Raw genomic sequence first — 57671 nt, 5'->3', positions numbered from 1 at the left:
CCGCCAAGCTGGCGCGGGTCTTCGACGTGCCGATGACCGCGATCACGCTGGTGGATCGCGACCGGCAGTGGTTCAAGTCCCACAGCGGGTTGCCGGAGCAGCTAGTGGAAGAAGGGGGCACGCCGCGCGATCTTTCGATTTGTGGGCATGTGATCGCCGCGGATGGGCTGGTGGTGATCAAGGATCTAAAGCGCGACCGCCGTTTCGCGAAGAACCCAATGGTGGTCGAGCACCACATCCGCTTCTATGCGGGTGCGCCGATCCGCATGGCCAACGGGCAGACGATCGGCGCGCTTTGTCTGATGGACACCGAGCCGCGGTCGCTGACCCCGCAGGAAAGCCGGCTGCTCAAAGCGAACGCGGCGGAGGTGGCGGAGGAGATCGAGCGCTTGGCGGAGGTGACTGGGTGACTATTTTCGAGGAAAGGAAGGGTGGTGCAACTGCTGTTTCCTAGGGCCGTTTTCGACTCGAAGAATCCCCGTGGTATGCCTCGCGTAACTTCATGTGCCAGCGACAGAAATGTCGCTGCTCCTTATTTTACCTGGGCCACTGCCATCGCGGCGATGCCTTCGCGGCGGCCGACGAAGCCCATGGTCTCGTTGGTGGTCGCCTTGATGCCGACGCGTGCCGGATCGAGGCCAAGGGCGCGGCCGATGTTCGCTTTCATTGCCTCACGGTGCGGCAGGATCTTCGGGGCCTCGGCGACGAGGGTGCTGTCGATGTTCACCAGCGTGAAACCTTGCTCGCGGCAGAGGGCGGCGGCCTTCTCCAGGATCTTGAGCGAGGAAATGTTGAGGCAGGCGGGATCGCCGGGCGGGAAGTAGTGGCCGATGTCCGGCAGGCCGAGCGAGCCCAGCACCGCATCTGCAATCGCGTGGCACAGCACGTCCGCATCCGAATGGCCGTCGAGCCCCTCGGTATGCGGGATCTCCACTCCGCCGAGGATGAGCGGGCGGCCTTCCTTGAATTGATGAACGTCGTAGCCGAAGCCGATCATGGAAGAGTTGAGAGTTTGGGGTTGAGAGTTGAGAGGCGGAAGAAGTTGAGAGTGTGTGGCTGGGGCCTTGGCTTTTGACTTTGCTCTCAACCATCAACTTTCGACTCTCAACTTAGAGAATCTCCTCAATCGGGATCTTGCCGTTGGTGGCGACGATGGCCCAGGAATCGGGGTGATCCGGGGAGGGTTCGAGCAGGACCTTGCCGCCCGCGGCTTCGACGAGCAGCTTGCCGGCGGCGATGTCCCAGAGGGAGATGCGGGACTCGATGTAGCCGTCGAGCCGGCCGCTGGCGATGTAGGCCATGCCGAGCGCGGCGCTGCCCATCATCCGCATCTTGCGGGCCTTCAGCGAGGCCTTACGGAAACGCTCCAGGCCGGTGCGCAGGGCTTCCTCGTCCTTGCCGCAGCCGACGAAGAGAGCGCACTCCTCGAGCTTGGTGCGCTTGCTGACGGAAATCGGCCGACCATTGTGCATCGGCACGCCGCCTTTTTCGACGGTCCAGGTCTCGCCAACGATCGGATCATGGATCACGCCGACGGTGACCTCACCCTTGTCGCGCAGGGCGATGGAGACGCAGAAGTGGGGGATGCCGTAGTAGAAATTCACCGTGCCATCGATGGGATCGACGATCCACTCGCGGTCGCTGTCGGGATTGCCGCCCATGCCTTCCTCGCCGTAGAGCGCATCGCCGGGGCGGGCGCCGAGCAGGATGTCCTCGATGAGCTGCTGCGACTCCTTGTCGAGCGCGAGCTTGATGTCGTGGTGGGTGGCTTCGTCGACGGCGGCCTCCAGGCCGAAGTTCGCTTTGAGCAGCTTGCCCGCTTCCTTGGCGGCGTGGACGGTGAGTTCGAGGTCGGTCACGCGGCGGAGCGTGGCGTGCCGAACCGGCGGTGCCAAGGGGAGAAAGCGGGCGGGTGGTGGGATTCCGATTCCGGCCTGAGAGGGAAGCGACCTGCGGTCTATCCGGTGTGGTGGAAAGCCTGCTGCGAATCCAGTCAGCGCGTTGGAGCGGATGAGCGGGGACGGCGATGCGCTATTGGCCTGCAACGACGGCGAGAGCGGTGCCGAGCGGCTATCGGGTAATGAAGACAGCTGGAGGCATTGTTGAAATGCGCGTCCTGACCCGAATGGTCTCGAATGGTTCTTTCGCCGCAGCGAACGTCAACACAGCCCCGGCGGAGGGAAACATGCCCCGGGTAGCGGAGGATTGAGACGGCGAGTGCATTGCTCGTTGGGTGATGACGGACATCACGGTGTAAGCTCAGAAGCAGCCCCCGGTTCGATCCGGCGGATACGTTCCGCGAGGACGGTGAAGGTGCGACCTTTCAGTCCAGCGACCGCATTCTCCAAGCTGAAGACGTAAGTGCCCTCGGCAGTCCGGAGCGTGATCTCGGTCGCGTGAATCAGGTTCAAGAAGCTCCCTTCGTCGGAGTTGACATGAATGCCGCCATCCTCCGTTCGCACGTCGATGGACGACGCGATCGCGGTGAAGACCTGGCCACCCGGGGTGCTCAGCTCGACGGTCAGGTTGTTCATCGTTGGGATGCCGTCCTGCCCGTTCTGACGGTGCCGGACCGCGATGGGTCTCCCCTTGGATCTTTCTTCGTGCTTGGACTCTCCAGCAACCGGAGTGCTTGGGTCGCATCAGGTGAACTCTTCCACACCCTGCTTGAAGAATCTGAAGCAACACCCGATCTCCCGCTATGCGTCCCCACCAATATTGTACGCATTTCTTCGGGTTGCCCCATCCCGCGAGGGCCACGCGATTGGTGAAAGAAACCATTAGGGGTTCTTCCCACCGGCCGTAGGGTCGAGTTTGGGTTGACGGCTCCAATCGCCCTCTCGCCGTCGCTTTGGACTTTGGTCTCCATCCACTCGGAATGATGACAGAATCACTCAAATCCCCACCCCGCACGGCAGGCGTCAAGCGGGCGGAAAAGGGCGTCGTCACGCTGCTGACCGAGTCGAAGGTTTACCGCGATTACGAGCGTGCATTCGTGGCAGGGACCGGCCTTCCGCTACTGCTCCATGCTCCGGAAATGCTTACCGTGATCCGGTATGTTCGGAAGCAGGAGAACCCATTCTGCACGCTGATGGCGGACACCGCCCAATGGTGCACCGCCTCCTACAACTTGCAGCGAAAGGTGGAGAGCGAAGCGCAGCTTGCTCCCAGAACACTCAAAGGTTTCGCCGGACTCTGCGAAACCTCGGTGCCGGTGCGGATCGGCGAGAACCTCATCGCCTTCCTCCAAACCGGGCAAGTCCTGCTCCATCAGCCCGACCGGTCTCAATTTGAGGCGATCGCGCGGATCCTCGCGGCCTGGGGATCTCAGGTCGATCTGAAGGTAGCAGAGGAAGCTTGGTTCAATAGCCGGGTGATCGCGCCCCGTCAGTACGAGGCGCTGATTCATTTGATCGACATCTTTGCGCACAACCTCGCCTCTTGCGGGAACTTGCTTATCCTGAATCAGCAGAAGCCGGAGCGCCCGGAGATCTCGAAGGCTTGTTTCTTCATCGACCAGCATAGTAGCGACGAAATCTCGCTTGCCGCGGTGGCCATTGTAGCGGGCATGAGTGCCAATTATTTCAGCGGTAAATTCGTCGAGGCGACGGGCGTCAACTTCGTCGAATACGTGAGCAGGGTCCGCGTCGGAAAAGCCCGGGATTTCCTCCAGAATCCGGACTTGAGGATCAGCGAGATTGCCTTCGACGTGGGCTTCCAATCGCTCTCGCAGTTCAACCGCGCATTCAAAAGGGTCGAGGGTTGCTCCCCTCGGGAATTCCGCGCCGCAGACACCACTATTTGAGGGCAGCGCCAAGCCGTTCGTTCCGAGAAAATGCGCAGTTTTTCCTCACGGACGCAGAGCGGGTTTTCTCGTGCGGTCCTACGTTGAGACCATGAGCGGGTCTCGCTCGGCTCATCCTTCGACGCCCCCTGACAGGGGCGAATCGAGGACCACGGACCCGCAACCGAAACCAACCACCACCATGAAATCCACATTCAGATCCCTCATCCTCGCAGCGTTTGCTGCCGGTCTCACCAGCACCGTGTCCGCCGAGACCCCGGGCAAAGGGACCACCATTCACCTCGGATCCCACAAGGCGGGCACTCAAGAGGAAATCCAGAAGCTCAAGAAAGGCGACCACTATGCCTTGGTCTGCATGGAGTGCGAATCCATGACAGTGAAAGAAGCCGCCGACGACAAGGAAGGAGAGGCTCTTTGTCACGACGGGGGCAGCGTCCACTGCGATTCCTGCAAGAAGAAGTTCACGATCAAGAGTTCGGGCCCTGCAGGAAAAGGATCGACCTCCAAGAAGGTCACCTACGTGAATGCCGATGGCAAACCGTGCATGTTCGTCGTGCCGATCAAAAAGTGACTTCCACTGGTCCGGTTTGAGTCCCCAGGCCCGCAGGTGGACAAGTTCCACATGCGGGTTCTTTGTTTTTTACGTCAAGTGCTCGGGAGGCGGAGGCCACCGGGGATGGTGAGTCAATACCATGCCTGCCAGCAGAAACTCATCCTTCGAAGAAACGTCGAATCTGCCCCGACAACACGTGCACGAAAAAGGGCCGCGGTACTGACCGCGGCCCTTTTTTGAGTGGCGGTCAGCGTGCCATGCTCGGGTGGGCTGAATTGGGAACCGGGTGTTCCTTGCCCGGAGGGCCCATTTGGTGGGTCCCGCTGCCGGACGAGGTGTCGGCGCAGGAACTGGCGAGCAGGCCGAAGATGCCGAGGCCCGAAATCTTCAGGGCGGTGGTAAGGTAGCGTTTCATGTTCATGTCGTTCTGTGTTCAATCGGGACCACGGGAAAGGCAGTGGTCGCCTTCGCTAGGGTCCTTCCAACATTTGCAACCTACCCGAGGAACCTTAGGTGGGCTCCGCATGGGTTCGAAAATTCCGCGCAGTTCTTCCGGTGACGGCAAATCAGCCCGCGCCAGCAGCAAGGGAGGCGAAGGTCGACAGCCAGAGACGCAACTGGTTGGAGGCCATGCAAGCCGTCGAGGTGCGGTCGGCGAACAGATCGAGTTGTTGCTCCTGATTTAACGATGGTTATCCGCTTTTTGCTCCGCTAGTGCCACCTAGGAACCAAAGAAAACAAGGATTCCATACCAAGAGGATTTCCAACGGTAGAACGAGCGCTGAGTCATCCGTTGGTTTCTGTTAGTTTCCTTTGTCGTCTCCAGCGCCAGGCGAAAAAGGCGGCCCATAAAAGCGCAACCAGCGGAATGCTCACCGCGTCGTGGACCTTCACAAATTTTAGAGCGCCCGCGCTCCAATGTTGTTCCAATTCAGCGGGCGTGAACAGGTGCTTCTCATGCTTGAAGCCCGCCTGCGTAGCCGTTCCTCCCCAGCTCAAATACGTCGTTCTTTCCAGCCGAACGATGGATACACCCGGCGGAACTACCAGGGCCGTGGTAAACCGACCAGAAATCCTCGAGCTCCAACCAAGGAACCCCAAGACAAGGATTCCAAACCAAAAGCATTTCCAGCGGATGAAGCGGCGCGGGGTCATGCGGTGCCGGATCCTTGGGAGTCCTTGGGGCAGCAGCAAGTCCGAGGCACCGTTTGGAATTACCTAGCATACCCAAAAGCGGGCGCGCCCTCGAAAGAACGGAAGGCGCGCCCGGAAGACAGGTCATTGTTGGAAGACGGTGGAGACCTCGCTGTCGAGGAGCGCGCGGCGCCAGATCTTCACCTCGTCGATTTTTCCGGTGAACCAATTCGGCCAGATGGTGCCGAAGGTGCCGTCGGTGGCGACTGCGGTTGGCTTGGCCGCATCCAGGGATCCGATCGCGCTCAGCGAGCGGGTGGCGACCAGCGAGCCATCGTAGAAGAGGCGGGCCAGATTGGTCGAGCGGTCGTGGACGACGCAGAGCTGGTGCCAATTGCCGTCACTGAGTTGTGAGGCCGGTCCGTCGTAGTCGGCGCGGTCGGTGCCGTCGCCGGCGTTCCATTGCCAGCGGCCGTCGGGTCCCGCGCCGATGAACCAGCCGGTGTTGGTGCCGCTGTTCCAGTCCTTGTTGGAGAGGATGGCAGGGTCGTTGGCGCTGCCGGTAGGGCGATTGTCAGGGAAGGTGCCGCTATGATTCACCCACACCGAAACGGTGAAGCTATCGGTGGCGCCGAATTGAAGGGCGGCCGGTTGGCCGAGGCTCACATACTGGTGCGGACTGGTGGTGTCGGTGAATTGCAGGCACTGGCTGCTCTTGCCGGCGACATAGGACGGGCTGCCATTGATCGTGCCGTGATTGCCATTGCCGGAGGCGTCCTGTGCGCTGCTGTCGAAGGGCAGGTGGAGGACGAGCTGGTCATTCAGATTTCCGGCGACGCTCGCGGTGGCGGAGCGGATCTCCGAAGCTCCCACGAAGGTGATCTCATAGGCATGGGTGCCGACGCCGGGGGTGTCGGTGAAGGTGGTCACGCCGGTAGCAGGTGACGCGATGAGCACGCCATTGCGACGGATCTGATAGCCGGTGAGGCCGGGCAAGCCGCCGGCGGGTAGCACCCAGTCCAGGTCCACGGAATTGCCGGTGGTGGCAGCGAAGAAATACGGCGGCAGGCCGAAGGGGGGGCTCGCCCAGCCCCACGATCCGGTGACCGGCAGGCCGAGGTATTTCATCGTGGTGGGCGGCACGGCGGTTTGGCCGGGCGACTCGGTGCTCAGGTGCGGGGCATTCACGCTGCCGCCGCTGACCAGCATGCTGATGGTGCGCTCCCCATCCGACTGGCCGCCATGGCTGGTGCTGCTGCCACCGTGGTCGGAAGTGAGGAGGACGAGCCACTTCTCCTGCGCAGCCTGAGGGCGCGCATTGATGGCGGCCATCACCGAGCCGATGTGGCCATCCACGGCTTGGATCGCATTGATGTAGGAGCTGTTGGAAATGTTGAAGCCGGTGGAGTGGCCGGCTCCGTCCACCTGGTCGAAGTGCAGGAACAGCACATCGGGATTGGCCGTGGCGAGGTGGGCCACGGCCTTGTTTTTTACATCGAGATCGCGGTCGGGATAGGATGCGCCGGTGGCCTTGACGTGGTAGTTCACCGAGGAGGCCACCTTCGAGACGAGGTAGTCCTCGATGGCACCCCAACTGACGATGCTGGAAAGGTAGGAATTCGGTTTGGCCGCCTTGATGCGCTTGAAGAAATGCGGGTAGTTGGTGGAGACGGAGTTCTTGTAGGCGGCGAAGCCGTTGTCCACGATCTTGTGCTTGTCGGTCCACACCCCGATCGTGATCGAGCCCCAACCGGGGCCGCTGATCGTGGGCTGTTGGGTCGAGGTGCCGAGGACGCCGCCGGCATAGGCGTTGTGGGTGACCACTCCTTGTGCGATCAGGGCGTCGATGTTCGGTGTATTGGCGGCGATCATAGCATCCGGGCGGAGGCCATCGATGCCGATGATGAGGACGCGCTTGCCAGCGAAGTCATTGCCGGCACCGGGGCCGGCGGCGAATACGGGGGAGACGAGTGCCATCAGGGCGATGGCGGTAGATCGGAGCGGGGTGTTCATTGGTTTTTTCGGGTTTCGGGATGGGACTCCGCGAGCGGGGTCCGGTTTTCTTCGTCTTCGCCCGGCAGATTGGCGGGCGAGGTGGGAAGGAGTCGTTCGATGCGGGTCAATTCGGCCTGGGAAAGGTCCTTGAGAGTGTCCGGCGGGAAGCGGTCGATCCACTGCCGCAGCATTGGGAGGTCGCTGACCCCGGCGTGGGAGAAGACCGCGAGGAGGAGGTGATCCGCGTCTTCACCGCCGTTCATCGCTTCCACCGCGAATTCCGCAGCGGCCAGGGGTGCCTGCTTCGACCACTCGCGGGAGATTTCCAGAAGGGCGCTGCTCCGCTCGGGTGATGCGGGGATGGTCAGGGCATGGCGTGCGGCGCTGGCGGGATCGCGGTGGGCCCAGTCGCGAAAGCACTCGCGGGTCAGGTCGGCGCGATCCAACTCGTCCGCCAATTCCAGCGCGAGCAGCGGATGATGCGAAACCAAGACGCGTGGCAGTCTGGCGAGGGCGGCTTCGCGATCCGCTGGCAGCGTAAAGTGGCGGGCCCAGGCGATGGCGGCGGGGGCATCGTGCGCGGCCCATCCGGCGGCGACTGCCGCGATCAGGTGCCTGCGGCTTTTCGTTTCCGGCAGGGTGTCGATCCATGCCGCCGCGCCGACGGGATCGGCTTCCGCCCACCGGCCGGCAAGGATTTGGGCGTAGAGGGAACCGCGCCGTGAGTCGGAGAGGCGGTTCAGGATTTCCGGGATGTCCTCGGATGAAATCTCCGCTGCGAGCACGGCTTCCTGACGATTCCGCCGCGCGACATCCGGGATTCGTAGTACTTGGCCGATCCTCTCGATCTCCCGGTCGATGCAATCCAGTTCCGAGGGCTGGGCTTGAGCGGGAGTTCGCTCAATGGGACCCGCGTCCTTGCCAAGCCACAGGATCGCCAGAGCGGCAGCGGCTGCCAAGGGAGGCAGCGCGAGAAGCCAGCGGGTGTGTAGGCCTGGAGATACCGGGACGACGAGCTTCATCGAGAGATGGCGTTATCCCCAGATAGGGGAGCCGTCCCGGTGATGCATTGGCATTGCTGCCGCGTTTCCTGTGGAAATGCCCAAACCCCGGTATTCCCTTGAGTATTCGCCAACCGACGGAGCCGTCAAAAATTCACCCCTGGCGCCGGCGGCGGAGCAGCAAGAGCATGCCGAAGGAGCCGATCAGTGCGGCGGCTCCCGGCTCGGGAATGATGACCAGGCCGATCTCGCCGGCCGTGGAGGTGTCCAGTTCCCACGAGCGGTCGCCTTCGAGCGTGGGCATCACGCCGAGCTCGAGGATGTTGTTAGTGAGTGTGCCGCCGTAGGTCAGCAGGGTCCAGCGGGTGCCCGTGGCGGCACTGTCAAACGAGCTGCTGCCGGTGATATTGAGGATGCCATCGAGCGTGAGGTCGCCCGCGACGGTGACGAGGTCATTGACGCCGAGGCCGAGCGCGAGGGGTGCGGAGGAGTTGAGCTCCCAATTCAGGTTCGCGGTGGCTTGCAGCATCAGGCTGCCGGCGAGGCTGAGGGTGCCGGCGCTGTTCCCGGGCGAAAGGGTGCCATCGATGGTGACATTGCCACCGATGAGTCCGGCGGTCGCGCTTCCTCCGCCGAGGGTGCCGCCACTGCCGACGGTGACCGCACCGGTGCCGATCGCGCCATCGACCAGCAGGGTGCCGCCGGTGATGTTGGTGGCGCCGGTGTAGGTGTTGGTGCCGCTCAAGCGCATCGTGCCATCGCCCGCCTTGGTGAGCGGGTTATTGCCATAGGTGGCGTTGGTGATTTCCGATGAGACATCAAGGTCGATGCCCGAGGCGGTGGTGCCGTCGGCGACGGTGAAGGTGACACCGGTGCCCTGGCGGAGCGTGAGCTTAGTGCCACTGATGGTGGCGGTGGTGGAAGAGGCGAGAGTGTTGACCGCGGAGCTGCCCTGAAAGAAGTCGATATTGCTGCCCGCGATGCCCGTGACGCTGCCACCGGTCAGGTTGATGACGGCATTGCCAAGCGTCTGATTGGCGGTGGTGGCGACGTGGAGCGTGCCGCCGGCGTTGACGTTGATCGTGCTGAGACGGTCGGTGCCGGTGCCGTAGCCGGTGACGTCTGCGGCGCTGAGACGCAGGGTGCCGCCGTTGTTGATGGTGGCGGTACCGCGGATGACGCCGCCTGAACCGCCGGTGGCGGTCAGGTCGAGCACGCCGCCATTGATGGTGGTGCCGCCGAGGTAGGTGGCTTGCTTGGCGAGGGCCATGGTGCCGCCGCCGATCTTGTTGATGCCGCCGGCCGCCCCGCCCATGCTGCCGGGATTGTCGAGGGTCATGCTCACCGTGAGGTCGGCGCTGGCATTGCCGGTGACGTCGGCGACGTCGAAATTCTGCACGCCCTGGAGGTGGATACCGCCGGTGCCATTCATCACGGAGCCGGTGGTATTGCCGCCAGTGTTGGCGACGGTGACGGTGGCCGCGCCGGCGGTGGTATTGGCCAGCAGCACGTCGAAGCCGGTGAGGACCCGGTTCGAAGTCCAGGTGGCACCGTTGGAAAGGGTCACGTTGCCGATGCGGCTGTCCATAGAGCTGTTGATCAGCCAGGTGCCGCCGTTGACGGTGATCAGGCGCGAGGCATTCACGGCGTCGCCATGGCCGGCCACGAACATGTTGGTGGCGCCCGTTTCCAAGGTCGCGCCGGGACCGACGGTGAGGCCGGAGGTATTGCGCAGGGTGCTGGAGACGAGCAGGCGGCCTTCGTTCACGGCGATCGGGCCGGAAAGAGTCTTGGCGGTGGAGAAGGTGACGAGGCCGGCACCGGATTTGACGACGCTGCCGGTGCCGGAGATGTCGCCGGAGACCGTGGCGGTGAAGGTCGCGTTGCTCTGCAGCGTGCTGGTGGTGGACGCGTTGGCCACCATCACGGTGGACCAGGTCGAGTTGTCGGTCGCGCGGAGAGTGCCGCCGTTGAGAATGACGGTGTCGGTGGTGGAGGCGGCGGCGGTGCCACCGGCTCCGATTTCCACGAGGCCGTTGGTCGAGACGGTGAGCGTCATGTTGCCGGTGCTCGGCGCGGCGCCACCGCCGTTGCCGTTGCCATCGAGTTGGATGCCGTAGGACTTGAACGTGGCGCTGCCGGCACCGCCGCCGACGATCATGTCGCCCTGGCCATCCCAGCCGACGGTGACAACGCGGGCAGAGCCGGTGTTTGCGGAGAGGCCGGTGGCATCGAGCACGCCGCCGGAGAGGTTGTAGCTGCTGCCGGCATTGACGCCATTGTTCCAGTGGCCGATGCGGAAGCCGGTGCCGCCGGAGAGCACATTGACGGTGCCGCCGGTCTGGACGATGCGGCCGGAGGTATTCGAGCCGTCGCCGAGGTTCAGATACTGGGTATTGAGCGTGCCGCCGGTGATGTTGAAGACGCCGCTGTTGTTGTTGAGCGCGACGGCCGCGGCGGTGGTGGTGCCGGAGTTCAGGTTGATCGTGCCGTTGCCGCTGAGCCGCAGCGTGCCGGTGTTCACCGTGGCGCCATTGATGTTGAGGATGCCGGTGGCGTTGTTGTTGAAGACGTTGCCGGCGGTGACATTGGCGGTTGAGGAAAGTACGAGGGTTCCAGTACTTTCCACGCTTACGTTGCCGAGGGCGTTGGAGCCCATGTTAACCGTGCCACCGAGGGTAGTGGTGCCGCTGGCGCTGGTGCGCACCTTGGTGCCGCTGCCGGTGAGGTTGCCATTGACCGTGAGGGAGGCATAGCCGGAGTCGAGCGACAGCGTGTTGGTGCCGGCGATGGTGGCGCCGTTCGCGAGGGTGAGGGCGGTAGAGCCGTTCTCGGCGGCGAGCGTGGCACTGCCGCCGACGGCGATGGTGGCGGTGCCGAGGGCGTTGTTGTTGCTCTTGATGCGCAGGGTGCCGCCGTTGAGGTTGATGGCGGACCAGGTGTTGGTGGCGGTGTTCTGGATCGAGGCATCGCCGGCGGCCACAGTGAGGGTGCCGGTGAGCGCGTTGGCCCCGGTTTGGAACAGCGTGTTGCCGGCCTGATGCGAGTAGGTGCCGGAGTAGCCGGAAAGATTGCCGGTGAGTGCCAGGGTGCCGCCGTCGGTCTTGTTGAAGGTACCGCTGCCGGTGACGACCCCGCCATAGGTCATGGTGAAGCCGGTCCAGACGTGGAATCCGCCGCCACCGCTGCCGAGGTTGATGCCGCGGTTGGAATTGAGGGTCATGGTGACCCCGGTGGTGAGGTTGCCGCCCTGGATGCGGCCGCCGTTCATGAGGGTGATGGCATCGGCAGTCGCGACTCCCGGCGTCGCGCCGAGTGAACCGTCACCGGCGATGCGCAGCGAACCGCCATCGACGGTGACCTTGCCGGTGAAGCCGGTGCTGGCGGTGTTCGCGAGCACGACGAAGGTGCTGCCGCCCTGGATGGTCAACGGGCCGCTGCCGCTGAGTGCGCCGGTGACATTGATCTGCGAGCCGGTGTAAACGACATTGCCGGCATTGATCCGGCCGCCGCCGCTGCCGACGGTGATGGTGCCGCCCCACGTGGAAGCGGTGCCGCCCTGCGAGTAGATCCCGCCGCCATTGGACAAGGTGACGGCGGATTGGATGGTGCGGCCATTGTAGGCCCCGACCCACGCCCCGCTGGTATCCACTTCGATGGTGTAGTTGGCGGTGTTGGCACCGGTGAAGTTGTCCTCGAAGGAAAGCGAGCCACCGGAGATGCGCAGGGTGCCGCTGGCGATGAGCGGGACAGACGAGCGGATGTTGAAATTGCCGGTGCCGGTCTTGGTGAGCGTGTTGCCGTTGAGCGTGAGCGTGCCGTCGGCGCGGGTGTCCCAGCGGTTGCCTTCGCCGGTGCCGCCGGATGCGACGGTGGCATTGCCGGAAAGCGTGAGGTTGCGAATGCCTGAGTTGCCGAGCAGGGCAGCGCCGGAGTTGAAGATCGCGCCGCTGCCGCCATTGCCGGTGCCGGCGATGGTCAGGTCCATGGTATTGGACGAGCGATTGATGCCGGAGAGATCGATCGCACCGCCCGAGCCGACCGAGACGAGGTTCCCCGCTGCCTGGCTGCCGAACGAGGTGGCGGCAGTGCCGACGACCGTGCCGAGATTGACCGCGACCTTCGAGCCGGCGGCGGTGGTGATGCCGCCGAGGCTGAAGCTGCCGGTGCGATTGAAGGCCAGCGTGCCGGCCGCGCCGAGCGTCATGGTTCCGCTGCCGAAATTGCCGGTGGCGCCGCCGTTGCCGATTTGCAACACGCCGGCGCTGACCGTGTTGGCTCCGCTGTAGGTGTTGCCCTTGGCAAGGACGACCGTGCTGTTTTGGTTCAGCGTCAACCCGCCGGTGCCATCGATGACGGTGTCGAAGGTCAGGCTGTGGGCGTTGTTGCCCCAGACTTGGATGGTGTTGCCGTTGGTGAAGAGATTGGCGCCATTGATCAGCAGGTCGCCTTCCGCCGGATTGAACTCGCCGGTCTTTGGCTGGCCGGCATTGAGCGCGAGCGTGAGGGAGACCGTTTGCAGGCTGGAGCTCTGGTTTTCGATCCGCCCGAAGAGGTCGATATTTGCTCCTGTTAGAGTGAAGGCACCGGCACCGGTGGCGAAGTCGAGGTTCCGGAAGTCCACCCAGTCGGCGTAGTTATTGTTCGACGTCGGCCGTGTGCTACCCGCGAAGGTGAGGTCCACGGTGTTGCCGGTGCCCGGCGTTCCGTCGGGATCCCAGTTGTCGGCGGTTTGCCAATCGTTGTCCGCACCACCGCCGTCCCAAAGGGTGCCGGCGTGGATTTGCGGGGATAAGCCGAGGGCGGCCGTCGCGAGGGCGAGACGGAGGAGAGTTTCGCGAGTTTTGGTCATCGGGGAGGCGTGAGAACCGCTGCGAGAATGACTGGTATGATCTGTTTTTGAAGGAATTTAAGTCAAAATGTGACAAGTGAGTAACGGTGACGCCTCGTTTTCAAACGCATTCGCAGGAACGTGCGTCTGGCGGCACAAAAAAGGCCGCCCGGATTGCTCCGGGCGGCCGTGAGGAATGAGGCGGCTCAGGGGATATCGACCCGGAGGCGGGCGAACACCTTACCCGTCGTGAGATTGCGCGGGATCTTGACCGTGACGCGGGCGATGCCTGTGCCGAAGCCGTTGGGATCTTCCGCGATAATGACTCCGCTGACGTTGTGTTCCGCCTTGGTCCATGAACTCAAGGTGGTGCCGTACTGGACGTAAGGCTGCTGCGCAACCGGCATGCTCGCCGACGCGGTGGTGCGGCGATAGACCACGGTGAGGTAGTTAGGATCGGCGGGCAGGATGGCCGCAGTCGGCAGCAGGCTGTTGGAATCGGAGCCCGGACCGGAAGGATCGCCGCCAATGACGAATTCGATGCCATTGGCGATGCCGTCAGCGTCGGAGTCGACGCCGCCGCCGGAGACGCCGTTGGCCGATGCCCACGAGTCGAAGGGCGAGCCGCCCGCGGTGGTGACCACCAGCGAGCCCGTGCCGGTGATGATGCCCGGATGGCTGGTGGCATTGTAGGTGCCGACAGCCAGGCCAACGCCATTGATGAAGAGCGAGTGCACGGTGTCGTTGGTGCCGTGGATCAGGTTGAGGACCGCTCCCGAGGCGATGTAAACATCGGCGGCGTTGGCCAGGGTGGCGGTGGCCAAGGTCAGGCGCCCGGCATCGACCCTGGTGTTGCCGGAGTAGGTGTTGGCGCTGTTCAGGAGCAGGGTGCCAACGCCGGTCTTGGTCAGGCTGCCGGTGCCGCTGACGACGCCGGTCAGGGTGACGTCACCGGAGTTGCCATTTCCATCCACGCCAGCGACGCCGGGCGTGCCAACCATGGTCGAGGTGTCGATGGTGGCCGGTCCGGCAAGGGTGATCGCATTCGAGAACGAGTAGCTGTTGCTGGTGGTGAGGCGGGTGCCGAGGGCGCCATCGGTCAGCGCGACGTAGTCAGCCACATTGGTGCTGGTGCCGCCGGCCTTGATGCCAATGCCGATGCCTGCGGTTGCCCAGGCACCCACGCCACCGGAGGCACCTCCGATCTGATAGGCGCGCACGTCGATGGTATACCAGCCATCGTCCGGAGCGCTGAAGGTGCCGGTGGTGACGGCGTTGTACACCGCGTCGTTGATGATGGGGGTTCCGCTGATGGTGACCGCGGCTCCGTCGTCAAAATTTTCAGCGAAGGTCCACTGGCCCGCGGTCAGATAGATCTGGCCGTGATAGACGTGGGTCATGTTGGCAGGAATCACGTCGCCGGTGGCTGCGTGAAGCGTCGCCAGATTGTTGGTGGTGACGTCGGTGGTCAGCGTGCCGGTGGTGAGACCATTGGCGGCCAGCGGGGTGAAGTTCGTGCCGGAGTTGTCGAAGCGCAGGGTGCCGCCATTGATCGACACCGGTGCGGTGGCGAGCGCGGCGGAGTGGCCGACGGTGGTGACGCCCCCATTGATCTGGACCGCGCCGGTGAAGCCTGCGCTGCTACGGCGCAGGGTGACATCGGCGCTGCCGGAGGTGCGGAACGTGCCGGTGCCGATCAAGGCCCGGTTCGGCAATGCTGTGCCAGCTGCAAGCGTGCGGCCGAACAGACCGGCACTGGTGATTTCCACGGTGCCGCCGCTGATGGTGATTGCCCCGGGCGAGCTGATCGGGCCGGACAGGGTGAAGGTGCCGGTGCCGATCTTGGTGAGATTGAGGTGATCGGAAACCAGTGGCCGCCAGGTGCCGGAGAAGGTGCTGGAGACGTTGCCATTGCCCACCGTCAGGGTGGGCTTGCCGGCGATCGGCTGCAGGAAACCGGTTCCGGTGAGCCCCGCTATGGTATCCGCCAGGTAAACCTGGAAGATCGCATTGGCACCCACATCGACCGTGGCAGTGTCCGGGATCGAATTGGCACCGAAGGTCTGGAAGATGGTGTCGGCGTCGCGGATCAGGAGGTTGCCGGCGTAGGTGTTGTTGCCGGACATGGTGACGCGTTTCCCGCCATCGATGGTGAGATTGCCGGTGCCGGTGATCGCACCGGTGAAGTGCAGGCGGTCGGTGGTGCCCGAGCGGATCGTCAGGTCGCGCTGGAGGGCGATGTTCCCGGTGAATTCGGTGTAGGAACCGCCGGTGCCGGAATAGCCGAGGAGGGCGCTGCCGGTGGCGAGCGAAGAGATGGTGATGTTGTTCGGGATGTTCCGGCCGTTGGTGAGACGGAGCTCGACCGGCGAGTTGCCGGTGGCGGCATCGCCAAGGGTGACGCTGCCGGTGCCGAGGCCGCCATTGACTCCGGTGATGACGATGGTGCCCTCGCTGATGATGGTGCCGCCGCTGAAGGTATTCGGCGCGCTGATCGTGAGGGTGGAGCTACCGGTCTTCAGCAGCGAGCCGAGGCCGGAGATGAAGTTTCCGGTGCCACCGGTGATGGTGTAGTTGTTGGTGTCGGAATCGACCGTGATCTTGTTCGGTGCCAACTCGCCGGTGATGGCCACGGCGGGGACGGCCGAGGTGTCATCGAAGCGGACGGTGTCACCCCAGAAGAAGGTGTTGCTGCCGCCATTCGACCAGCCGGAGGTGGCATTGAGATCCCACAGCCCGCCGCCGGTGCCGGTCCAGGTGAGGTCGGCGTTGTTGATGGTCAGGCTGATGACGCCCGGATTGAAATTGACCGAGGCCGAGCGGTAATTCGCCGCGCCGGGCAGGATCAGATTGCTGGCGTTGCCGGAGAGCGTGCCGCTGTAGGTGAGGAGGTTGGTGGTGCCGCTGAACGGGGTTCCCAGGCTGATGACGGACGTGCCGTTGAGGGTCAGATTACCGCCGACGTGGAAGGCTCCCGTCGTGGTGTGATTGACGCCTAGGGTGGCACCAGAGGTGACGCCGAGCGAGAGCGCACCGCTGGTCGAGCCTTCGCCGGTGAAGGTCACGCCGTCGTTGATGTCGACAATCGAGAAGGCATTCGAGCCGGTGAGTGAGAGGACGCCGGCATCGGGGAACAGGTTGCCGGTATGGGTGTTGTTACCGGACAAGACAAGGGTGCCTGCACCGGATTTCCGGATGGTGGTCGAGCCTCCCAGAGCCGGGCTGATGGTGCGCGTGCCGGCAGGCTGGCTGAACTCGAACGTGCCCCCCGTGGCGGTGTCGGTGACGTTCACCGCGCCGGTGCCGGTGAAGGCACCGGTGGAGAGGATGGTGGAGCCATTGACGTCGATCACCGAAGTGGTCGCGGCGGTGGCATTCATCGGTGCCGCCCAAGTGGAGCCTGAGGTGGCTTTCAGGGTGCCACCGGACAGATTGAGCTGGCTGCCCGCGGTGCCATCACTGGAGATGCCGCCCGCGCCGACCTCGATGGTGCCGCCCGTCAGATTGACGATGCCGGGTTTGTCCTGGCCGCCGGCATCGACGTAGAGTCTCCAGGCCTTGGCGAGGCCGGTGTTGCTGACGTTGAGAGTGCCGGCACCATCCCAGCCGACGTTGAGGGCGACGTCGATGGCGCTCACGTCGAGCGTGCCGCCCGAGAGATTGTACACGGAGCCCGGGGTGTTGGCACCGTTGTCCCAGTGGCCGATGCGGAAGCCATTGCCGCCGGTGGCGATCTTCACGGTGCCGCCGGTTTGGTTGACGGCACCGGCGTTGTTGCCGCCGTCACCGATATTCATGAAGCGGGTTTCCAGCACGGCACCCGGCTGGACATTCAGCGTGCCGATCACCGCGGTGGCGCTGTTGCTCGGAGTGCTGGAGAGGGTAATGGCACCGACCAGGACGTCCGCTCCGGAAGCCAGGGTGATGGCGCCGGAGGTCGCCTGCAGCGTGCCGGTGTTGTTCGCCACGCCGAAGATGTTGTTGATGGTCATCACATCGCCGGCATCGGTGCCCTGCCAGATGAGGGCCGAGCCTGCGTTGGCATAGGTGATGGGCGTGGCGAGCGTGAATGAGCCGTCAAGCTGGTAGCGCAGGACGCCTGCTCCCGTGGCATCACCAAGGGTGGCGCCGGAAGCATTGGCCAGCGGGTTGGCGGTGAGGACGCCGTTGCCTGCCTGTAGCGTGCCGCGTTCGACAAGAAGCGCGCCGGTAAAGGCCGAGCCATTGCCGGCGTAGATCGCGGTGCCGCCATCGGTGCGGCGGATGCTGCCGGAGCCGGAAAGCGTGCCGGTGAGCGTGGAGGTCGCCGCTCCGTAGTTGCGAAACACGCCACCATTGGCCTCGATCTGGAGATTCCGGGTAAAGGTGCCGGTGTTGTTGAAGAGGAGGCCACCGCCATTCAGCACCACGCTGTTGGCCGCATCGCCGAAGATCGAGGTGTAGCCGACAACCCCCGCGGTGATGGTCGTGTTGCCGGTGAAGGTGTTCGCGCCGGTAAGGGAGAAGATGGTATTCGAGCCCCCACCCGTGGCGGAGGTGTCGCCGTTCGCGGCAATGCTCAACCCGCCCGAGCCGATGATGGCGGAGGAGATCGTCTTGGAGCGACCGGTGGTGCCGGCCGCTGCCGAGGCATCCAGAACCAAGCCGCCGGTGGCCATGTCGATGGTCCCGCCGGTAATGTTGTGAACGGTGCTGTTTGTGGCACCGTTGAAGGTGATGGAATTCGTCTGGACCGTTCCGGTGACCGTCACGTTCCAGGTGCCTGCGGCTTCGGTGCCGGCGGAGAAAATGGCGGCCTGGCCATTGGTCCAGCCGACGGTGGCCACGTCGCCTGCGGGCGCGGCGGACCAATTCGTGCCGGTATTCCAAGCTGCGGCGCCCGGGGTGCCTGAGCCGGCGGTGGCGGCGTTTATATCAAAGTAGAGCTGCGCGTGGGCCGTGGTGACGGTGGTGAGCAGCGCGGTGTGGAGGAGTGTTCTGCGGAGTGTCGAGGAATCCATTTGGGTTGAGTCGAGGTCGTCCAAAGCAATGGGCGAGCTTCTCCGGGACGGCAATTAAATAGGATTTAAGACCGAAAAAATGATGTTAGTATCACAATCGTGAGTGAAATGTTGCGAGAGTCGGTCAATTTGGCGAAGTAATTGACTATTAGTGCCAACCGTCTTATCGGGGACCAGGGTTAGATTTGTCCGGGTTTGCGCGTTTCCCCGGGACGCCCCACCTATAATCGCAAGTGAGGCGTGAGATTTCAGACGCAAAGGGCGCAAGCGATTTCCATCCACTCGGCTTCCAGCGGGGCGTTTCGGGAGGGGGCGGGCTTGCGAGCCCGGGTATACCAGTAGCAGGCATTGCCGTAGTCGCCTTCCTCGCGGTGGAGGTAAGCGTGGATCCACGCGCCAGCGGGCTCGGAGAGATCCTGGCAGGCATCGTGTGCCGCATCCCATTTCCCGGCGCGGGCGAGCCAGAGGGTGAGCTCGGTGGGTGTCAGGCCGACGGGAGGATTCGCGTCGTTGCGGGCGGATTCGGCGAGGGCGGTGGCGTCCATAAACGGGAATTCAACTGACAGGGCCGAAAAGGCGAGTCTGTCCTCAGGTTGGTCATGAAATTCCCGTGGCCTCGTCCTTGTGGCCGTTTGAGCGTTCATTTGAAACGGCGTTCCGCGGGGGCTTGAGCCTGTTGTAAACAGGGTGAGCGTTGCTGATCAGTACACTGGAACACACAAATTGGCTTCCAAGTACACCCTGAGTGCACGATACTCCTCCATGTGCTTCAGAAGGTCCGATTCCAGCCCGGAATTTTCAAAAATCCGGGCAATTCGGTTCTCTTGAAGCAGTAGAACCAAGTCGCAATGCAGCTAAATTCACCATTTAAATCGTTGGTAATAAGCGATTTAAAATTTTATTTCGGTAATCCTGAATTTGGTTTGACGGTGTTGGTGTACTTTGGTGAACTCTAGGGCATTCCGCGGGTGTTCCCGCCTCTTGATGTCCTCCACGTCCAAAGTCCACGAAAGTCACTTCGACTATAAGATGGACCCGAAATTTCGGGTTTCCGTCCCCGTCGAATGGCGTCCGGAGACCGAGGAGACACCGATCCGGTTGCAGCTCTCGAAGGAGCACGACCTGCAGGTGATCAAGGTCTACAGCGAGGCGGAGTTCGACCTGAAGTTCGAGCAGGTGGAGCAGAGCAATCTGACCCCTGCGAAGAAGCAGCAGATCGTCGGGCACCTGCGGATGATGTCGAAGAAGGCCAGCGTCAGCAGCCAAGGCAAGCTCACCGTCCCGAAGGACTGGAGCGAGCGAGTCGGGCTGAAGGCGGACGGTCCGGTGATCCTCGCCGGTCGTGGTCCCTTCTACATGCTCTGCACCCAGGAGACCTTCGAACGCATCACCGAGATCGAACTCGGCATGGACGACGGCGACCTCGGCGTCCTTTGACCTTCCTCCTTTCCCACAGATTTCACCCACACCCACACCGAAAGCGACAACATGCTGTTCGCCTCACCAACCCTGGCATCCGCACAAGGCGGACTCGCGGCACCCACCGCGGGAAAACGCCGGGTGTCAGGGTTGGGCTATGTTTTCCCATCGGCACGGACCGGCGCACTCGGGACAGCGCGCCCTTCCGGCCATACCTACACGGCTGTCCGCTCCGCATTCCATGGCTGGTTGGCGGAGCGGCGGCCGGAGATTTTCCAGGCTGGGCGGATGAGGTTACTCGGGACAGTACCTCCTTCGTCTCTTAGATCGGTGATCCGCGCGGCTTCTGGCTGGTTGTCCGCGCGGGTCGCCGGTGATTTTCCATCTGAAACGACGGGCGCACTCGGGACAGCGCGCCTCTCGCTTCACGCACAAACGGCTGTCCGCCCCGCATTCCATGGCTGGTTGGCGGGTCGGCGGCCGATGACTTTCCTGGCTGGGCGGAAGGGGTTTCTCGGGACAGTACCCCTTTCGCTTTTTGAACCGGTGATCCGCGCAACTTCTGGCTGGTTGTATGCGCGGATCGCCGGCGACTTTCCATCGGCACGGACCGGCGCACTCGGGACAGCGCGCCTCTCCGGCCATTCCCAAACGGCTGTCCGCCCCGCATTCCATGGCTGGTTGGCGGGGCGGCGGCCGTCGGAGGATTTCCAAACGAAGAAGACCGACGAAGCGAACGGCTATCACCTGTCCGTGCTCCCTGCCGAGACGGTGGAGTGGATGGCCGCGCAAGAGGGCAAGCTGATCATTGACGGCACCCTCGGCGGCGGCGGGCACAGCGAGGCTTTCCTGAAAGCCGGTGCCACCGTGATCGGGATCGACCGCGATCCCGAAGCGCTTGCGTTCGCGACGCAGCGGTTGGCCGCCTATGGCGAGCGCTTCCGCACCTGGCAGGGTAATTTCGCAGATCTCCGGGACATCCCCGAGGTCCGGGGGGAAAGGCGGGCCGATGGCCTGCTTTTGGACCTCGGGGTTTCCTCCCGGCAACTCGACGCCGCGGAACGGGGTTTCTCGTTCCGCGGCGCCGGCCCCCTCGACATGCGGATGGGGCCTTCCTGTCCATTCGATGCCGCGCACGTGGTCAACACGTGGGCGGAGTCGGAGCTGGTGCGCATTTTCTTTGAACTCGGTGAAGAGTCGAAAGCGCGCCGCATCGCCGCGGCCATCGTGAAACGCCGCGCCGAGCGCGAGTTCACGACTACCATCGATCTCGCGGATCATATCGAAAAGACGGTCGGTCGCGGTGGACGCATCCATCCCGCGACGAAAGCTTTCCAAGCAATCCGCATGACGGTGAACGACGAGCTTGGCTCGCTGGAGCGCGCGCTGGAAGCGTCGATCGAGGTGCTGAAGCCCGGCGGCCGTCTGTTAGTCATTACTTTCCACAGCCTGGAGGATCGCATGGTGAAGCGCTTCATGCAGCACCGCGCCAAACCCTGGCTGGACCGCCCCGACTGGCCGGCACCGCGGCCGAATCCCGAATGGTGCCTGCAGCTTCCTGTTAGAAAAGCGATCGCCGCGAGCGACGCAGAGATTCGAATCAACCCGCGGGCCCGCAGTGCGAAACTGCGGGTCGCCGAGCTTCTGGACCCTACCGCTTCACCCCAATGAACCGTCTCCGTTCCGAGCCTACCACTCACATCTCCGTTTTCATCACGCTGATTCTCGCTGCCCTGGTGGTCATCGCCGGCGGCATCATGCACGCGGTTGCGAAAAACTCGCAGGTCCAGGTGGAGCGCGAGATCGACCGTGCGCAGACGCGCATCGAGCAGACCAAGGTGAAGATCCGCATGGTCGAAGTGCGCACCGACAAGTTGCTCGACCGTTTTGAAATGAAGGAGCGGCTCAAGGAGTCCGCTTCCAGTCTCGTAGCCATCACCCCCGCCGACATCGAGGAGGTCCGGCCGCACCAACCTGCGGTCAAGACCGGCCCTGAGGTCGCCGACGTCCGAGACGACTGATGTCCAAACGCCACTTTCAGACAAGGTGTGTCTTACTGTGCTCGGTCCTGGTGACCGGGCTCAGTTTGCTTTCGGTGCGGCTGATCCAGATTCAGGTCTGGGATCGCAAGCACTACGCGAACAAGGCGCGGCAGACGTTCGAGCGGCGCGAGGTCCTGGCGGGCCTGCGCGGCACGATCGTGGACCGCAATGAAGAGGTGCTCGCCAAGAGCATGCCGGTGGCTTCGGTCTTCGTGGACCTGCAGCACCTGACGGATCCGCTGTTGATCTCCTATCCGCTGGCCTATGAGCGGGCCAGCGTGGAGCCGGGGTGGGAGCAGCTTTCGCCGCAGGATCGCAAGAGCCGCATCCTCGCCGAGCGCGGTGTGATCCTGAAGGAAGCCGAGGACATGCCGGCTGGCACCTTGGTGGAAAAGGGGATCGCCCAGGCGGTCAGCTTGCTCGCGCGGCCGCTCGGCATGAAGCGCGAGGACATGCGCGCCGAGATCAAGAAGGCCATCGCCCGCAAGTCGATGGAGTTCTGCCTGATCAAGGATCGCCCGGCGGACGACATCGAGCGCGTCCGTGAGATCATCGCCAAGCACTGGCTGGAAGGCTTCTTCCTGCGCGAGTCGTTCAAGCGTTGGTATACCTCCCCGGATCTCGCGACCCACGTCATCGGCTACACCGGTGAGATCGAGGAAGCCGACGCGAAGGGCGGGAAGATTTTCAGGCAGATCGGCAAGTTCGGCATCGAGGCCGCGCTTGAGGAGTACCTTGCCGGTTGCGATGGCTGGCAGGAGCACCGACGCGCGCCGAATGGTGCCCGTATCCCCGGTGATTCCAGCAGCCTCAAGCCACCTCGTGCCGGTCTCAATGTCGAACTGACGCTCGACATGGGCATCCAGGCCATCGTCGAGGAGGAGCTTGATGCCGGCCTCGCCGAGTGGGAAAGCCAGCGCGGCTGCATCATCGTAATGGACCCCAAGACCGGGGAAATCCTCGGGATGGCGAGCCGTCCGCACTTCAATCTCAACCAGCTCAAGGACCTCGACAAGGGAGCGGCGAATTTCGCCCTCCAGGCGATCTACGAGCCGGGTAGTACGATCAAGATTGTACCTTCTTCCGCCGCGCTCAATGAGCGACTGGTGACCCCGCAGACCTCGATCTTCTGCCACAACGGCCTCTATCAGATGGGCAAGGTGAAGGTGCCCGATCACCATCCCTACGGCTATCTGAGCGTCGAGGGCGTGCTGCAGAAATCCAGCAACATCGGCGCCTACAAGTTGGGCCTGCAGCTCGGCACCACCCGCTACTACAGCTACATGGAGAAATTCGGCTTCGGCCAGAAGAGCGGGATCCTGCTCAGTGGCGAGAGCCGCGGGATGGTCCGCAACTCCGGCAATGCCGTCGATTTCTCCCGTGCCACGTATGGCTACTCGCTGGCGGTGACGCCGCTTCAGGTGGCCTCGGCCTACTGTGCCGTGGCGAGCGATGGCAAGCTGCGCAAGCCGCACATCGTGAAGTCGGTCATCGCGAACGACGGCACCGTGGTCGAGCGCTACGAGCCCGAGGTGGTGAACGAGGTGATCCGGCCCGAGGTCGCCCGCGCGATGCGCGGCGCGCTCGAGAAGGTCGTCGATATCAAGGGCACCGCCTTGCTGGCCAAGGTCCCCGGCTACAGCGCCGCTGGCAAGACCGGCACCGCTCTGCGGATCAAGGACGGCCGCTATCAGCCTGGCCACTACACCGTCTCCTTCGCCGGCATGCTGCCTGCCAAGGATCCCGCCTTTGTTTGCGTGGTGGTGATTGACGATCCGCTCACCACCAAGGTCTCCCGCTACGGTGGCACCATTGCCGCACCGATTTTCTCCAAGGTCGGTGCCCGACTCGCCGCCCACATGAATCTCACCCCCGACCAGCCGGTGGAGGAGAAAGACAAGGACAAGCTCGCCGGAACCCAAGAACCGTGATTTTACGCGATCTCATCGCCCATCTTGACCGGCCGTTGCACGCCGGCCCCCTCGACGCCGACATCCATGCGGTGACTGCTGATTCGCGCCTTGTCGAACCGGGCGTCGTCTTCGTCGCTGTCCGCGGTGAAAGCCGCGATGGCCGCAGCTACATTCCGACGGCGATCGAGAAGGGGGCCGCGGCGATCATTTCCGATACCGCGCCCGAGTCCGATCATCCGGCGGAGATCCCTTACATCCAGACCAGCGACACGCGCCACGCGCTGGCGGCGTTTGCCCGGGTGCTGGCAGGCGAACCTTCTAAGAAGCTGCGGCTGGCCGGTGTCACTGGCACCAATGGCAAGACCACCACGGCATTCCTGATGCATCACCTGATGAAGCGTGTCTGGCATCGCGCCGGCTTGATCAGCACGGTGGTCGTCGATGACGGCGAGGAGACGAAGCCGGCGAACTTCACCACGCCGGGTCCGGTCGAACTCAATGGCCTGCTTGCCCGCATGGTCGATCACGGCTGCCGCGGTGCGGCGATGGAAGTGTCCTCGCACGGGATCGACCAGAAGCGAGTGGATGGCATTGCCTACGATGCCGCGATCTTCACGAATCTCACCCAGGACCACCTCGACTACCACGGCACGCTCGACGCGTATGCCGCGACCAAGTTCTCGTGGTTCGAGACGCTGGCAGCCAATCCGCTGGGCAAGAAGCCGGTGGCGGTGGTCAATTTCGACGACGGCTACGGCGAGAAGCTGGTGACGCTGTTAGGCGACCGGATGCCGCTGATCCGCTATGGCTTCAATGTTCACTGCGATTTCCGCGCAAACAACTTCAAGCAGAGCGCCCGCGGCATGGAGTTCGAGCTGACGGCGAAAGGGAAGTCGTATCTCGTGCGTACCCCGCTCATCGGCCGCTTCAACGTTTACAACATCCTTTCCGCGCTCGCCGCTGCAAGCGCGATGAAGATCAACCTGCGCGACGCCGTGTCCGCCATCGCCGAGGCACCCCAGGTGCCCGGTCGCATGGAGCATTGTGGCACCAAGGACGGCGTCAGCGTCTTCGTCGACTACGCCCACACGCCGGATGCAGTGACGAATGCCTGCCGCACGCTCAAGGAGCTGAATCCTAACAGGCTCATCACCGTCTTCGGCTGCGGCGGAGATCGCGACAAGACCAAGCGCCCGCTGATGGCGAAGGCTGCCGCGGAATACAGCGACGCGTGCATCATCACCTCCGATAACCCTCGTAGCGAAGATCCCGAGGCCATCCTCAAGGAGATCGAGGCCGGCATGGGCGGCGCCCGCTACAAAACGGTGGTGGATCGCGCCGAGGCGATCCGCATTGCCATCCATGCCGCCGGCCAAGGCGATATCGTGCTGATCGCCGGCAAGGGCCACGAGACCTACCAGCAGTTCGCCGACCGCACGATCGACTTCGATGACCGCCGCGAAGCGCGCCGCGCTCTTGCCGAGCGCCCCGAGCCACCTCCCCGCAAGCGATGACTCCCATTGACGCAAGCACCCTGGCCCTGCATGCCGGTGGCGTGATCGCCGCCGGACGCGGCGACGTGCTTGCGACGTCCGCTTCCACGGACACCCGCACGATTCCCGCGGGTTCGGTCTTCTTTGCCCTGCGTGGCGAGCGCTTCGATGCAAACGACTTCGCCTGCCAGGCGATGGCAGCCGGTGCTTCCATCGTCGTGGTCGAGCGTTGGGGAGGGGAGTGCCCGGAGAACGCGGCCGTGATCCGCGTGCCGGACAGCCTCGCAGCACTCCAGCGTTTCGCCGCCTGGTATCGCCGCCAGCGCGAGCTTCCGGTGGTCGGCATCACGGGGTCGAATGGCAAGACCAGCACCAAGGATTTCACCACCGCCGTACTGGGCCGCGCTTTCAATGTCTGCGCCACCCGCGGCAACCTGAACAATCACATCGGCGTGCCGCTCAGCGTGCTTTCGTTGGAGGAAAGCCACGGTGCGGCGGTCTTCGAGATGGGGATGAATCATCCCGGCGAGATTGCGCCGCTGTGTGAGATCGCGCGGCCGACCCTGGGGATCATCACCAACATCGGCACCGCCCACATCGAGTATATGGGCAGCCGAGACTCGATCGCGGAAGAAAAGGGTGCGCTCGCCCGCAGCTTGCCGGAAGACGGTGCGCTGTTCGTGCCCGCCGGCTGCGATTTCCACGACTACTTCAAACGTCGTACCAAGGCGCGTGTCATCGCGGTGGGCAACGGCCGCGGAGTGATCCGTGCGGAGAATCTCGTCACTTCGGAAAGCGGCTCGAGCTTCACGCTGGAGATCGATGGCAAGCCTGCCGCCGAAGTGGATCTGCCGGTCGCCGGTCGCCACATGGTCACGAATGCGTTGCTTGCCGCGGGTGCCGGATGGTTTCTCGGCATCGCGCCGGAAGAGATTGCCGCGGGGCTTTCCAATACCACGCTCACCAGCGGCCGGCTGCGTCGCTTCACCAGCGGTGGTGTGGTGATCTTCGACGATACCTACAACGCCAATCCCGAGTCGATGGCTGCGGCGATCGACACCCTTGCCGAAACGCCGGTGCGCAATGGCACTGGCAGGCGCATTGCGGTGCTCGGTCGCATGGGCGAACTCGGTAGCCACGGTCCGGAGGCCCATCTCAAGGTCGGTCGTCTGGCGGCCGGGCGCGGGCTCACCGTGGTGACCGTCGGCCCCGGCTCCGAAGGCATCGCCGAAGGCGCGGGCAACGCCGAACATTTTTCCGATCAAGCCGAAGCCGCTGCGTGGCTCGCCCGTCATGCGACTGCCGGCGATGTCGTCCTTTTCAAAGCCAGCCGCAGCGCCGCGATGGAGCGGGTGATGCAGCAGGCCTTTCCGACCCAAGACTAACTCATGCTTTACTGGATCTACGAATGGTGGAAGGCCGCGTTCGAGGCGGAGAAGGGGAGAGGTGTCCAGGAGTGGGCACACACCTTCTCATTCCTCAATCTGCTCGGCTACATCACCTTTCGTGCTGCGCTCGGGTGCGTGCTGGCTTTCTTGCTTAGCATTTTCGCCGGGCCGCGGGTGATCCGCCGGTTGATCTCGCTGAAAGTCGGCCAGCCGATCCGCACCGCGGAGGAAGTCCATAAGCTCGCCGAGTTGCATGGTGGCAAGGTCGGGACGCCCACGATGGGCGGCGTGCTAATCATCGGGTCGGTATTGATCTCGGTCCTCGTCTGCGCCCAGCCGCTCAATCCCTTCGTGGCCGTCTGCTCCTGCACGATGGCGGCGCTCGGGCTGCTCGGCTTCTGCGACGACTACAAGAAGGTGAAACAGAAGAAGTCGGATGGCGTCAGCGCACGGACCAAGCTCTTCTGGCAGCTCGTCGTGGCCCTCGTCGCCGCGTGCTTCATCTATTTCAAGAAGGAGATCAGCGGCTATGGTGCGTCGCCGGACGAACTCGCGAAGAACCTGGCCGGCTTCCGCCTCGGCGACCAATCCATCAGCATCGGGACGATTTGCTTCCCGCTTTTCAAGACGGGCATCATCGACCTCGGCTTCCTGGTCATTCCTTTCTTCGCCGCGATCATTATCGGCTGCTCGAATGCGGTGAATCTGACCGACGGTCTCGATGGCCTCGCCACCGGTTGCACGATCACGGTGGCGCTCGCCTACGCCAGCCTCGCCTACCTCGCCGGGCACTTTTACATGGCTGCCGAGTACCTCGTCGTTCCCTACAACCGCTATATCGGGGAACTCGCGGTGCTGTTGCTCGCCTTGGCCGGCGCGGGCTTCGGTTTTCTATGGTTCAATTGCCACCCGGCGAAGGTCTTCATGGGTGATACCGGTTCGCTGGCCATCGGCGGTGCGCTCGGGACCGCGGCCATCTGCGTGAAGCAGGAACTGCTGCTCGTCATCATCGGCGGTGTCTTCGTGATGGAGGCCATGTCGGTAATGCTGCAGGTCGGCAGCTTCAAGCTCCGCAGGAAGCGCATCTTCGCGATGGCGCCCATTCACCACCACTTCGAACTTCGCGGCTGGCATGAGAGCCAGGTGATCATCCGCTTCTGGATCATCTCCATCATGCTCGCGCTGTTCGGACTCGCCCTGCTCAAGATCGCCTGATGACCCTGTCTGGAAAATCCGTCGTCGTTCTCGGTGCCGGCCGTAGTGGCCGCGCTGCTGCCGCGCTCGCCCTGCGCGAGGGTGCGGAAGTCCACGTCCACGACGCCGCCTTCTCGATCGAAGGCATGCCTGCCGGCGTGCACGTTCATCCCGGTGCCTCGGTGGAAAAGGGCGGCGCGGTGAAGTGCGAACTGCTCGTCATCAGCCCGGGCATCGACACCTACGGCCCGCTCGTCGCCGCCTACTCGGCTGGCGCTGCCGAGACGATCGGCGAGACCGAATTCGGCTACCGCTACTACGAAGGTCGTATCATCGGTATCACCGGTACCAATGGCAAGACGACCACCACCGAGCTGGTCGAGCGTATCCTCAAGGCCGGCGGCTACGATGCCGCGCCCTGTGGCAACTACGGCCACCCACTGTGCGAGATCGTGCTGCGCGAGCCGATGCCGAATGCTGTGTCGCTCGAGCTCAGCTCGTTCCAGCTCGAAACGATCCACGACTTCCGCCCGGACGTTTCGATCTGGCTGAATTTCGCGCCTGATCACATGGACCGCTATCCGACGGTCCAAGCTTACTTCGATGCGAAGTTCCGCATCTTCATGAATCAAAACGCGGACGACACGGCCATCGTCCGCACCGGTGAGAACCTGCCGGGCATCAAGCCAAAGGTAGTCACCTTCTCCACCGAGGATCCGCAGGCCGACTGGTTCTCCGATGGTCGTCGTATTTCTCGCCGCGGGGTGGAAGTGCTCGATCTGGAGGTGAGCACCCGCATGCGCGGCCTGCACAATGCGGAGAACGCGATGGCCGCCATCGCCGCCTGCGAGGCGATCGGCATCTCGCTCGAAGCCGCGCGCACCGCGCTCGATGGCTATGCTCCACCGCTGCATCGTTGCGAACTGGTGCGCACGCTCGATGGCGTCGAATATCTCAACGATTCCAAGGCTACCAACTTGCATGCGTTGGAAAGCGCGCTACGATCGCAAACGCGTCCGGTGGTCCTCATCGCCGGCGGGAAGGAAAAGGGCCTCGACTACGCACCGGTGGTGCCGCTGTTAGGTAAGAAGGCGGTGGCTGCCGTGACCTACGGCCAGATCGCCGCACCGCTTGCTGCCATTTTCTCTTCCGCCGTCCCGGTGGAGCAGGTGACCACGCTGACCGAGGCGGTGGAAGCCGCCCGCAAGCTCGCCCCGCGTGGGGGCACCATCCTGCTTTCCCCCGGCACATCCTCATTCGATCAATTCTCCGGCTATGAGCAGCGCGGGGATGTCTTTCGTGAACTTGTTCTCAACCTTCGCTGATTCGCACCCATGAAATTCTCCGATCTTTCCGTGAAGCGCCGTCCGGCAAAGAAGCCGGCCTTCCGCAAGCTTTTCGCCAACGTCCGCCGCAAGCAGCAGAACGTCGCCGTCGCTGCGCCGATGCCGGAAGAAGGTGACGTGCCGAACCTTGGCATCGCCCGTGCACTGGTGGTCATCCTGATCATCCACGTCGTCGCCATCGCCGGTATCTTCGCCCACAGCAAGTGGTTTGAGAAGGACGCCACCGTTGCCAAGAACGCGATGGTCATCGAGCCGGCCACCCCATTGCGCGATGCGGGCGAGCCGCTGCCGAAGATCGACAAGAGCGACGAGCCGTATCAGCCGAAGGCTGGCGAAACGTATGCCTCGATCGCCCGCGACAAGGGGGTGAGCGAGCAGTTGCTGCGCGAGGCGAACAACAACGTCGAAATCCGCCCGAGCCGCATCCTTCGCATCCCGCCGCAGACGATCGAGGCGTTGGAGCCGGAGGAACTCGTCCGCGCCCGTAGTGGCAGCGTGCCGCTTGAGACCGCCGATGCCGGGCCGAACGAGGAAGCCGCACCGGCACCGACTCCCGTCCCAATGGATGACATCCGCAACGCACCGATGGTTGAGACCGCCGCCGCGACCAACGGCACGGTCTTCAAGCCGCGCGTCAATCGCGGAGCCGGCACGCAAACGGTCTCCACGCCGGCCACGCAGCAGAACCTGCCCGCCTCCAATCGCAAGTACACCGTCAAGTCTGGCGATACCTTCTGGAAGATCGCCCAAGCTCATAAGACCACCCCGGATGTGGTCATGAAGACCAACGGCATTTCCGACCCGCGCAAGCTCAAGCCCGGCATGCAACTGATGGTCCCGTAGTTCGCCGGCCCCTGAAATCGCCGGCCCCCCTCCATGAATCGCAGCGCCTCCATTCTCCTCTGCACCGCCGTAGCCGCGCTCGTGGCGCTCGGGCTGGTGATGCTCACCAGCACCGGAGCCTGGGTGAAAAGCGCGGCGACGCCGTATGCCTTCGTCATCGACCAATCGAAGTATGCAGTGATCGGTCTCATAGGTGCCGTGATTGCATCACGGCTCGATCCGATCTGGCTGCGCCGTGGCTGGCCATGGGCACTCGGCCTTGTCTGCGTGCTGCTGGTGCTCTGCTTCGTTCCCGGCGTCGCCCGGCCTGAGCTCGGTGCGAATCGCTGGATTTACTTCCCCGGCATCGGCCGCTTCCAGCCCTCCGAGTTGGCGAAGGTGGTAGCGCTCATTGCGATGGCCGGCTGGTTTGCCCGCTGGCAGACGGAGGTGCACACCTTTTGGCGCGGTTTTATTCTGCCCGGCATGCTGATTGGCTTGCCCACCGGCTTGATCGCGATCGAGACCGACGTGGGCTCGGCGCTGGCGCTCTCCGTCGCGGCGGGTGCGCTGTTCTTCTGCGTGGGCACGCGGTTGCTCTATCTGGTGCCCACCGCACTCACCGGCATGATCGGTGCCTCGTGGTACATCTGGTCGGACCCGGTGCGGCGGACCCGTATCGAGGCGTGGCTTGATCTCGAAGCCCACCAGCAGGGAAAGGGCCAGCAGCAGTGGCGCGCCTTGCTCGCCTTCGGCAATGGCGGTCCCGATGGCGTCGGCCTCGGGAATGGCTCGGAGAAATTCGGCACGCTGACCTACGCTTACAGCGACTTCATCTTCCCGGTGGTGGGTGAAGAACTGGGCCTCGCGTTTACGCTGGGGACCGTCTTGTGCTATGTGTTCATCGCGGTCTGCGGCTGCTCGATCGCGATCCGCGCCTCGAATCTCTTCGACCGCTGCCTTGCGCTTGGAATGACCTGTGTGCTGGCGGTGCCCGCAATCGTGAACATCGCTGTGACGACGGCCGCGCTGCCGAACGACGGCCTGCCGCTGCCCTTCGTGAGCCACGGCGGCACCAGCCTGATGATCTGCCTCGGCGCGGTGGGGCTGCTTTGCGGGATCCATCGCCGCTCGTACGTCATGCACGAGAGCGCCGAGCCGGTGGTGGGTGCGAAGGTGTATGCGGTGAAGCTGTGAGGGCCTTGGCTGTCGATCGTCTCACTCGTTGTTCCCTTCTGCCCACGTCTTCGCCGCGGCTTCCATGTCCTCTTGTGACACATCTCGGACGTGGCTGGCGAGGGTCCAGCGGTAGCCGAAGGGATCGTTCAACTTGCCGCTGCGGTCGCCCCAGAACATGTCGGTCGGTGGTTGCACCGCCGTGGCACCGGCGGCGACGGCTTGCTCGAATGCGGCATCGACGTCGGTCACGTAGATCATGAAGGAGCCGCCCTTTCCAAGTTCCGGAGCGATCGCGCCGTAGTCGGGGTATTCGTCGGAGATCATGATCCGCGAATCGCCGATGGTGAACTCGGCATGCATGATTTTGCCGGAGGGCTCCGGCATGCGGAAGACCTCCACTGCGCCAAAGGCACGGACGTAGAAATCCAGCGCTGCCGCGCCATCGCGGACGGTGAGGGATGGGGTGACGGAGTGGTAGCCCTGGGGAGTGGTACTCATGGTGGTACCCTATCTGCCAAAGCGGGAGGTATTTGGCGAGAATGGAACTCGCACTCTCGGGTTCAGTCGATGAACCCATTCTCGATCATCGACGTGATTTCCTGCGCGGTCAGCGCGCGGGTGAGGAGTGAGAATTCATCGATGCGGCCGTTGAAGTTGCGAACCACCCGGCTGACGGGGGAGGCGGGGCTGGCGGCATCGAAGTTGCCGAGGTTGGCCATGCCGAGTTGCACCGGCACGCGGCGCTTCAACTCGGCGGCGGCGACCTGCGCGCCGTTGACGAAGTGGCCCATCACGCCCCTTTCTCCATCGATCACCGTGGCGAGATGAATCCAGTGGCCAAAGTTCCTCGGGGTGACCACCGGCGGACTTTCGAGGCGTTCCCATGAGCTGTGGGCGAGCTCGGGCGCGGCGCGCAGGCCGAGCAGCAGGCGGCCGGATTGGTCGAGCTTCCAGTGGACTTCGCCGACCTTGTCGGGAGCCATCGAAAGCAGCGCATTGTGGTCGAGCGGCAAGCTGTCGACGCGGACCCAGGCCATGAGGGTCAGCGAGGGGCTGGTGCCCTCCGCGAGGAAGCGGACGCGGTCGCTGGTCTTGGCGAAACCGAGCGCCGATTTCCCGTCCCAGCGTCCTGGCAGCATTTCGCAGCCGATGATGGTGCCGTTAGAGTTTTCGCCTGCTCCTGCGGCGCGGTTGCGCAGGATCATGGCGGCGGGATCGAGATCTTCGAAATCGAAGAGAACGCGTAAGCCCGGTGTCTCGCGGAAGGCTTGCGAAGCGGTGCGCCAGTTCTCCCGCTGCACTTCATTCTCGCGTGCGGCTGCTTGCAGCAGTCTGGTGGGATCGGCGAAGGAACCGCGGTTCGCGGCAATGGCTTCCGACTTCCCTTGCCGGATCGCAACGGCATGGCCTTCGAAAAGCTCGCGAGCGGTGGCTTCGGGCACGTCACCCTGGAGCTCCACTTCACCGTCGAAGACATGGACCTCGCAATCGTTCGCGCCGGTCACGCTCATGCCGAACTCAGTGCCACGGTCGACGACGCGGAGGTTGGCATTCAACACGGTGAAGCCCTCGGCTGGAGGCGGGACCTTCGCGGTGAGCTTGCCGTTTTCGAGGCGGGCCAGATCGGGCGAAATCAATTCGAGGGATGCCGGTCCCTCCAGCACCACGCGGGCACCGCTGTAGAAGTCGAGTTGCAGGGTTCCCTTGCGGATCTTGAGCAGACCCTTCGGCAGCGCCGAGCCGGGTGCGAAGGACGGGCCGTCCCACTCGACATCGATGGCGCGGTCGAGCAGGGCGACCTCTTCGCGCGCCGTTTCAACTTGCGCGATTCCTTTGGTCTCGGGTGGCTCGCCGGAGCGCAACAACCACCAGCCGAGGGTCACGCAGGCGGCCAAGCCTGCGGCGATCCAAGCGCGGCGGGCGAACGGGAGCACGTTCTTTTCCGGCGGCGTCACTTGGTCTAACAGCGATGCTCCACCCGCTTGCAAGGCCTGCTCGCGCAGCAGCCCGTGCCACTCGGCGTGCTCCAGGAAAAGCTGCCGCGCCTTCGATGATGACAGCAGCATCGCCTCCAGCTCGCGCTTCTCCTCCGCGGTCAATTCGCGGTCGAAGTGGGCGGAGATCAGGCGCTCGAGTCGGGCTTCGTCGAACATCGTGTTAAGAGGGAGTGGCGGCCATCTTGCGCTGCACGCAGTCGCGGAGGAAAGCGCGCGCGCGGGAAAGAGTCACGTTCACCGACTGCACGGTGCAGCCCATCAGGTCCGCGATCTGTGGTGGCAGGTGCTCATTGTGGTAGCGGAAGTCGATGGACCGGCGCGCCTGCGGGGCGAGTTGATCGAGGCAAGTGCGCAGCAGCGCGAGCCGCTCGTCGGAGTCGGCCCGCAATTCGCGAGGCTCGGTGCCGAGTGCTTGCAGGACCTCCTCCGAAAGGCTTTCGAAGCGCCGTGCGCGGATCGCCTCCAGCGCCTTGAAGCGTGCGATGGTCTTCACCCACGCCGCGAAACTGGTGCCGATCTCGAATGTCGCCGCCTTGCGCGTGACGGTGAGGAAGGTCTCCTGCATCACATCATCCGCCTGCGAGAAATCCGGGATCATCGAGAGGATGAAGCCACGCACCGCCGGCTGATACTGCAGGAATAGCCCCTGCACCTGGGCGGTGTGGGCTTCCTCGGGAGTGGGCGCGTCGTCGTGCATCGGTTCCTGTCACAGGTAGAATGACCGATCCCGCCACGGAATTAGCATCCGGGGAAATATTTTTTCAGGCCCGTGCTAAGTCCGCCGGGCTTCCGGGCATCCAAGCGATGAACCCCGGGGTCCCCGCTGGTGATCTTCCACCGCTTCCGATCATGAAAAACCCAATGCATGGCCTGCTTGCAGGCTTCCTAGTTATCACGGTCCCCGCGCATGGCGCGGAGCTGGCCTACGAGTCCTTTGACTACAGTGCCTCCGTGCCTCTGACGACCCTTGCGGGCGGCAGTGGCTGGTGGGAGGCGTGGTTTGAGGATGGAGCGCCTGTTGCCACCGGCAGCGACGGCCTGACCTACACCGATGGCTTCGGCAACGTGCTCGATGTGGCCGGCAAATGCGCCGACACCACCGGCACCGCAACCACCCGCAGCCTGCGGGATCTCAGCGGCGGGCTGTTGAACGACGTGTGGATCTCATTCCTCTGGCAGCTCCCCACGTCCAACAGCAAGTTCGAGGGGGTTTCATTCTATCGCGGCCTGCAGCAGGCATTCTCGATCAGCAATCCGAGCACGACGACGACCTCGCGTATTTTACTGACAAACAACCTTTTCGCCAACACCGGCTCCGATACGCAGAAGGGATTGTTTGGCACGACCCACTTCATCGTGCTGAGGCTGACCAAAGGCGGCGGGACTGGTGGTGCCGACCGCATCGAGGCGTTCATCGATCCGTTGTTTTCCGGCAATCCGTCGTCGCCCGACGCGGTGGTCAATGGCACGAACTTCGACTTCGACCGGGTGCGTCTCGCCGGTTCGGACGGCAGTCCCTTGCTGGTGGACGAGTTGCGCATCGGCACTTCGTATGCGGACGTTTCCCCCCATGATGCGGTGCCAGTGGCAGACGCCGATGGGGATGGCTTGAGCGACGCGCAGGAGGCCGTGCTCGGGCTGGATCCGAACGTTTCCAACGCGGCGCTGGTTGCCGCGATCCAGGCGCATCCCGACTGGTTCGACCTTTATAATTCCGCCGGCATCCTGTCGCTGGGTAATGGCGGCGTGGTGCTGGCGCAGACGGGCAATGAGCCGGTGAACTTCGTCTTCGAGGTCCAGCACAGCGACAACCTGAACTCGTGGCCAGTGCTTGAAACCTTCAACCGCCAGGTGGTGCTTCCGGAAGGGAAGAACTTCCTGCGGGTCACCCTTGAAAACCGCTGACGCCATGAAACTCGCGATCTTGTTTTCCGCCGCGCTGTTGGCAGGCGGCATCGCATCGGCCGAAGTGTTGATGCATGAGCCATTCGACTATTCCGCCGGTGATCTGACCGGAGGCAATGGCGGCAGCGGCTGGTCCGGGGCATGGACGGAGAGCGGCAACTCCACGGTCGTGACCGGAGCCGGGCTGTCCTTCACGGATTCGTTCGGCAACGTGCTGCACACTTCCGGTGGCGCGGTGAATACCGCCGATGGTGGCGCGGTCACCACGATCAGCGCCCGCGAGGTGGCTGACCGCAATGCGGAGACCTGGATCTCCGTCTTGATCCAACAGCAAAATGACATCAACAGTTTCGTCGGCGTGTCGTTTTATGACCAAAGCCTGGATCAGGCGAACGCACGCTTCGCCATCGAGCATGCGACGGGGAAGAATCTCCGTCTCGTCCGCCGGGTAGCTCCGGTGGTGAATGCCGCGGCCTTCACGACCACGGTCGGAACTACGGTGTTTGCAGTACTACATCTGGTCCCTGGCGGCGGGGCCGGGGCCACGCCCGACCGGATCGATGTGTATTCCAATCCGCGGCTCGACGAGATCCCGGCTTCGCCGCAAGCCTCGGTGCAGATCAGTGGACTGCAATTCGACCGCGTGCGGCTTGCCGGGGCGGCCGGCCGCGCGATGTTGGTGGACGAGCTGCGCATCGGTGAAAGCTTCGCCGATGTGACGCCGTACACCCCACCGCCCGATCCGGACACGGATGGCGACGGTCTTCTGGACTCGCAGGAAGTTGTGCTGGGACTCGACCCGAACGTCTCCAATGCCGCCTTCATCGCGGCACTGCGGGCGAATGCGGGCTGGGTCGCCCTGCACACGACCGACGAGATTGATGGTGTCTCCCTCGGAAGGGTGATGCTATCGCCGAACGGACCTGCAAATTTCGACTATTCCTTTGAGATTTTGGACCGCCAAGGCCTGACTCTTGAAACGATCACCCGGTCGCTGCCGTTGTCCGGGGACAAGCAATTTTTCCGCCTCAACCTCGACACGCCTTGAACCGATTTCTCTTCTTCGCCGCCTCGCTGGCGATTCCCGCGTTTGCCGCGCCTGTCCCTTATGACGTCGTGGTCTATGGCGGCACCTCCGGCGGAGTGATCGCCGCAGTGCAGGTGGCGAAGTCGGGTCGCTCGGTGGTGCTGGTTTCGCCGACCGCGCACCTCGGGGGGCTCACGACCAGCGGGCTGGGCTGGACGGATCTCGGCGAGAGTTCGATTCTTGGCGGGCTGAGCCGCGAGTTTTACCACCGCGTCTATCAGCACTATCAGCCGGCGGGGGCATGGAATTGGCAATCGCGTCCCAGTTTCGGCAATGCCGGCCAAGGTGGGCCAGCTTTCAATGACACCACGCAGATCGCTTCGGTCTTCGAGCCGAAGGTGGCGGAGGCGATCTTCACCGCGATGCTTGCCGAGGAAGAAGTGCCGGTGATCACGGGTAGATTGGACCTCGACGATGGCGTGGTGATGAGCGGCGGAAAGATCGACCGGTTGAAGCTGGAAGACGGCCGCGAGTTCTCCGGCAAGATGTTCATCGACGCCAGTTACGAAGGCGACCTGCTGCCGGGTGCGGGCGTGACCTTCACCATCGGCCGCGAGGCGAATGCGACGCACGGGGAAACCTACAATGGCATCCAGGCGGCGCGGGCTACCAAGAACCAGCTTCGCGACGGCATCGATCCCTATGTGGTGCCGGGAAATGCGGCGAGCGGGCTGCTGCCCGGCGTGAATGCCGATGTGGGCGGCGTGGACGGAAGCAGCGATGCGCGCTTGCAGGCCTATTGCTTCCGCATGGTACTCACGGATGTGGCTGCGAACCGGGTGGCGATTGCCCAGCCGCCGGGATACAACGAGGCGGACTATGAGCTGCTCTTCCGCTCGATCGAGGCGGGGCAGACGACGGACTTCTTCAAGTTCGACCTGATGCCGAATCGCAAGACCGACTCGAACAACCGGGGTGGTATCTCCACCGACTTCATCGGAAAGAACTATGGACCCGGCTGGAATTGGGCGACGCTCGATCACGACGAACGCCTCGCACTCGCGAAGCAGCACGAGAACTGGCAGCGCGGGCTCGTCTGGACGCTGCAGAATCACTCGCGGGTTCCGGCTTCGATCCGCAATGCCCATGCCGCCTGGGGACTGCCCGCCGATGAGTTCACCGACAATGGCAACTGGCCGTGGCAGCTCTATGTCCGCGAGGCGCGACGCATGGTCTCCGACTACGTGATGAGGCAGGCCCACTGCAGTGGGGAAGTGGTCGCGCCAGATTCCGTCGGTCTGGCCGCCTACGCGATGGATTCGCATCACGTGCAGCGCCACGTGAAGGACGGCAAGGTGAAGAACGAGGGCGACGTGCAGATGCCGGTGGGAAATCCCTATCCGGTGTCCTATCGCTCGATCGTGCCGAAGGCCGGCGAGTGCCCGAACCTGCTGGTTCCCTGGAGTATTTCCGCGAGTCACATGGCCTTCGGGTCGATCCGCATGGAGCCGGTCTTCATGATCCTGGCGCAGTCCGCGGCGATCGCTGCCGATCTCGCGCTCGATGGCAATCTCTCCGTGCAGCAGGTGCCGTATGCGCAGCTCCGCCCGGTCTTGCTGGCTGCCGGTCAGGCGCTTGGCGAGCCGACCGCGGGCTTGCCCACGTCGGCGGTCGATAACTCCGATAGCGCGCTGGTCACCACTACCGGTGCGTGGATCTCGGGAAATTCTTCCTCTGGTTTCGTGGGAAGCGATTACCTGCACAATGACAACGCCGGCCAAGGCTCCAAGCAGGTCGCCTTTGCGGTGCCGGCCGGTGTCACCGGCACGCAGCGGGTCTTCCTGCGCTGGACCTCGCACACCAACCGTGCTTCGAACGTTCCCGTGGTGATCCAACATGCCGGAGGAAGTACGACGGTCATGGTAGATCAGAAGTCAAACGGCGGGAGATGGAACTTGCTGGGCATCTTCAGCGGTATCCAGCAGGTGACCGTGAAGACCACCGGGGTGAACGGCTACGTCATCGCCGATGCGGTTGGATTTTCTGCCGTGACGGCAGCCGACGACAGCGATGACGATGGCATGAGCGACCTGCGCGAGATCGAGCTGGGGCTGGATGCCATGGCGTCGAACGCGCCCTTCATCGAGGCGGTGAAGTATCATCCGGATTACTTCGGCCTTCACTCCGAGAATGAGATCCACGACCTGCGCGTGGCGCGGCCGGGCTATGGCGGGAGCCCGGCCGGTTTTCGATTTTCGCTCGAAGGAAAGACCACGGTGTCAACCTGGGACGTCTTCGAGGACTTTGAATTCGTGATGCCTCCCACCGGGCCGCGGGAGTTTTTTCGCGTGGCCTTGCGGACGGAGCCGGCCGGGTTCGTTTCGGCGCTCGCCGCCGGGCTTGCGCGAAAGGTGGTGGTGTATGGCACCAGCCTCACCGCGAATGGCGCGTGGGTCGGCCAGATGACATCGTGGCTGACGGCGACCTACCCGGGCCAGCTCACCGTGATCAACAGCGGCCTGAGCGGAAAGAACTCCGCGGAAGGAGTCGCGCAGCTCCAGGCCAAGGTCCTCGCTCACGATCCCGATGCGGTCTTCATCGAGTTCGCGATGAACGATGCGTTTCTCTACAGCGACGGCACGCCGCAACTGAGCGTCGAGCAGGCGCGGGCGAACCTGAACACGATGATCGATTCGATCCTCGCGCAGAACCCGCCAGCCGAGATCATCCTGCAGACGATGAATACGGTCTGGAACTCGCCCAACGGCAGCAACCAGTCCGCCACGCTGCGCCCGAACCTAGCCGCCTACTACGAGATGTATCGTAGCGTCGCCGCCGCGCGCGGTCTAATGCTCATCGATCATCAGCCGAACTGGGCGGCACTGCAGCAGGGCGACCTTGCCGCCTTCAAAGCCTGGGTGCCGGACGGTGTTCATCCGGTGGCCCAAGGTCTCGGCAAGGTCGTCCTGCCGCTGCTGAAGTGGAAGCTGACGGGTGGTCAGTGAATGATGGTGACCGGCGTGCCGACCCTGATGCTGTCGAAGAGAACCGGTGCAAGTTCCTTGGGCAGGCGGATGCAGCCGTGGGAGGCGGCTTCGCCGGGCTTCGGGATGACGCCAGCGTGCATGCCGATGCCGTAGCTGGTGAGCCGCATCCAGTAGGGCATTGGTGCGGGAACGTATCGCTCGCCCTCCGGCACGCGGGTGCCTGGAGTCGCGTCGCCATTGGTGACATTGCCCCACTCGTCTTCGAGCCAGCCGTAGCGGTTCGAGTATTTGTCCACGATCTTTTCGGTGATGCGGTAGGTGCCGCCGGGCGTGCCGTGGCCCTCCTTGCCCGTGGCCACGTAGGACCAGCCGATGTCCCGGCCGCCGCGGGTGTAAAAGGCGCGCTGCTCGGAGAGGACGATGCGGATCTTGACCTCGCCAGGCCCCCTGTCGTCGTACCACTGGTAGAGGACGTGCTCGGCCTTTTGAGCTCCGTCGAGCGAGCCTTTATTGATAATATTGACGGGGCCGCAGGCCACAAGGGTGAGGCCGGCGGTGGTGGTCGCGATGCGGGACAGCTGCGAAGTGATCATGCTGGGGACGGGAGAGGCCAAGACTGTTAGCACGGATTGCGCCGGTGGCCAAGTCCTTCGGAAAGCCGAAAAAAGGGGGGCCTTAGGGAGATGCTGCCTTGGCCATCCCGAGCAGGAGGCCGGAGCAGACCACGGAAAAGGCAAACAGGGAGATTCCCGCCACGACCGGCATTGAGCGCCGCACCCGGGGAATCAGGAACGCCAGCGAGACGAGAGGGGCCGCGAACAGAAGCCAGTAGACCCACCAGTAGGGGCCATTCAGGCGGAGATTCGTGGCTTCTGCCGTGTAAATGGCCCCGCTGTAGCGGGCGACGAACAGCTCCATGGCGATGACGTAGCCCCAGATCAGGGAGGTAACCGCCTGCAGAATCAGGACGGGGGAGAGGAGGCGGACTGCGGCGGCATCCTCGATCCTGCGGAAAATCCATAGCAGCGAGACGCCAGCGAGGATCCACAGCAGGCCGCTCTGGATGAAACCGACGATGGACCAGGCATCCATGGCCGCTCAATCAATCGACATACTCCACCCGGCAATCGCTGGTTTCCAGCAGGGCGTCGCGACCGACCAGCGACGGGTCATTGGCGTGGACGATGCGGACGCGGAGGAACTGGAGATCCCGGGTGCCGGCCGTTTCCCAGTCGAAGAAGGAGACGAGCCGCAGGTCCACGGCGGAGGCCTCCAAGAGCGTGACCGGGTGGTCCCAGGTGCCGGCGGCCGGGATGTCCGTCGAGACCAGCGCCGAGGTCTGCGCCGCAGCCGGGTAGACGCGGTAGCGGTTGAGCACCTCGCCCTCGGTGGTCGCCGGAACGGCTGCGGCATCCGGAGGCAGGGGATACATGACCAGCGCGCGGAACAGGGTCGCCAAGTCATCCGGCGATGGCGCGTCGCCGAGTTGATGGCCGGCGTGACGGAATTGCTGAATGCGGTCGGTGAGGTCGATGGGCATGCTTTCCGCCATGCTGGGGGAAAGGCCGGCCGGATGTCGAGAACGCGCGATGACTCCACGAAAAAGCGGCCGGGAGACGGGCTCCCGGCCGCTTGGAATCGTTTCAGACCAATTGGATCAGGCCTCCGGCTTGGCGGTGAGGTCGAGGCGGATCACCACTTCGTCGCGGATCAGGTCCTCGGCCTTGCCGGGATAGACGATGCCGAAGTCCTTCCGCTTGATGTCGAACTCGGCCTTGATGGTCACGGTATCCGTGCCTTGGGTGACGGTGGCCGGGAAGCTGATGTTCTTGGTCACGCCATGGAGGGTGAAGTTTCCGGCCACGGTGTAGCTGCCGCTGTCACCGGGCTTGATTTCGGTCACGTCGAAGGTGCTCTCCTTGAACTTCTCCACGTCGAAGAAATCCGGGGACTTGAGGTGAGTAGTGAGCTTCTCGGCGTCGGACCAGGTGGACGCCATGTCGATGACGACCTTGTGGTCGTTGCCGACAGGCTTGCCGTCCTTCACGGTGAAGTGACCGGTGAAGGTCTTGAAGGCACCGTCGTGCTTGCCGGTGACCTTGGAGCCGGTGAATTCGATCTTCGAATCCGGCGTGAAGACGTATTTCGTGCCGGCGGCGGTGTCGGTGGTCTTCTCGACCTTGTCTTTCACGGCGGCGTCGGAGGTCTTATCGGCCGGATTTTCGCAAGAGACGAGGCTCAGGGCGAAGAGGGCGGCGGGAAGGGTCAGGATGTCGATTTTCATGGTCAGAGATGTCAGGTGTTAGATTGGAGATGGCAGATTCTAGATGGTGGATGGTAGATCGTCGGATGATTTTCACGCTCCGAGGTCGAAGAGCAGGGCTTCGACCGGTTCGGAGCCGGCAGTGACGGTGTAGTCGGCGGCGCGCTCGCTGGAGGCGGCATCGCCGGGAAAAATTCCCGCGCCGTTCAGCTCGGCTTCGCCGCGGATGAGGTGGAGCCACAGGCCGCGACCGGGCGAGAGGGCGTGGGTGACGGTTTCGCCGGGCTGGAGCTTGAGGCGGTAGATGTCGGCATCCTGGGCGATGGTGGCGGAACTGTCGCGGCCATCGGGCGAGACGACGAGCACTTTGGATGCCGCTTCTTGCTCCGGCGTGGGGGTCCACTCGGTGTAGCGGGGTGTCAGGCCGCGCTGGCGGGGCAGGATCCAGATCTGGAGCAGGTGGGCGGTTTCGCTGGCGGAGGGATTGAACTCCGAGTGGGTGACGCCGCTGCCGGCGCTCATGAGCTGGATTTGGCCGGGCGTGAGCGTGCGGGCATTTCCCATGCTGTCCTGGTGGGCGAGGCTGCCTTCCAGGATGTAGGAGAAGATCTCCATGTCCCGGTGCGGGTGGGTCGGGAAGCCCCCGCCCGGGGCGACGCGGTCGTCATTGATGACCCGCAGCGAGCGGAAGCCCATGTGTGCGGGATCGTAGTAATCCGCGAAAGAGAAGGTGAAGCGGCTGTCGAGCCAGCCGTGGTCGACGTGACCGCGCTCGCCGGAGCGGCGGATGGTGAGGCCGGTGTCTGTGTTCGTTTCCGTGTTCGCTTTCGTTTTCACATCGCCATCCTGCCATGGTTTTGGCGGGCGGCTAATGCCGTGTCGGCAGGCTGAGCATGCGGGGAGGGGGCGCCCCGGTGGGCGATAGGACTTATAAGACCTATGGGACCTATCGCCCTGCCTTGCAAGCCGCTCAACCGGTTGTGCGCAACCCGGAGGCGATCGCGTTGATGGAGAGGAGCATCTTCGGGAACATGGCTTCGGCCTCGGCTTCCTTTTCGTCTGCGACGAGGCCGCGCCATTCGCGGAGGATGGCGATTTGCTGGCGGTGGAGGGTCTTCAGCGGGGCCTCGCGGATTGCCAGGGTCTTGGCCATGCGGGGGCGGCGGGCATCGAGGTGGCCGTCGTAGAGGCTCTCTAATAAATTCCGCGTGCGGTGGAACTCCGCGACGATGAGGTCCATGAACTTCTTGCGCAGCGCGGCGTCCTCGACCAGCGCGGCATACTCATGCATGAGGTCGAGATTGGCGGAGGCGAGGTTGGTTTCCACGTTGGTAAAGACGTAGCCGAGGAAGGTGGAGTGCCGGAGGGCGTCCTTGAGCGCCTGGAACTCTCCGGGTGTGGTGGTTTGCAGGGCTTCCAGCGCGGAGCCGACACCGAACCAGCCGGGCAGGTAGAAGCGCGCCTGGGTCCATGAGAAGACCCATGGGATGGCACGCAGGTCGGCGATGGAGTGGCCTTTCTTGCCGGTGCGCCGCGCGGGGCGGGAGCCGATGCGCGAATTTTCCAACGCATCGATGGGCGTGGCCTGACGATAGAACTCGATGAAGCCCTCGGTGCGGAGGAGCGACTGGTAAGCTTGCTGGCTCTTCTCCGCGAGGAAGGGAAGGAAGGGTTCTGCGGGATCCGCCTTGGGCTCGGTGTGACGGTGGGTCGCGGTGGTGATCGCGGCACCGGCGAGCAACAGCTCCAGATTGTAGGTGGCGTTTGCGAGGTTCGCGTATTTCTGGGCGATCGTTTCGCCCTGCTCGGTCATGCGGAACTCGCCGCTCATCGCGCCGTGGGGCAGGGCGGCCATGAACCAATGGGTCGGTCCCGCACCGCGGGAAATGGTGCCGCCGCGGCCGTGGAAGAAGCACAGCTTCACGCCGTGGTCATTGCCGGTCTTGGTCAGAGCTTCCTGCCCGCGGTGGAGTGCCCATTGGGCGGCGAGGATGCCGCAGTCCTTGTTAGAGTCGGAATAGCCAAGCATCACCTGCTGGCTGGGCTTGCCGGTGCCGGCGCGCTCGGCATTGGTGCGTTGCGTGATCGGGTGATCGAGGAAGGGGCCGAGGATGCCGGGCGAGCGGTCGAGATCGTCCATGGTCTCGAACAGGGGCACCACTTCGAGCGCGCACCACGAGCCCTCGGCATCGTGCTCCATCAGGCCGGCCTCGCGGGCGAGCAGGAACACGCCGAGCAGGTCGGAAAGCTGGCGGGTCATCGAGACGATCAGCGCGCCGAGGCCGGCATCGCCCCACTCGGCGCGATGCTTCACCAGCACACGGTAGGTATCGAGCACGAGGTCCGCCTCGCCGCCGATGCGTGCGGTATCGTGCAGGAAGGGGCGCGGCGATTTGAGTTCTTCCTGGAGGAAAGCCAGGCGCTTTTCCTCCGGCCAGGTCGCATAGCTGTCGCCTTCCGGAATGCCGGCGGTGGCAAGCAGCAGGGAGATCGCCTTGTCGTGGAATTCTGAGTTCTGCCGGACGTCCAGCAATGCGAGGTGGAAGCCGAAGATGTCCAGCTTCTGCCGCAGCGGGCGGATGATCTGTTCGTCGATCAGAGCGCAGCCGGCACCGCGGATGCCATTGGCTAACAGCTCGAGGTCGGCATCGAGTTCGTTCGGCGTCTTGTAGCCCTCCTTGCCATGGACCTGTCGTTGCAATCTCGCGGCGATCAAGCCGCAGAGGTGGCGCCATGGCTCCTCGTGATGGCGGTCGTGGAGGTCATTGGCGATTTCCTCCTCGCCGAGAGCGAAGGTCATCTCGTCGATCCGGCGTTCCAAGGAATCCGGGATCTCATTGAGCTGGCGGGAGAGGGTAAGCTGGCCGGCGGTTTGATCGACCTCCCGCTTGAGGAGCTGGAAGGCCGCGCGGCGCATCATCTCCAGCGCCTTCGTGGTGACTTCCGGTGTGACCAGCGGGTGGCCGTCGCGGTCGCCGCCGATCCATGAGCCGAAGGACAGCCGCGGGATATTCCCGGCGGCGCGGAGCATTTCCAGCGGGAAGCCGGCACCGCGCCATGCCTCGGTGAAGTGGAGGTCGAGGCGGTTGAGCGCGGACGGGAACAGGTCGCGCAAGTAGTGGATGGCGTCCCGCAGCTCGCGGAAAATGTCCGGCCGGACGAGGTGGATTTCGCCGGTGCGCCACAGCGTTTCCAAGGCGGTCACGATGCGCTCGCGGATGCGGTGGCGCTCGCGGTCGGTGTATTTCGGGTACTCGTTGCGGACGAGTTCCTCGTAGAGCGCGCGGTGGCGCTCGCGGACCGAGGCGCGCTTCGCCTCGGTCGGGTGGGCGGTCAGGACGGGCTGGACGTCCACGTCAGCCAGCACTTCGAGGATTTCCTTTGGCCCCAGGCCGAGTGCCGTCATGTCGCGGAGGGCGCGCGGCCAGAGTCCGCGGATCGAGTCGGGGCCGATTACTTTTTCGCGCTCGCGGCGGATCGCCGCGGCGACGCGTTCCTCGACCATGTTCAGGAGCTGGAAACCGATCGAGTAGAGCTGCTGGGTGCCCTCCGGCGGGTGTTGGTCGGGCACGGTGCCGGACCAGGGCAGGTAGGGGAGCAGGGCCTCCTCGCCCAGGCTCTTCAAGGCATCCCCCAGGCAGCCGATCAGGAAGGCGAGGGTGTCATCGATTAGTTCGAAGCCTTCAAGGCGGAGCTGTTCGCGGGTCGGCTGGGGTTCGGTCATCGGCGCGGCCAGTGAAGCAGCCGGGATGCCGGGGCGGGAAGCTGAATGCGTGGCAGGGCCGTGACAGCCCGCCGTTTCGGGAAAAAGGCGGGGGCAGATGACACGGATTGTGAGGGAATTTCCCGTCTCACCGGAGAATCCGCTTCTTGCCAGATGGCCATCCACCGCTTGATTGGGGGATGCTGTCTTTTCACCCGCGGTCCACGCCGGCCCGGATTTCCCTCCTTCTCGTCATCCCCGTGGTTTTTTCCGCCTGCGGTTCGCTCCATTCGAATGCCGACCGGTCCGCCGAACGGCGACCGCAGGCAAGCGACTCCGTGACGGGCAAAAGCCAGCTCGCGGTGAGCGCCTTCCGGGCAACGACCTTGGCGGCGGTGCGGCAACCCTACACCACGGTGCGGACCGGCTTGGCGGTCTTTTGGCACCGGCCCAAGGAAATCGTGAGCGGGAATCTGCCGGTGCGGCTGGATCTGACTCCCCCTCCCGTGGAGGTGCCCGGCAGCGAGGAATTCGAGATGCTGCTCGATCGCCAAGGGATGCCTAACCGTGAATCCGGACGGCTCACGTGGCTGGTGGACGGTCGCGAGTTTTTCCCGGAGCTGGACCGACGGCTCGCCGCCGCGAAGGAACGGGTGGACCTGCAGTTTTTCATCTACGACAACGACGATGTCGCCGTGCAGTACGCGGACCGCCTCAAGGCCAAGGCGGAGACCGTGCCGGTGCGCGTCCTCTTCGACGATCTGGGCAGCTCCTTCGCCCACACCGCCGCGCCGGAAACGCCCGGCCCGCGCGGGTTCGTCCCGCCCGCCGACATGGCGGTTTATTTGAAGAACGATTCGCGCATTCAGGTCCGCCGCTCGCTCAATCCGTGGCTCGTCTGCGATCACACCAAGCTGCTCGTTTTCGATCGCCGCACGGCGATTATGGGTGGGATGAACATGGGCCGGGAGTACTACTCCGAGTGGCATGACGTGATGGTGAAGGTCGAGGGGCCAATCGTGGGACGCTTGCAGGGCGAGTTCAGCCGGGCCTGGCGCAAGGCCGGTCCGTGGGGCGATCTCGCGATGTTCCAGCGCCCGCGGTTTTTCCGCAAACCGGAGCCGGTCGATGGCGGGGTGCCGCTGCGGCTGCTGCGCACCGATGCCGCGGCCGGCCAGGAGCAGATTCTCAAATCCACGCTTTTAGGCATCCGGGCTGCGAAGAAGCGGATCTGGATCGAGAACCCGTATTTCGCGCACGATGACATCGCGATCGAGGTGGAAGCCGCGGCGCGCCGCGGGGTCGATGTCCGGGTGATCCTGCCGGCGCGCGGCGATTCCACGATCATGGACGCTGGCAATCTGGGCACCGCCCGCGGGTTGATCGAGGCCGGGGCTAAAGTTTATCGCTATCCTAGGATGACCCATATGAAGGTCATCATTTGCGACGGCTGGGCGCAGGTCGGCTCGGCGAATCTCGACATCCTCAGCATGCGGATCAACCGGGAGATGAACCTGGCTTTTTCGGATCCTGCCACCGTCCGCGATCTGGAGCGGAAGGTGTTCCTGCCGGACTTCCGTGCGTCGAAGCTGGTCCGCCACGAGGAAACGACCAGTCCGGTGGCCCCGATCGCGGAGGCGGTGGCCGACCAGTTGTGATGGCGGGGCTTGCGGCGCTGCCGGATTTCCGGTGGGCTGCTGGCCGTCATGATGACACGAGGCAAGCGAATTGCATTTCTCCTGATCAACTTGGTCGCGGCGGCCGTTCTGCGAGCGGAGGTCTCCACGACCCCGCCGCCGGAGTATGAAACCTCGATCCGCCCGCTGCTCACGCTGCTGGAGGACATCTCCGCCCGCAAGGATCCTCATGCGGGCAAGGATGAGCCGGGCACGGTGCGGCTGGCCGAGCAGGTGACGCGGGTCAAGGAGGACGGCACCTATCTGCGCGCCGTGCACTACATCGTGCAGCCCTACTCGACGAAGGGCGCGGACGCGACGGCGAACGACCGCTACCGCTTCTACTCCCGGCAGGAGACGGTCCACCTCGCGCTTGCCCGCACGGTGCTGCCGGATGGGACCAGCAAGCTGCTCGGACCGAATGCCGCTTTCCTGCAAAAGGGCAATCGCGGCTCCGCGAGCACCTACGATGATGCCCAGGATTTGGTGGTGGTATTTCCCGATGTGAAGCCCGGCGTGCTGTGCGAGGCGATCGTGGTGTATGAGCGCAAAGAGCCATCGGTCAAACGTGGCTACAGCAATGTGATCGACTGGTCGCCCGGTTGGCCGGTCGGCGAGATCCGGCATGTGCTCGATTTCCCCGCCGCGTGGAAGGACAGGCTGAAGGAACATGCGGTGGCCGTGAAGGAGGTGCGGGCCACGGATCTGCCCGCTGCCGAGGGACGCTTGTGCCGCGAGTGGAAACGCGGATCGACGGGCCGCCCGCCCTACGAGCCGAATCGCGCGCCCGCGGCGCAGGTGGGGCCGGCGACTTGGATCGGGACCTTTGCGAGCTGGGATGAAATGGCCGCGTGGTACCAGGGGCTGCTCAGGGGTCAGGACGTGCTGGATGATGAGCTGAAGGCGAAGGTCACCGAATGGACGGCGGACGCAAAATCTCCACGCGAGATCCTCGATGTCTTGTACGACCGGGTGGCCAACGACATCCGCTACGAAGGTCTTGAATTCGGGGTATCCGGGTTGCAGCCCTACACCTGCGGCACGGTGTGGAAAAACCAATACGGCGACTGCAAGGACAAGGCGAACCTGCTGGTGGCGATGCTGCGCCACCGCGGCGTGCCTGCAAAGGTGGTGCTCGTGAATACCGACGATGCCGGCGTCGTTCACCGCGACATCCCCGACTTCCGGCACTTCAACCACGCCATCGCGGTAGCCGAGTTGCCCGCCGAGGGGGGAGGCGTCCAGCAGGTGTTTTGTGATGCTACCATCCGCCATGGGCGGCCGGGGCTGTTAGGTCCATCGTCCGCTGGGCGCGATGTGCTGGCGATCGATGGTGGGAAGGCGCAGTGGCTCAAGACGCCGGAGGTGGACGCGGGGGAGGATTTCTATCGCTTCGACCTGGCCGTGGATGAAGAGGGCCGCCTGACGGGTTGGCTCTCGATCACCTCGAAGGGCTACTATGCGGTGAGGCTGGCCAGTGCCTACGGCGGTGCCGACCGCGAGAGCGCACGCGACCGTCTGACGAGCCTGGTGGAGGATTTCATCGATGGTGCGGAAGTCGTGGACGTGGTGCTGCCGGCCGAGCAGAGGATCGTGGATGAGGTGACGGTGAAAGCCTATGTGACCGGGCCGCCGCGGCAGCGCGACAACGGTGGCCGGCTGAGCCTGCCTTTCCCTTCATCCCCCGGCTTGTTCAATGACTACGGTGATACCCAAGTACGACAGACGTCGTATTTCCAATGGCGCGACCGGACGCGGGTGGAGACGACGGTGCGCTTGCCCGCTGGCTGGCGGCCGGAGTCGCTGCCGCAGCCGCTGAAGCTGGACACCCCGGCTTATCTCGCGGAGGCATCATGGTCCCATGGCGAAGGCACCTGCACTGCGAGTCTGCGGCTGGATTGCCGCGAGGCGGTGATCGCAGCGGGAGCGGTGGCGGGACCTGCGCAGGCGAACCGCTCGCTGGCGGCGTGGCTGGGTGTGCCGCTGCTGCTCACGCAGGCGGAAGGAAAGGCGGCGGACAAGCCGGCACCCATCGGTCAGGTCGAGCTGCCGCTGATGCCGACCGGGCAGGGCCAGATGACGCTGGTGAACCGCTTGTTTCCGGCGGGATCGGATGCCGCCAAGCGCCGCGCGGCCTTGGAAAAGGTCGTGAGCTATTTCCCGAACGATCCCTCGACGGTCCATGACGCCCGGGTCCAGATCGCCTACCTGCGGGTGCTGGCGGATGAATATCCCGCCGCGGTTGCGGAACTCGCCCCTTTGGCAGCGCGTCGTCCGGAGGGTGTGGATGCGGAGAGCTTCGCCTTCACCCGCTATCTTCACGCCATGGCCCTGCAGGAGACGGGTGAAACGGAGGCCGCGCTGAAGGTGATGCGCGAACTCGTGGCAGACGCCGGTCTGTCCGACTACCGTCGCGGTTGGTCGGCCAGCCTTGCCGGCACGTGGCTGGCGGAGCGCAAGCCGGTGCCTGTGGAAGCGCTGGAGTTGCTCAAGCAAGCCGTTGCTTTCGGCGGTGAGGCTGCCGAGCCGGCGCTGGTGGTCTTGATTCCCGCGATGGCTTCCACCGGTCAAGGCGAGGCTCTCGCCGACATGATGGCCAAGGGTGATGCGCTGGATGCCTTCGAAGACGGTGGTGCGTCCGTGCTCAAACAGATTACGGATGGCGTGACGGAGAAGGCCGGTGAGCTGCAGCCTTGGCTGGCACGGGCCCGTGACCTCGCGGAGGACGAAGACCGCAAGAAGCATCTGGCCACCGCTGCCACCGCGCTGGAGAGCTGGCTTTCCCGTGGCGAGGCGTATGCCACCGTGCGCGCGCGCGTGCTGGCCGCATTGGAACTACGGGGGACGCAGTACTTCGACGGGACGAAGCCGGGAGACACCGCCGCGGCGACGGAAGCGATGCTCGATGGTCTCAACGGAAAGGATCGCAAGAAATGGATCGCGACGGCTGCCGCTTACTTCCGCACCTTCGAGCCGTCACCGCAATTCTCGCGTGTCGTTTGGCATTTGCTCGGCCACTTCAGCGCGGTCGAGGAGAAGGACGAGGGAGTGCTCTTTGATGAACTGGCCGAAGCGTCCGCGCTGCTGCCGAAGTCGGACGATCACTACTGGGAGTGCCGCTTCACCCATTCCTGGAGGCTGCGCGACACCAGCAAGGTCAAAGATGCGGAAGCGATCCAGCGGGCGATGACGGAAGATCCCGCCCTGCCTGCCGACTTCACGAAGACCGCGTGGTCGGCCTTGGGCGAGTCGCATGAGCTCCAGGGGCGTTGGGATGAAGCTGCTGCTTGCTATGCGAAGTTCAAGGAAGACCGCCACGGCTTCCGTGTGGTCGTGGAGGGTATCTTGCGTGCGGGGTTGCTGCGTGCCCATCTCGGCGAGCGCGAGGATGCGCTGGAGATCTGGAAGCTCCTGGCCGATGTACCGGCGACCACCTATGATGACTCGCCGCTGATATCCGAGATTGTCGACGCCATCGCTCTTTCTGCGGATCCCGATGCGACGCTCGAACAATGGAAGCGCATGGACGGGTGGTGGAAGGACTCTTTCGTGCCTTTGCTGAAGAGTCTCGGTCTTGAAGAGCTTGGGCAGCGGCCTTACCTCGCGGATCAGGGGACGGCGGTCGACGTGCGTTGCCGCAAGGCCCTGGCGGAGAAGGATGTCACGATGGTGGCGAAGGATCTGGCCGCGGTGGGCCTTTCATTCCGCTGGCTGCCCTGCCACATCGGCTCGCTGCAAACGATGCTGAGCCTCTACGTGAAGCCGCTGCGCCCGCAGACGGTTTCACGCCAGGAGCGCGTGGTGGAAGATGCCGCGGCGGCGGTGAGCATCGCGAAGCTGTCCGTCATCGAGTATTGCCTGCGCCTGCATGCCGGCATGGCGGTGGACCGGGGCGAGCCCGCGTTGACCTTGAAGCTCCTCGACGGGCAATGGGGGGAAGCGCCGGGCCGCGGTGACGAGCACCGCGAGCGCTCCGCTTATGTCTTTGGCATGGCTGCCGTGGCTAGCGGTGAGAGGCTGCCGGATGCGCTGGCGATCAGCTCGGCCGTGATCGAAAAAGGGCCGGGCTTCGTGAATGCCGGGACGTGGTTTTCGCTGCACGCGGATCTTCTCGCAAAATCCGGCAAGCAGTCTGAGGCCATTGCTTTCCTCAAGGGAAAGTCCACCGATCCCGCTATCAAGGCGGATGCCAAGGTGCTGGACGCCATCACCACCAAGCTCGATGCCCTGACCAAGTCGGCAGGGCATCACGAGGGCCTGGAGGCTTCCGTTCGCGGCTACATCGAGACTCTTGCTCCGAGTTGGTATGCCAATGTCGGCCCGGCGGATTTGGATGACCCGCGCGTGGGCGATGTGGACAAGGTTCTCTCGGGCGATCTCTCCCGCTTTCATCCTGCCGAGCGGCAGCGTCTGCGCTTGCTCATCGCGCTCAGCGACCGGGCCACCGCGGAGGTCCGCGAGCGGGCCTATGGCGAAGCTCTGGTAGAGGCTGCCGCAAGTTGCCGGACTCTGCCGGAGGCCGATGCCGTGTGGTCGCATGCCATCGACGATGAAGCGCTGCCTCTCACGCTGCGGCTGCCGCTACTGTGGAAGGCGGCGGTTTCCGCGACTATGACCGGGCAGGTGGAACTGCTCGCCAAGCTTGCCGAGAAGCCGGTCTTCCAAAGCTTCGCCGAGGCGTATGCCAAGCGCTACTACCCACTGCTTCAGGACATCGCGAAGAGTCGCCGGGACGGCGCGGGCGCTGCCTCACAAGCGGTGCTCGACCGGCTGGCCGGCAAGGAGCTGGATGCGGTGGAGCTGCAGGTCGCCGGGATGTTCCATGCGTTCCTGCTCGGTGCAGGCGACCTGGATGCTGCTGTGGCCGCACGCGAAGCGATGAAGTCGTGGAAGCTCGCGCCCGGCACTTCCGGCAGCATCCTCACCACTCGTTTGGCATGGCTGCGCTTGGAGAATACCGCGAAGCCGTCGATCGAGTTTGATCGCGCGATGCGAGGGATCTTCCTGCCGGTCCTCGAGCGTGTGGCAAAGGACGCACCGGCGGGGTGGGAGCAGCGTATGAACGTGGAGCAGCTCGACGATCTCACGGAGCGGCAAGCGGATGGGGTTCGTGCTGCTACCGTGATGAAAGCAGCGGCGCATGATGCCACGGAGGGTGCCCGCTGGCTTCGCTATCCTTCGTTCTGGTTTTCTTCCGGTGGTAAGACCGATCACGCCAAGGCATTGGAGTTCTTCAAGCTCGCCTTGGGCATCAAGGATGACTTCCGCGCGAATCTCGCCCTAAGCGGCACCCTCGTGGGGATGGAGCTCCCGGCTGACGGGAGTTGGAAGGAGATCGATGCCGTGCTTGATGAAGCGCTGAAGGCGAACAAGAGCCAAGCGGTCGGGGCCTTGATCGATTTCTGGCGAGCGTTTCGTGACCGCAAGGTCGGCGATCCGGTCGATGTGCCGCAGGCGGTCCTCAACGCCAAAAAGATGAGCATGCTCGGCATCGCGGTCTATGGCAGCTCGATGGAGGCCTTGATCGCGAATGGGGACAAGGCCGGCCTTGAAAGCTTGCTCGGTGAGATCAAGCCCGATGACTTTCTCGATGGCACGGGCATCGCCACCTACGCCGCGGCGCTCGAAATGCTGGGTCGCACGGACGAGCTGGAACTCGTCCGTGAGTCCGTGCCCGATGTGATCCGGAAGGAAATGATGAGTGCCTGGTATGAGGGCTCGGTTTCTTCCGCCCGGCGCACGCTCGATCTGGCCGCCGGGTTCGATCACGCCAATCTGCTGCCGGGGGCGTGGCGAAAGGACATGGCGACGCTCACGGTGGACCCGATGGGCGCAGCCTTGATGGCCGCCCGTCTGGCGCGTCTCGACCGCGATTGGCAGGAGATGCTCGCGGCGCTTGCCAAGGTGAAGGATCAAGCGGAGGACGATGAAACCGGGTGGCACTATCTCAACGCGGTCGCCCATGTCGGATTGGGTAAACCGGAGCTTGCCCGGCCTCACCTCGACAAGGTGATTCGCGCCGGGATCCTTGACGGTGCGTCGTTCGTGCAAGCCGTCGTGCTTCTCAAGTCGCTGGACGAGCTGGGGAAGTGACGGTGGGGCGAATGAGATTGGAGTTGCCGCATGCGATGGAGGGAAATTGAAGATGCCACATGAAGACGATCTTTGCGGTGCTGGCGGTGGTTGTTCCGGTGTTGGCCTGTTCGTGCGTCTCCCGGGATACTCACACGGGGCCGCTGGTGGCGCCGCTTGAGGGACCGGCCACGGGAGACTACAAGAAATTGGAAGGCGAGTGGACCGTGACCTATTGCGAGCGGGATGGGAAGGCGATGGCCGGCCGCAATGGCTACGTCTTTCACTTCCAGCACAACCGGCACTGGATCAGTGGAAACAAAGGATACGAGTGGTATGCGCTGGATGCGAAGGCGAGTCCCAAGATGATCGATTTCTATGATCACAAGCTGCCGACGATCCGTGCAATCTATCGAATTGAGGGCAGGCAATTGGTGGTGTGCAGTGCCGATCCGGGATTGCCGAGGCCGACGGACTTCAGCACCACGCCGGGGTCGGGCAGGATCCTGACGAAGACCGAGCGACGATAAGAGATCCTGTAATTCGTGCTTGGACTGCCGCTCAACTTTGGAAGCATGCAATCATGCTTCGGATGATTCTGATTGGTCTCGCGGTGATGCCTCTTGTTTCCTGCGTGCGGACGGTGGAGCCGACTGCGGAGGAGCGGCTAGAGATTAATGCGGGACGGGAGATTGAGAAGATGGAGTGAGGCATTGCCGGTCCATGCGCTCTAACGTTCGCTTGCGAGAAAAGCATGGGACTTCCCGGTTACATCACCCACTATTTCGAAGCGGACCACGGGCCGTTCCGGAATATCTGCGATCTCAGCGAGGAGGAGGCTGGGGAGCTTGTTCGCAAGGAGAGGAGCGCAACGACCGGCTTCAATCGTTTCGCGATGGGGCCCGACTTCCTGAAATGGCGGCGGGAAGCGGATGATCTTCTGATGCGGGCGTATGCCGAAAAGTTCGGCCATCCTCCGGAGGGACGGCCTTACTTCGCGCTTTTGGGGAGCTTCGACAAGACGCTGACGATGTTCCGCGAGGGGAGGAAGATCGAGATCGAGGTGTCCGGATTCTCGGAGCGAGAGCTGACGTTCATGTATCCGGACCATTCCCATTTGGTCACGTTCTACGGCTCCAGTGCACCGGCGCTTTTTTATCAGCCACCGCCCGACTGGGATCGCCAGAGTTTTTGGGGGCGGCTCTTTACGATGACGGAACTCCAGGAGGAGTATTCAAGGCTGGGGATCGAGAAGATGATTCACGCGCACAAGGAGCGGGACGGGTGGGCTGGGTGTTACGTCGAAGCTCACATTTGGCGGCGTAGCCTGCGGGCGGAGCATGTTGGATAAGTTGAGTCCCGCCGCGCGGGGGGGCACGGGATTCATGGCGCTTGTAGGGACCACTCGGGCGGAATGAATTCCGCGTTCCCAGTGGGCCTAACAGGCGATCCTTCCGCGCTACATGGACGGTGCTTTCCAGACGAGGCGGACGGCATCGACGCGGACGCGGGCGGAGCGGATGGCGGCGGCGAGTTCCTGTTCGCGGGCGACGAGCGCATCGATCTCTTCCGGGCGGATGTGATCGTTCATGGCGGCAAGGTCCTTGAGCCGGGTGATCTCGTCATCGAGTTGGGCGTGCATCGTCTGCAGCGCGGATGCGATGACTCCTTTGCTCGCTTCGGCACCGAGTTCGCGGACGCGCTCGAGCATGGTCGGCAGCACCTTGCGCTTCACGGCTTCGTTGCGAAGCAGCGCGGCGGGATCGCCGCGGCGGAGCTTGGCAGCGGCGAGCGAGGCATCGCCGGTCTGGTCGCCGCCGATGTGATCCACTGCGATGCGCATCGGTACGGGCGGCAGGAAGCGCTCGACGTGAAGCCGGGCCGGGGCGACGCATTCGACCACGACCTGGGCTTCCAGAAGCATGCGCTTTTCCGAAGGAGACTCCCAGATGCCGAAGGAGGCATTGCCAGTTTCCGAGCCTAACAGGAGGTCGAGCGCCGCGCGGGTCATCGGGTGATCCCAGGTAAGGAAGGCCTCGTGCTCGCGTTCGAGGGCGCGCTGGCGGTCGAGCGTGACGGTGATACCTTCGTTCGGCAGCGAGGGGAAGGCGTCCGACTTGAGATTGCCGGGCAGCAGGAAGTAGCGGCGGCGGCTGAGGTCTTCGATGTGGAGGCCACAGTGCTCGAAGAGGCGCAGCAGGAAGTCCTCGAACTCCGCATCGTCGTCCCATGCCTTGATCGAGGCCGTGGTGCGGGCCGCGTCTTCGGGGCGGTGAGAGCAGCGCTCTAACAAACGATCCTGACCCTTGGCGAGGCGTTCGGAGATGCGGGCGCGGCACGCCTCGGTCTCGGCAAGGAGGGTCTTCAGTTTCTTCGGGTTCTCCAAGGCGGCATCGAGAGAATCGGCGAGTTCGCGCTGGATCTCCGCGGCACCATGCGGACTGGCACGGAATGCATCGAGGCCTTCGTGGATCCAGCGCACACGGGTTTCCTCCGAAGTGCCTTCCAAGAAGGGGACGTGGATGTTGATTGTCCCACGCTGGCCGATGCGGTCGAGACGGCCGATGCGTTGCTCTAACAGATCGAGCTGGTCCGGAAGGTCGAACAGCACGAGGTGGCGGGCGAACTGGAAGTTGCGACCCTCACTGCCGATCTCCGAGCAGACGAGCACGCGAGTGCCATCCTCATCGGCGAAGAAGGCGGCATTCCGGTCGCGCTGCATGAGGGTGAGATCCTCATGGAAGAGCGCGGCCACCGAGCCGGTGTCATCACGAAGAGACTCGACGATTTGTTCGGCGAGTTCGCGAGTCTTGGCGATGACGAGCACCTTGTCCTCTGCGGGAAGCTTCTCTAACAAACCAGAAAGCCAAGCGGTCTTGGCGGCCATCTCGTCCTTGCCCTTCAGCGGCGCGAGCAGCGGCAGGCGCTCCGGGAAGCCGCCGAGGCGGGCGCGGGTATTGCGGAACATGACGCGGCCGATGCCGCAGCCATCGAGAAGGTCCTGGATCAGGCGCTCGCGGGAGCCTTCTTTCTCCAAGAGGAAATCGGCCGCCGCTTTTAACAGGCGCGGGCGTCCTGCCGTGAGGACCCCGAGTCGCTCGCCGGCCTCGCCGCCATTCGCCAGGGATTCCACCAGATCGGCGACTTCCTCGTAATGCCGGGTTTCCTCGCGGTAGCGGTCGAGATCGTGGTAGCGTTCGGGATCGAGCAGTTGCAAGCGGGCGAAGTGGCCCTCGGGCCCGAGTTGCTGGGGGGTGGCGGTAAGGAGTAGCAGGCCTTCCGTTTCCGCGGCCAAAGTACGAACGACCTCGTAGTTCGCGCCGGCATGCTCAGGGGTCCATTCGAGGTGATGCGCTTCGTCCACGACCAGCACGTCCCAGCCGGCTTCGCATGCCTGGGCGGCGCGTGCCTCGTCGTCCGCCAGGAAGTCCATCGGCGCGAGCACGAGCTGCCGGTCGAGGAAGGGATTCGTTCCCGGGTCGCTCTCCTCCATGGCGTTGCAACGCTCTTCATCGAAGAGGTCGAAAGTAAGATTGAAGCGGCGCAGCAGCTCGACGAACCATTGGTGGATCAGCGGCTCCGGCACTAGGATGAGCACGCGGGAGGCATGGCCGGTGAGCAGCAGGCGGTGGACGATGAGGCAGGCCTCGATGGTCTTGCCGAGGCCGACTTCATCGGCGAGCAGCACGCGCGGCTTCAGACGATTGGCGACCTCATTCGCGATGAAGATCTGGTGCTGGATGAGATCGACACGGGCACCGGCGAGACCGCGGGCGGGTGAGCGCCGCATGTCGGCACGACGCCGGAGGGCCTCGCCGCGAAGGTCGAAGTCGCCCGGGTCATCGAGCTTGCCACCGAAAAGACGCTCCTCCGGCTTGCTGAAGCACATCGAGTCGGCGAGCTGGGCCTCCGTCACCTCGCCATCCGAGGTTTGATAAATGCGCAGGCCGGATTCCTCGCGGACCTGATCGACGGTGGTTTCCACCCCCTCATGGGTGGTGATGCGGTCGCCGGGCTGGAATTTCACCCGGCGGAGTGGAGCGGTATCGATGGCGTAGCAGCGCTGTTCTCCGGCGGCGGGGAAGACGATTTCCACGCGGCCGTGGGAGCCGTCGAGGATGATGCCGAGGCCGAGTTCCGGTTCGCTGTCGCTGACCCATCGCTGGCCGCGTTTCCAAGTGGTGGTGGCTGGCATTCTAAAAAGGGGCGCGCACCCTACGCGTGCGGGGCGACTCCGCAAGCACGGGGAGCGGGAAATGACGGGCCGGGGATGGCTACGTAGGAAACTATCCGTAACGGGTAGTGCGCACCTGTCCGTTGTAATCTTGCCCGACCGGCCGGCTGCGGGGTAATGGCAGCGGACGTTTTTGCCGTTCATCCCCGTCTTGAAGCGCAGGCTTCATTTTCACCCATGTCCGCCATCGAAAGGATTCAGAAAAAGCTTCAGGATGATCCCTCCGTGCGGCTTTTTTCGGTCTGCGGATACACGGTCACCGTGGAAGCACCGAATGCCGACGGCTTTGCGGTCTGGCTGACGGAGAAGCGGCCCGGGTTCACCGTGGGCTTCGATGGCTGGCATGAGGAATTCGAGGACGAGGAGGAGGCACTTTCGGCCGTTGCCTTCGGACTGAGCGGGGAGTGCCGGCTGAAAGTGGTTCAGCGGGGGGCGACCGATTGCTCGTGGACGGTCGAGTCGCTGGTGGATGGCGAGTGGTGCGAGGATAGCACGACCGGCATGGTGCTGATCCCGTTCTGGCGGAAGAAGCGCGTGGTGTACCGGCGGAACCGGGGGATGGGCGGGGGGCAGTGAATGGCGTGCCAGTCGCTTATCCATTCGCTTTGCTGGCACGGGCGGGACGCCAATAGTGTTCGGCACGCTTTCTGAGTTCGCTGGATTGCCCGGGCTTGTTCGCCACCGCGTGCCGG

General features: G+C 63.8%; 41 protein-coding genes (1 of these 41 running past the window's edge). 21 read left to right on the top strand and 20 right to left on the bottom strand.

Annotation, left to right across the window (positions count from 1 at the left end; all coding sequences use genetic code 11):
• On the top strand, positions 1–410 hold the final stretch of the coding sequence (locus OKA05_RS26480) for an AI-2E family transporter (protein WP_264490236.1). 1927 nt of this gene lie to the left of the window's left edge; only the last 410 of its 2337 coding nucleotides appear in the window; the start codon falls outside the window, past its left edge; it ends in the stop codon at positions 408–410.
• 122 nt (positions 411–532) lie between these two features.
• Here OKA05_RS26480 and ispF read toward each other — a convergent pair whose 3' ends face one another.
• The 3 genes from ispF to OKA05_RS26465 form a co-directional block, all read right to left on the bottom strand.
• Positions 533–997, bottom strand: a complete 465-nt coding sequence (ispF, locus tag OKA05_RS26475) for a 2-C-methyl-D-erythritol 2,4-cyclodiphosphate synthase (protein ID WP_264490235.1) — start codon at positions 995–997, stop codon at positions 533–535.
• Positions 998–1109: 112 nt separating this feature from the next.
• Complete coding sequence (locus tag OKA05_RS26470) at positions 1110–1859, bottom strand: inositol monophosphatase family protein (RefSeq protein ID WP_264490234.1); 750 nt, start codon at positions 1857–1859, stop codon at positions 1110–1112.
• 387 nt (positions 1860–2246) lie between these two features.
• Positions 2247–2534, bottom strand: a complete 288-nt coding sequence (locus tag OKA05_RS26465) for a hypothetical protein (protein WP_264490233.1) — start codon at positions 2532–2534, stop codon at positions 2247–2249.
• 347 nt (positions 2535–2881) lie between these two features.
• Here OKA05_RS26465 and OKA05_RS26460 point away from each other — a divergent pair, with 347 nt between their 5' ends.
• Positions 2882–3805 carry a helix-turn-helix domain-containing protein gene (locus OKA05_RS26460; protein ID WP_264490232.1) on the top strand — a complete coding sequence of 308 codons (924 nt, stop codon included), beginning with the start codon at positions 2882–2884 and terminating at the stop codon, positions 3803–3805.
• Positions 3806–3986: 181 nt separating this feature from the next.
• The gene (locus tag OKA05_RS26455; protein WP_264490231.1) at positions 3987–4376 is read left to right on the top strand and encodes a hypothetical protein; all 390 of its coding nucleotides are present in this window, start codon (positions 3987–3989) and stop codon (positions 4374–4376) included.
• Positions 4377–4605: 229 nt separating this feature from the next.
• Here OKA05_RS26455 and OKA05_RS26450 read toward each other — a convergent pair whose 3' ends face one another.
• The 7 genes from OKA05_RS26450 to OKA05_RS26415 all read right to left on the bottom strand — a co-directional run bounded on the left by OKA05_RS26450 (position 4606) and on the right by OKA05_RS26415 (position 18864).
• Positions 4606–4773 carry a hypothetical protein gene (locus OKA05_RS26450; protein WP_264490230.1) on the bottom strand — a complete coding sequence of 56 codons (168 nt, stop codon included), beginning with the start codon at positions 4771–4773 and terminating at the stop codon, positions 4606–4608.
• A gap of 371 nt (positions 4774–5144) precedes the next feature.
• Positions 5145–5513: a hypothetical protein gene (locus OKA05_RS26440; protein ID WP_264490229.1), complete on the bottom strand. Its 369-nt coding sequence runs from the start codon at positions 5511–5513 to the stop codon at positions 5145–5147.
• Between the two features lie 123 nt (positions 5514–5636).
• Positions 5637–7505, bottom strand: coding sequence for a LamG-like jellyroll fold domain-containing protein (locus OKA05_RS26435; protein WP_264490228.1), 1869 nt, complete (start codon positions 7503–7505; stop codon positions 5637–5639).
• Positions 7502–8509 carry a hypothetical protein gene (locus OKA05_RS26430; protein WP_264490227.1) on the bottom strand — a complete coding sequence of 336 codons (1008 nt, stop codon included), beginning with the start codon at positions 8507–8509 and terminating at the stop codon, positions 7502–7504. Before OKA05_RS26430 ends, OKA05_RS26435 begins: the two co-directional genes overlap by 4 nt.
• Before the next feature lie 133 nt (positions 8510–8642).
• On the bottom strand, positions 8643–13340 hold the full coding sequence (locus OKA05_RS26425) for a beta strand repeat-containing protein (protein ID WP_264490226.1): 4698 nt from the start codon (positions 13338–13340) through the stop codon (positions 8643–8645).
• Positions 13341–13525: 185 nt separating this feature from the next.
• On the bottom strand, positions 13526–18319 hold the full coding sequence (locus tag OKA05_RS26420) for a beta strand repeat-containing protein (protein ID WP_264490225.1): 4794 nt from the start codon (positions 18317–18319) through the stop codon (positions 13526–13528).
• A 248-nt stretch (positions 18320–18567) separates the two neighbouring features.
• Complete coding sequence (locus OKA05_RS26415) at positions 18568–18864, bottom strand: hypothetical protein (protein ID WP_264490224.1); 297 nt, start codon at positions 18862–18864, stop codon at positions 18568–18570.
• A 484-nt stretch (positions 18865–19348) separates the two neighbouring features.
• On the opposite strand from OKA05_RS26415, the gene OKA05_RS26410 reads away from it, so the two are divergent.
• The 10 genes from OKA05_RS26410 (at position 19349) to OKA05_RS26365 (ending at position 31133) form a co-directional block, all read left to right on the top strand.
• Positions 19349–19756 carry a division/cell wall cluster transcriptional repressor MraZ gene (locus tag OKA05_RS26410; RefSeq protein ID WP_264490223.1) on the top strand — a complete coding sequence of 136 codons (408 nt, stop codon included), beginning with the start codon at positions 19349–19351 and terminating at the stop codon, positions 19754–19756.
• 528 nt (positions 19757–20284) lie between these two features.
• A complete protein-coding gene (gene rsmH, locus OKA05_RS26405) occupies positions 20285–21409 on the top strand; it encodes a 16S rRNA (cytosine(1402)-N(4))-methyltransferase RsmH (RefSeq protein WP_264490222.1) in 1125 nt (374 codons plus the stop codon).
• The gene (locus OKA05_RS26400; protein WP_264490221.1) at positions 21406–21759 is read left to right on the top strand and encodes a hypothetical protein; all 354 of its coding nucleotides are present in this window, start codon (positions 21406–21408) and stop codon (positions 21757–21759) included. The genes rsmH and OKA05_RS26400 overlap by 4 nt, the downstream gene beginning before the upstream one ends.
• Positions 21760–21809: 50 nt before the next feature.
• Complete coding sequence (locus OKA05_RS26395; protein WP_264490220.1) at positions 21810–23711, top strand: peptidoglycan D,D-transpeptidase FtsI family protein; 1902 nt, start codon at positions 21810–21812, stop codon at positions 23709–23711.
• The gene (locus tag OKA05_RS26390) at positions 23708–25207 is read left to right on the top strand and encodes a UDP-N-acetylmuramoyl-L-alanyl-D-glutamate--2,6-diaminopimelate ligase (protein ID WP_264490219.1); all 1500 of its coding nucleotides are present in this window, start codon (positions 23708–23710) and stop codon (positions 25205–25207) included. The genes OKA05_RS26395 and OKA05_RS26390 overlap by 4 nt, the downstream gene beginning before the upstream one ends.
• A complete protein-coding gene (locus OKA05_RS26385; RefSeq protein ID WP_264490218.1) occupies positions 25204–26571 on the top strand; it encodes a UDP-N-acetylmuramoyl-tripeptide--D-alanyl-D-alanine ligase in 1368 nt (455 codons plus the stop codon). The genes OKA05_RS26390 and OKA05_RS26385 overlap by 4 nt, the downstream gene beginning before the upstream one ends.
• A 3-nt stretch (positions 26572–26574) precedes the next feature.
• A complete protein-coding gene (gene mraY / locus OKA05_RS26380; protein ID WP_264490217.1) occupies positions 26575–27789 on the top strand; it encodes a phospho-N-acetylmuramoyl-pentapeptide-transferase in 1215 nt (404 codons plus the stop codon).
• Positions 27789–29093, top strand: a complete 1305-nt coding sequence (murD, locus tag OKA05_RS26375) for a UDP-N-acetylmuramoyl-L-alanine--D-glutamate ligase (protein WP_264490216.1) — start codon at positions 27789–27791, stop codon at positions 29091–29093. Before mraY ends, murD begins: the two co-directional genes overlap by 1 nt.
• A 9-nt stretch (positions 29094–29102) precedes the next feature.
• Positions 29103–29957, top strand: a complete 855-nt coding sequence (locus tag OKA05_RS26370; RefSeq protein WP_264490215.1) for a LysM peptidoglycan-binding domain-containing protein — start codon at positions 29103–29105, stop codon at positions 29955–29957.
• Between the two features lie 33 nt (positions 29958–29990).
• A complete protein-coding gene (locus tag OKA05_RS26365) occupies positions 29991–31133 on the top strand; it encodes an FtsW/RodA/SpoVE family cell cycle protein (RefSeq protein ID WP_264490214.1) in 1143 nt (380 codons plus the stop codon).
• 21 nt (positions 31134–31154) lie between these two features.
• Here the strand turns inward: OKA05_RS26365 and OKA05_RS26360 are convergent, their stop codons facing one another.
• The 3 genes from OKA05_RS26360 to OKA05_RS26350 all read right to left on the bottom strand — a co-directional run bounded on the left by OKA05_RS26360 (position 31155) and on the right by OKA05_RS26350 (position 33809).
• Positions 31155–31613 carry a VOC family protein gene (locus OKA05_RS26360; protein ID WP_264490213.1) on the bottom strand — a complete coding sequence of 153 codons (459 nt, stop codon included), beginning with the start codon at positions 31611–31613 and terminating at the stop codon, positions 31155–31157.
• Positions 31614–31675: 62 nt separating this feature from the next.
• Positions 31676–33268: a LamG-like jellyroll fold domain-containing protein gene (locus OKA05_RS26355; protein ID WP_264490212.1), complete on the bottom strand. Its 1593-nt coding sequence runs from the start codon at positions 33266–33268 to the stop codon at positions 31676–31678.
• 4 nt (positions 33269–33272) lie between these two features.
• On the bottom strand, positions 33273–33809 hold the full coding sequence (locus OKA05_RS26350; RefSeq protein ID WP_264490211.1) for a sigma-70 family RNA polymerase sigma factor: 537 nt from the start codon (positions 33807–33809) through the stop codon (positions 33273–33275).
• Positions 33810–33961: 152 nt separating this feature from the next.
• Here OKA05_RS26350 and OKA05_RS26345 point away from each other — a divergent pair, with 152 nt between their 5' ends.
• From OKA05_RS26345 to OKA05_RS26335, 3 genes are read left to right on the top strand one after another with little or no spacing between them, the layout of a single operon-like run.
• Positions 33962–35017: a thrombospondin type 3 repeat-containing protein gene (locus OKA05_RS26345; protein WP_264490210.1), complete on the top strand. Its 1056-nt coding sequence runs from the start codon at positions 33962–33964 to the stop codon at positions 35015–35017.
• Positions 35018–35021: 4 nt separating this feature from the next.
• Complete coding sequence (locus OKA05_RS26340) at positions 35022–36065, top strand: hypothetical protein (RefSeq protein ID WP_264490209.1); 1044 nt, start codon at positions 35022–35024, stop codon at positions 36063–36065.
• Positions 36062–39049, top strand: a complete 2988-nt coding sequence (locus OKA05_RS26335; RefSeq protein WP_264490208.1) for an FAD-dependent oxidoreductase — start codon at positions 36062–36064, stop codon at positions 39047–39049. The genes OKA05_RS26340 and OKA05_RS26335 overlap by 4 nt, the downstream gene beginning before the upstream one ends.
• On the opposite strand, the gene OKA05_RS26330 is transcribed toward OKA05_RS26335, so the two are convergent.
• The 6 genes from OKA05_RS26330 to OKA05_RS26305 form a co-directional block, all read right to left on the bottom strand.
• On the bottom strand, positions 39043–39624 hold the full coding sequence (locus OKA05_RS26330; RefSeq protein WP_264490207.1) for a L,D-transpeptidase family protein: 582 nt from the start codon (positions 39622–39624) through the stop codon (positions 39043–39045). The two genes, OKA05_RS26335 and OKA05_RS26330, sit on opposite strands and share 7 nt — an antisense overlap.
• An 82-nt stretch (positions 39625–39706) precedes the next feature.
• Positions 39707–40123, bottom strand: coding sequence for a hypothetical protein (locus OKA05_RS26325; RefSeq protein ID WP_264490206.1), 417 nt, complete (start codon positions 40121–40123; stop codon positions 39707–39709).
• 10 nt (positions 40124–40133) lie between these two features.
• Entirely contained in the window at positions 40134–40571 is a 438-nt protein-coding gene (locus tag OKA05_RS26320) for a hypothetical protein (protein WP_264490205.1), read from the bottom strand.
• Between the two features lie 117 nt (positions 40572–40688).
• Complete coding sequence (locus tag OKA05_RS26315) at positions 40689–41315, bottom strand: YceI family protein (protein WP_264490204.1); 627 nt, start codon at positions 41313–41315, stop codon at positions 40689–40691.
• A 72-nt stretch (positions 41316–41387) separates the two neighbouring features.
• Complete coding sequence (locus OKA05_RS26310) at positions 41388–42131, bottom strand: pirin family protein (protein WP_264490203.1); 744 nt, start codon at positions 42129–42131, stop codon at positions 41388–41390.
• A gap of 133 nt (positions 42132–42264) precedes the next feature.
• Positions 42265–45018 carry a phosphoenolpyruvate carboxylase gene (locus OKA05_RS26305; protein ID WP_264490202.1) on the bottom strand — a complete coding sequence of 918 codons (2754 nt, stop codon included), beginning with the start codon at positions 45016–45018 and terminating at the stop codon, positions 42265–42267.
• Positions 45019–45257: 239 nt separating this feature from the next.
• Here OKA05_RS26305 and OKA05_RS26300 point away from each other — a divergent pair, with 239 nt between their 5' ends.
• From OKA05_RS26300 to OKA05_RS26285, 4 genes are all read left to right on the top strand, one after another.
• Positions 45258–46655, top strand: a complete 1398-nt coding sequence (locus OKA05_RS26300; RefSeq protein WP_264490201.1) for a phospholipase D-like domain-containing protein — start codon at positions 45258–45260, stop codon at positions 46653–46655.
• 48 nt (positions 46656–46703) lie between these two features.
• Positions 46704–52766, top strand: coding sequence for a DUF3857 domain-containing protein (locus OKA05_RS26295; protein WP_264490200.1), 6063 nt, complete (start codon positions 46704–46706; stop codon positions 52764–52766).
• Between the two features lie 59 nt (positions 52767–52825).
• The gene (locus OKA05_RS26290; protein ID WP_264490199.1) at positions 52826–53275 is read left to right on the top strand and encodes a TIGR03067 domain-containing protein; all 450 of its coding nucleotides are present in this window, start codon (positions 52826–52828) and stop codon (positions 53273–53275) included.
• A 224-nt stretch (positions 53276–53499) separates the two neighbouring features.
• Positions 53500–54096 (top strand): hypothetical protein, encoded by a 597-nt coding sequence (locus tag OKA05_RS26285; protein ID WP_264490198.1) that lies wholly within the window; start codon positions 53500–53502, stop codon positions 54094–54096.
• Between the two features lie 108 nt (positions 54097–54204).
• Here the strand turns inward: OKA05_RS26285 and OKA05_RS26280 are convergent, their stop codons facing one another.
• Positions 54205–56940 (bottom strand): helicase-related protein, encoded by a 2736-nt coding sequence (locus tag OKA05_RS26280; protein WP_264490197.1) that lies wholly within the window; start codon positions 56938–56940, stop codon positions 54205–54207.
• A 216-nt stretch (positions 56941–57156) separates the two neighbouring features.
• On the opposite strand from OKA05_RS26280, the gene OKA05_RS26275 reads away from it, so the two are divergent.
• The gene (locus OKA05_RS26275) at positions 57157–57555 is read left to right on the top strand and encodes a hypothetical protein (protein ID WP_264490196.1); all 399 of its coding nucleotides are present in this window, start codon (positions 57157–57159) and stop codon (positions 57553–57555) included.
• Positions 57556–57671 lie beyond the last annotated feature (116 nt).

The organism is Luteolibacter arcticus (assembly GCF_025950235.1).
Taxonomy (GTDB): Bacteria; Verrucomicrobiota; Verrucomicrobiia; order Verrucomicrobiales; family Akkermansiaceae; genus Haloferula; species Haloferula arctica.
Note: the sequence above shows the minus strand (reverse complement) of the source record. Positions and strands in the feature narration are given on the sequence as shown.

Excerpts from the sequence above, each read along its gene's own strand:
- OKA05_RS26435 (WP_264490228.1), bottom strand. The coding sequence starts at position 7,505 with ATGAACACCCCGCTCCGATCTACCGCCATCGCCCTGATGGCACTCGTC.
- OKA05_RS26290 (WP_264490199.1), top strand. The coding sequence starts at position 52,826 with ATGAAGACGATCTTTGCGGTGCTGGCGGTGGTTGTTCCGGTGTTGGCC.
- OKA05_RS26280 (WP_264490197.1), bottom strand. The coding sequence starts at position 56,940 with ATGCCAGCCACCACCACTTGGAAACGCGGCCAGCGATGGGTCAGCGAC.
- OKA05_RS26315 (WP_264490204.1), bottom strand. The coding sequence starts at position 41,315 with ATGAAAATCGACATCCTGACCCTTCCCGCCGCCCTCTTCGCCCTGAGC.
- OKA05_RS26450 (WP_264490230.1), bottom strand. The coding sequence starts at position 4,773 with ATGAAACGCTACCTTACCACCGCCCTGAAGATTTCGGGCCTCGGCATC.
- OKA05_RS26340 (WP_264490209.1), top strand. The coding sequence starts at position 35,022 with ATGAAACTCGCGATCTTGTTTTCCGCCGCGCTGTTGGCAGGCGGCATC.
- OKA05_RS26455 (WP_264490231.1), top strand. The coding sequence starts at position 3,987 with ATGAAATCCACATTCAGATCCCTCATCCTCGCAGCGTTTGCTGCCGGT.
- OKA05_RS26425 (WP_264490226.1), bottom strand. The coding sequence starts at position 13,340 with ATGACCAAAACTCGCGAAACTCTCCTCCGTCTCGCCCTCGCGACGGCC.
- OKA05_RS26330 (WP_264490207.1), bottom strand. The coding sequence starts at position 39,624 with ATGATCACTTCGCAGCTGTCCCGCATCGCGACCACCACCGCCGGCCTC.
- OKA05_RS26440 (WP_264490229.1), bottom strand. The coding sequence starts at position 5,513 with ATGACCCCGCGCCGCTTCATCCGCTGGAAATGCTTTTGGTTTGGAATC.
- OKA05_RS26350 (WP_264490211.1), bottom strand. The coding sequence starts at position 33,809 with ATGCACGACGACGCGCCCACTCCCGAGGAAGCCCACACCGCCCAGGTG.
- OKA05_RS26420 (WP_264490225.1), bottom strand. The coding sequence starts at position 18,319 with ATGGATTCCTCGACACTCCGCAGAACACTCCTCCACACCGCGCTGCTC.
- OKA05_RS26325 (WP_264490206.1), bottom strand. The coding sequence starts at position 40,123 with ATGGATGCCTGGTCCATCGTCGGTTTCATCCAGAGCGGCCTGCTGTGG.
- OKA05_RS26370 (WP_264490215.1), top strand. The coding sequence starts at position 29,103 with ATGAAATTCTCCGATCTTTCCGTGAAGCGCCGTCCGGCAAAGAAGCCG.
- OKA05_RS26355 (WP_264490212.1), bottom strand. The coding sequence starts at position 33,268 with ATGTTCGACGAAGCCCGACTCGAGCGCCTGATCTCCGCCCACTTCGAC.
- OKA05_RS26285 (WP_264490198.1), top strand. The coding sequence starts at position 53,500 with ATGGGACTTCCCGGTTACATCACCCACTATTTCGAAGCGGACCACGGG.
- OKA05_RS26275 (WP_264490196.1), top strand. The coding sequence starts at position 57,157 with ATGTCCGCCATCGAAAGGATTCAGAAAAAGCTTCAGGATGATCCCTCC.
- murD (WP_264490216.1), top strand. The coding sequence starts at position 27,789 with ATGACCCTGTCTGGAAAATCCGTCGTCGTTCTCGGTGCCGGCCGTAGT.
- OKA05_RS26430 (WP_264490227.1), bottom strand. The coding sequence starts at position 8,509 with ATGAAGCTCGTCGTCCCGGTATCTCCAGGCCTACACACCCGCTGGCTT.
- OKA05_RS26410 (WP_264490223.1), top strand. The coding sequence starts at position 19,349 with ATGGACCCGAAATTTCGGGTTTCCGTCCCCGTCGAATGGCGTCCGGAG.
- OKA05_RS26415 (WP_264490224.1), bottom strand. The coding sequence starts at position 18,864 with ATGGACGCCACCGCCCTCGCCGAATCCGCCCGCAACGACGCGAATCCT.
- mraY (WP_264490217.1), top strand. The coding sequence starts at position 26,575 with ATGCTTTACTGGATCTACGAATGGTGGAAGGCCGCGTTCGAGGCGGAG.
- ispF (WP_264490235.1), bottom strand. The coding sequence starts at position 997 with ATGATCGGCTTCGGCTACGACGTTCATCAATTCAAGGAAGGCCGCCCG.
- OKA05_RS26365 (WP_264490214.1), top strand. The coding sequence starts at position 29,991 with ATGAATCGCAGCGCCTCCATTCTCCTCTGCACCGCCGTAGCCGCGCTC.
- OKA05_RS26465 (WP_264490233.1), bottom strand. The coding sequence starts at position 2,534 with ATGAACAACCTGACCGTCGAGCTGAGCACCCCGGGTGGCCAGGTCTTC.
- OKA05_RS26400 (WP_264490221.1), top strand. The coding sequence starts at position 21,406 with ATGAACCGTCTCCGTTCCGAGCCTACCACTCACATCTCCGTTTTCATC.
- OKA05_RS26360 (WP_264490213.1), bottom strand. The coding sequence starts at position 31,613 with ATGAGTACCACTCCCCAGGGCTACCACTCCGTCACCCCATCCCTCACC.
- OKA05_RS26385 (WP_264490218.1), top strand. The coding sequence starts at position 25,204 with ATGACTCCCATTGACGCAAGCACCCTGGCCCTGCATGCCGGTGGCGTG.
- OKA05_RS26345 (WP_264490210.1), top strand. The coding sequence starts at position 33,962 with ATGAAAAACCCAATGCATGGCCTGCTTGCAGGCTTCCTAGTTATCACG.
- OKA05_RS26320 (WP_264490205.1), bottom strand. The coding sequence starts at position 40,571 with ATGCCCATCGACCTCACCGACCGCATTCAGCAATTCCGTCACGCCGGC.
- OKA05_RS26295 (WP_264490200.1), top strand. The coding sequence starts at position 46,704 with ATGATGACACGAGGCAAGCGAATTGCATTTCTCCTGATCAACTTGGTC.
- OKA05_RS26460 (WP_264490232.1), top strand. The coding sequence starts at position 2,882 with ATGACAGAATCACTCAAATCCCCACCCCGCACGGCAGGCGTCAAGCGG.
- OKA05_RS26305 (WP_264490202.1), bottom strand. The coding sequence starts at position 45,018 with ATGACCGAACCCCAGCCGACCCGCGAACAGCTCCGCCTTGAAGGCTTC.